General features: G+C 64.6%; 53 protein-coding genes and 1 tRNA gene (1 of these 54 running past the window's edge). 31 read left to right on the forward strand and 23 right to left on the reverse strand.

Annotated features, from left to right (window positions below; genetic code table 11):
- Window positions 1–145: 145 nt before the first annotated feature.
- From ACP150_RS15380 to ACP150_RS15390, 3 genes are all read left to right on the forward strand, one after another.
- Window positions 146–3814 (forward strand): vitamin B12-dependent ribonucleotide reductase, encoded by a 3669-nt coding sequence (locus ACP150_RS15380; protein ID WP_424967548.1) that lies wholly within the window; start codon window positions 146–148, stop codon window positions 3812–3814.
- 348 nt (window positions 3815–4162) lie between these two features.
- Window positions 4163–4606, forward strand: a complete 444-nt coding sequence (locus tag ACP150_RS15385; RefSeq protein WP_424967549.1) for a hypothetical protein — start codon at window positions 4163–4165, stop codon at window positions 4604–4606.
- 367 nt (window positions 4607–4973) lie between these two features.
- Window positions 4974–5450, forward strand: a complete 477-nt coding sequence (locus ACP150_RS15390; protein ID WP_424967550.1) for a VPLPA-CTERM sorting domain-containing protein — start codon at window positions 4974–4976, stop codon at window positions 5448–5450.
- Window positions 5451–5568: 118 nt separating this feature from the next.
- Here the strand turns inward: ACP150_RS15390 and ACP150_RS15395 are convergent, their stop codons facing one another.
- The gene (locus tag ACP150_RS15395; RefSeq protein ID WP_424967551.1) at window positions 5569–6114 is read right to left on the reverse strand and encodes an RNA polymerase sigma factor; all 546 of its coding nucleotides are present in this window, start codon (window positions 6112–6114) and stop codon (window positions 5569–5571) included.
- 237 nt (window positions 6115–6351) lie between these two features.
- On the opposite strand from ACP150_RS15395, the gene ACP150_RS15400 reads away from it, so the two are divergent.
- Entirely contained in the window at window positions 6352–6597 is a 246-nt protein-coding gene (locus ACP150_RS15400; RefSeq protein WP_424967552.1) for an EF-hand domain-containing protein, read from the forward strand.
- Between the two features lie 51 nt (window positions 6598–6648).
- Here ACP150_RS15400 and ACP150_RS15405 read toward each other — a convergent pair whose 3' ends face one another.
- The 6 genes from ACP150_RS15405 to ACP150_RS15430 form a co-directional block, all read right to left on the reverse strand.
- Window positions 6649–6885: a hypothetical protein gene (locus ACP150_RS15405; RefSeq protein ID WP_424967553.1), complete on the reverse strand. Its 237-nt coding sequence runs from the start codon at window positions 6883–6885 to the stop codon at window positions 6649–6651.
- Entirely contained in the window at window positions 6872–8020 is a 1149-nt protein-coding gene (locus ACP150_RS15410; protein WP_424967554.1) for an aromatic ring-hydroxylating oxygenase subunit alpha, read from the reverse strand. Before ACP150_RS15410 ends, ACP150_RS15405 begins: the two co-directional genes overlap by 14 nt.
- A 127-nt stretch (window positions 8021–8147) precedes the next feature.
- A complete protein-coding gene (gene ilvN / locus ACP150_RS15415) occupies window positions 8148–8720 on the reverse strand; it encodes an acetolactate synthase small subunit (RefSeq protein WP_424967555.1) in 573 nt (190 codons plus the stop codon).
- A 96-nt stretch (window positions 8721–8816) separates the two neighbouring features.
- Complete coding sequence (locus tag ACP150_RS15420; RefSeq protein ID WP_424967556.1) at window positions 8817–10574, reverse strand: acetolactate synthase 3 large subunit; 1758 nt, start codon at window positions 10572–10574, stop codon at window positions 8817–8819.
- Between the two features lie 323 nt (window positions 10575–10897).
- Window positions 10898–11491: a VPLPA-CTERM sorting domain-containing protein gene (locus ACP150_RS15425; RefSeq protein ID WP_424967557.1), complete on the reverse strand. Its 594-nt coding sequence runs from the start codon at window positions 11489–11491 to the stop codon at window positions 10898–10900.
- Window positions 11492–11509: 18 nt separating this feature from the next.
- Window positions 11510–12322 carry a hypothetical protein gene (locus tag ACP150_RS15430; RefSeq protein ID WP_424967558.1) on the reverse strand — a complete coding sequence of 271 codons (813 nt, stop codon included), beginning with the start codon at window positions 12320–12322 and terminating at the stop codon, window positions 11510–11512.
- Window positions 12323–12705: 383 nt separating this feature from the next.
- Here ACP150_RS15430 and lon point away from each other — a divergent pair, with 383 nt between their 5' ends.
- Entirely contained in the window at window positions 12706–15114 is a 2409-nt protein-coding gene (gene lon / locus ACP150_RS15435) for an endopeptidase La (RefSeq protein WP_424967559.1), read from the forward strand.
- A gap of 234 nt (window positions 15115–15348) precedes the next feature.
- A complete protein-coding gene (locus tag ACP150_RS15440; protein ID WP_424967560.1) occupies window positions 15349–16392 on the forward strand; it encodes a hypothetical protein in 1044 nt (347 codons plus the stop codon).
- A gap of 89 nt (window positions 16393–16481) precedes the next feature.
- On the opposite strand, the gene ACP150_RS15445 is transcribed toward ACP150_RS15440, so the two are convergent.
- The gene (locus ACP150_RS15445; protein WP_424967561.1) at window positions 16482–17066 is read right to left on the reverse strand and encodes a lectin-like protein; all 585 of its coding nucleotides are present in this window, start codon (window positions 17064–17066) and stop codon (window positions 16482–16484) included.
- A 299-nt stretch (window positions 17067–17365) separates the two neighbouring features.
- Here ACP150_RS15445 and ACP150_RS15450 point away from each other — a divergent pair.
- The 4 genes from ACP150_RS15450 (at window position 17366) to ACP150_RS15465 (ending at window position 21442) form a co-directional block, all read left to right on the forward strand.
- Window positions 17366–17440: transfer RNA gene (locus tag ACP150_RS15450), tRNA-Val, on the forward strand.
- Between the two features lie 67 nt (window positions 17441–17507).
- Window positions 17508–20384, forward strand: a complete 2877-nt coding sequence (locus tag ACP150_RS15455; RefSeq protein WP_424967562.1) for a glutamine-synthetase adenylyltransferase — start codon at window positions 17508–17510, stop codon at window positions 20382–20384.
- Window positions 20381–20710 (forward strand): hypothetical protein, encoded by a 330-nt coding sequence (locus ACP150_RS15460; RefSeq protein WP_424967563.1) that lies wholly within the window; start codon window positions 20381–20383, stop codon window positions 20708–20710. The genes ACP150_RS15455 and ACP150_RS15460 overlap by 4 nt, the downstream gene beginning before the upstream one ends.
- Window positions 20711–20749: 39 nt before the next feature.
- Window positions 20750–21442 (forward strand): M48 family metallopeptidase, encoded by a 693-nt coding sequence (locus tag ACP150_RS15465; RefSeq protein WP_424967564.1) that lies wholly within the window; start codon window positions 20750–20752, stop codon window positions 21440–21442.
- On the opposite strand, the gene ACP150_RS15470 is transcribed toward ACP150_RS15465, so the two are convergent.
- The 3 genes from ACP150_RS15470 to ACP150_RS15480 all read right to left on the reverse strand — a co-directional run bounded on the left by ACP150_RS15470 (window position 21439) and on the right by ACP150_RS15480 (window position 23427).
- Window positions 21439–21978, reverse strand: a complete 540-nt coding sequence (locus ACP150_RS15470) for an RSP_2648 family PIN domain-containing protein (protein WP_424967565.1) — start codon at window positions 21976–21978, stop codon at window positions 21439–21441. The two genes, ACP150_RS15465 and ACP150_RS15470, sit on opposite strands and share 4 nt — an antisense overlap.
- The gene (locus tag ACP150_RS15475; protein WP_424967566.1) at window positions 21975–23177 is read right to left on the reverse strand and encodes an RSP_2647 family RNA methyltransferase; all 1203 of its coding nucleotides are present in this window, start codon (window positions 23175–23177) and stop codon (window positions 21975–21977) included. The genes ACP150_RS15470 and ACP150_RS15475 overlap by 4 nt, the downstream gene beginning before the upstream one ends.
- A gap of 91 nt (window positions 23178–23268) precedes the next feature.
- The gene (locus ACP150_RS15480) at window positions 23269–23427 is read right to left on the reverse strand and encodes an RSP_7527 family protein (RefSeq protein WP_424967567.1); all 159 of its coding nucleotides are present in this window, start codon (window positions 23425–23427) and stop codon (window positions 23269–23271) included.
- Window positions 23428–23685: 258 nt separating this feature from the next.
- Here ACP150_RS15480 and edd point away from each other — a divergent pair, with 258 nt between their 5' ends.
- Together edd and eda are read left to right on the forward strand one after the other, a co-directional pair.
- Window positions 23686–25491 (forward strand): phosphogluconate dehydratase, encoded by a 1806-nt coding sequence (edd, locus tag ACP150_RS15485; RefSeq protein WP_424967568.1) that lies wholly within the window; start codon window positions 23686–23688, stop codon window positions 25489–25491.
- Window positions 25492–25501: 10 nt separating this feature from the next.
- Complete coding sequence (gene eda, locus ACP150_RS15490) at window positions 25502–26143, forward strand: bifunctional 4-hydroxy-2-oxoglutarate aldolase/2-dehydro-3-deoxy-phosphogluconate aldolase (protein WP_424967569.1); 642 nt, start codon at window positions 25502–25504, stop codon at window positions 26141–26143.
- A gap of 218 nt (window positions 26144–26361) precedes the next feature.
- On the opposite strand, the gene ACP150_RS15495 is transcribed toward eda, so the two are convergent.
- Complete coding sequence (locus ACP150_RS15495; RefSeq protein WP_424967570.1) at window positions 26362–26910, reverse strand: TIGR00730 family Rossman fold protein; 549 nt, start codon at window positions 26908–26910, stop codon at window positions 26362–26364.
- A gap of 192 nt (window positions 26911–27102) precedes the next feature.
- Between ACP150_RS15495 and ACP150_RS15500 the strand changes: the two genes are divergently transcribed.
- A complete protein-coding gene (locus ACP150_RS15500) occupies window positions 27103–28578 on the forward strand; it encodes a LysM peptidoglycan-binding domain-containing protein (RefSeq protein ID WP_424967571.1) in 1476 nt (491 codons plus the stop codon).
- A 42-nt stretch (window positions 28579–28620) separates the two neighbouring features.
- Window positions 28621–30453, forward strand: coding sequence for an ABCB family ABC transporter ATP-binding protein/permease (locus ACP150_RS15505; protein ID WP_424967572.1), 1833 nt, complete (start codon window positions 28621–28623; stop codon window positions 30451–30453).
- A gap of 260 nt (window positions 30454–30713) precedes the next feature.
- Here ACP150_RS15505 and ACP150_RS15510 read toward each other — a convergent pair whose 3' ends face one another.
- On the reverse strand, window positions 30714–31616 hold the full coding sequence (locus ACP150_RS15510) for a LysR family transcriptional regulator (protein ID WP_424967573.1): 903 nt from the start codon (window positions 31614–31616) through the stop codon (window positions 30714–30716).
- Window positions 31617–31770: 154 nt separating this feature from the next.
- On the opposite strand from ACP150_RS15510, the gene ACP150_RS15515 reads away from it, so the two are divergent.
- The 10 genes from ACP150_RS15515 to ACP150_RS15560 all read left to right on the forward strand — a co-directional run bounded on the left by ACP150_RS15515 (window position 31771) and on the right by ACP150_RS15560 (window position 41210).
- Window positions 31771–35178 carry an indolepyruvate ferredoxin oxidoreductase family protein gene (locus tag ACP150_RS15515; RefSeq protein ID WP_424967574.1) on the forward strand — a complete coding sequence of 1136 codons (3408 nt, stop codon included), beginning with the start codon at window positions 31771–31773 and terminating at the stop codon, window positions 35176–35178.
- A 58-nt stretch (window positions 35179–35236) separates the two neighbouring features.
- Window positions 35237–36115, forward strand: coding sequence for a lysophospholipid acyltransferase family protein (locus ACP150_RS15520; protein WP_424967575.1), 879 nt, complete (start codon window positions 35237–35239; stop codon window positions 36113–36115).
- Window positions 36115–36945, forward strand: a complete 831-nt coding sequence (murI, locus tag ACP150_RS15525; protein ID WP_424967576.1) for a glutamate racemase — start codon at window positions 36115–36117, stop codon at window positions 36943–36945. The genes ACP150_RS15520 and murI overlap by 1 nt, the downstream gene beginning before the upstream one ends.
- A 26-nt stretch (window positions 36946–36971) precedes the next feature.
- On the forward strand, window positions 36972–37997 hold the full coding sequence (argC, locus tag ACP150_RS15530) for an N-acetyl-gamma-glutamyl-phosphate reductase (protein WP_424967577.1): 1026 nt from the start codon (window positions 36972–36974) through the stop codon (window positions 37995–37997).
- Window positions 37998–38023: 26 nt separating this feature from the next.
- The gene (ccmE, locus tag ACP150_RS15535; protein ID WP_424967578.1) at window positions 38024–38503 is read left to right on the forward strand and encodes a cytochrome c maturation protein CcmE; all 480 of its coding nucleotides are present in this window, start codon (window positions 38024–38026) and stop codon (window positions 38501–38503) included.
- A gap of 109 nt (window positions 38504–38612) precedes the next feature.
- Window positions 38613–39224, forward strand: a complete 612-nt coding sequence (locus ACP150_RS15540) for a holin-associated N-acetylmuramidase (RefSeq protein WP_424967579.1) — start codon at window positions 38613–38615, stop codon at window positions 39222–39224.
- A complete protein-coding gene (locus ACP150_RS15545; RefSeq protein ID WP_424967580.1) occupies window positions 39215–39730 on the forward strand; it encodes a holin family protein in 516 nt (171 codons plus the stop codon). The genes ACP150_RS15540 and ACP150_RS15545 overlap by 10 nt, the downstream gene beginning before the upstream one ends.
- Window positions 39727–39933: a hemolysin XhlA family protein gene (locus tag ACP150_RS15550; RefSeq protein WP_424967581.1), complete on the forward strand. Its 207-nt coding sequence runs from the start codon at window positions 39727–39729 to the stop codon at window positions 39931–39933. The genes ACP150_RS15545 and ACP150_RS15550 overlap by 4 nt, the downstream gene beginning before the upstream one ends.
- Window positions 39926–40333 (forward strand): hypothetical protein, encoded by a 408-nt coding sequence (locus tag ACP150_RS15555; RefSeq protein WP_424967582.1) that lies wholly within the window; start codon window positions 39926–39928, stop codon window positions 40331–40333. The genes ACP150_RS15550 and ACP150_RS15555 overlap by 8 nt, the downstream gene beginning before the upstream one ends.
- Before the next feature lie 100 nt (window positions 40334–40433).
- The gene (locus tag ACP150_RS15560) at window positions 40434–41210 is read left to right on the forward strand and encodes an enoyl-CoA hydratase-related protein (protein WP_424967583.1); all 777 of its coding nucleotides are present in this window, start codon (window positions 40434–40436) and stop codon (window positions 41208–41210) included.
- Window positions 41211–41265: 55 nt separating this feature from the next.
- Here the strand turns inward: ACP150_RS15560 and mmsB are convergent, their stop codons facing one another.
- From mmsB to ACP150_RS15580, 4 genes are all read right to left on the reverse strand, one after another.
- Complete coding sequence (mmsB, locus tag ACP150_RS15565) at window positions 41266–42138, reverse strand: 3-hydroxyisobutyrate dehydrogenase (RefSeq protein ID WP_424967584.1); 873 nt, start codon at window positions 42136–42138, stop codon at window positions 41266–41268.
- On the reverse strand, window positions 42135–43178 hold the full coding sequence (locus ACP150_RS15570) for an enoyl-CoA hydratase/isomerase family protein (protein WP_424967585.1): 1044 nt from the start codon (window positions 43176–43178) through the stop codon (window positions 42135–42137). Before ACP150_RS15570 ends, mmsB begins: the two co-directional genes overlap by 4 nt.
- Window positions 43175–44320 (reverse strand): acyl-CoA dehydrogenase family protein, encoded by a 1146-nt coding sequence (locus ACP150_RS15575; protein WP_424967586.1) that lies wholly within the window; start codon window positions 44318–44320, stop codon window positions 43175–43177. Before ACP150_RS15575 ends, ACP150_RS15570 begins: the two co-directional genes overlap by 4 nt.
- A 98-nt stretch (window positions 44321–44418) precedes the next feature.
- Window positions 44419–44616 (reverse strand): hypothetical protein, encoded by a 198-nt coding sequence (locus tag ACP150_RS15580; protein ID WP_424967587.1) that lies wholly within the window; start codon window positions 44614–44616, stop codon window positions 44419–44421.
- A 214-nt stretch (window positions 44617–44830) separates the two neighbouring features.
- On the opposite strand from ACP150_RS15580, the gene ACP150_RS15585 reads away from it, so the two are divergent.
- Complete coding sequence (locus ACP150_RS15585) at window positions 44831–45433, forward strand: VPLPA-CTERM sorting domain-containing protein (protein ID WP_424967588.1); 603 nt, start codon at window positions 44831–44833, stop codon at window positions 45431–45433.
- Window positions 45434–45472: 39 nt separating this feature from the next.
- Here ACP150_RS15585 and ACP150_RS15590 read toward each other — a convergent pair whose 3' ends face one another.
- Window positions 45473–46600 carry a carboxylate-amine ligase gene (locus ACP150_RS15590; RefSeq protein WP_424967730.1) on the reverse strand — a complete coding sequence of 376 codons (1128 nt, stop codon included), beginning with the start codon at window positions 46598–46600 and terminating at the stop codon, window positions 45473–45475.
- 430 nt (window positions 46601–47030) lie between these two features.
- On the opposite strand from ACP150_RS15590, the gene ACP150_RS15595 reads away from it, so the two are divergent.
- Complete coding sequence (locus ACP150_RS15595; protein WP_424967589.1) at window positions 47031–47636, forward strand: VPLPA-CTERM sorting domain-containing protein; 606 nt, start codon at window positions 47031–47033, stop codon at window positions 47634–47636.
- Window positions 47637–47775: 139 nt separating this feature from the next.
- On the opposite strand, the gene ACP150_RS15600 is transcribed toward ACP150_RS15595, so the two are convergent.
- Window positions 47776–49275, reverse strand: coding sequence for a CoA-acylating methylmalonate-semialdehyde dehydrogenase (locus ACP150_RS15600; RefSeq protein WP_424967590.1), 1500 nt, complete (start codon window positions 49273–49275; stop codon window positions 47776–47778).
- Window positions 49276–49373: 98 nt separating this feature from the next.
- Here ACP150_RS15600 and ACP150_RS15605 point away from each other — a divergent pair, with 98 nt between their 5' ends.
- The 3 genes from ACP150_RS15605 (at window position 49374) to coaD (ending at window position 51354) form a co-directional block, all read left to right on the forward strand.
- Entirely contained in the window at window positions 49374–50267 is an 894-nt protein-coding gene (locus tag ACP150_RS15605; protein ID WP_424967591.1) for a LysR family transcriptional regulator, read from the forward strand.
- A gap of 53 nt (window positions 50268–50320) precedes the next feature.
- A complete protein-coding gene (locus ACP150_RS15610; protein WP_424967592.1) occupies window positions 50321–50755 on the forward strand; it encodes a CBS domain-containing protein in 435 nt (144 codons plus the stop codon).
- Window positions 50756–50838: 83 nt separating this feature from the next.
- Window positions 50839–51354, forward strand: a complete 516-nt coding sequence (gene coaD / locus ACP150_RS15615; protein ID WP_424967593.1) for a pantetheine-phosphate adenylyltransferase — start codon at window positions 50839–50841, stop codon at window positions 51352–51354.
- Here coaD and ACP150_RS15620 read toward each other — a convergent pair.
- On the reverse strand, window positions 51348–51512 hold the full coding sequence (locus ACP150_RS15620; RefSeq protein ID WP_424967594.1) for a hypothetical protein: 165 nt from the start codon (window positions 51510–51512) through the stop codon (window positions 51348–51350). The genes coaD and ACP150_RS15620 overlap by 7 nt on opposite strands.
- Before the next feature lie 195 nt (window positions 51513–51707).
- Between ACP150_RS15620 and ACP150_RS15625 the strand changes: the two genes are divergently transcribed.
- Window positions 51708–52316 (forward strand): GNAT family N-acetyltransferase, encoded by a 609-nt coding sequence (locus tag ACP150_RS15625; RefSeq protein WP_424967595.1) that lies wholly within the window; start codon window positions 51708–51710, stop codon window positions 52314–52316.
- On the opposite strand, the gene gap (ACP150_RS15630) is transcribed toward ACP150_RS15625, so the two are convergent.
- Complete coding sequence (gene gap / locus ACP150_RS15630; protein ID WP_424967596.1) at window positions 52313–53314, reverse strand: type I glyceraldehyde-3-phosphate dehydrogenase; 1002 nt, start codon at window positions 53312–53314, stop codon at window positions 52313–52315. The two genes, ACP150_RS15625 and gap (ACP150_RS15630), sit on opposite strands and share 4 nt — an antisense overlap.
- 215 nt (window positions 53315–53529) lie before the next feature.
- Complete coding sequence (gap, locus tag ACP150_RS15635; RefSeq protein WP_424967597.1) at window positions 53530–54531, reverse strand: type I glyceraldehyde-3-phosphate dehydrogenase; 1002 nt, start codon at window positions 54529–54531, stop codon at window positions 53530–53532.
- A gap of 261 nt (window positions 54532–54792) precedes the next feature.
- Between gap (ACP150_RS15635) and ACP150_RS15640 the strand changes: the two genes are divergently transcribed.
- The gene (locus ACP150_RS15640) at window positions 54793–55743 is read left to right on the forward strand and encodes a DUF808 domain-containing protein (RefSeq protein ID WP_424967598.1); all 951 of its coding nucleotides are present in this window, start codon (window positions 54793–54795) and stop codon (window positions 55741–55743) included.
- 72 nt (window positions 55744–55815) lie between these two features.
- On the opposite strand, the gene tkt is transcribed toward ACP150_RS15640, so the two are convergent.
- Window positions 55816–56429 carry the final stretch of a transketolase gene (gene tkt / locus ACP150_RS15645; RefSeq protein ID WP_424967599.1) on the reverse strand. 1402 nt of this gene lie beyond the right edge of the window, so 614 of the gene's 2016 nt are visible here — the last part of the coding sequence; the start codon falls outside the window, past its right edge; it ends in the stop codon at window positions 55816–55818.

Raw genomic sequence — 56429 nt, forward strand, 5'->3', positions numbered from 1 at the left:
CCAAAGATCCAACATACGATCCTGCAGGCGCATAGCGGTTTCAGGGCCAGGGACAGATTTGCTTGGACCTCCTTCGCACGAACACATCACCGGCACGGCGGAACAACCGCATGGCCGACACTCAAATGGCCAGCATGGGGCAGACATGAAAATCGAACGCCATTTCACCAAAGACGGACAAGACGCATACGCGGGCATCGACTTCGCGATTACCGCTTCGGAGATCCGCAATCCTGACGGCACGGTCGTCTTTCGGCTCGACGAAGTAGAGGTGCCAAGCGCCTGGAGCCAGGTGGCTTCCGACGTGATCGCGCAGAAGTATTTCCGCAAGGCCGGGGTTCCGGCGGCGTTGAAGCCCGTCCGTGAGAAGGGCGTGCCGTCCTTCCTGTGGCGGTCCGTGGCCGATGACAAGGCGCTCGCCAAAATGCCTGAGGACAAGCGCTATGGAGGCGAGACTTCGGCCAAACAGGTGTTCCGCCGTCTGGCTGGTGCCTGGGCCTATTGGGGCTGGAAGGGGGGATACTTCACCTCCGAGGCCGATGCGCGCGCCTATTTCGAGGAAATGCAGCTGATGCTGGCCAAGCAGATGGCCGCCCCGAACTCGCCCCAGTGGTTCAACACGGGCCTGCACTGGGCCTACGGCATCGATGGTCCGGCGCAGGGTCACTATTATGTCGACCACGCCACGGGCAAGCTGACCAAATCCACCTCGTCCTACGAGCATCCGCAGCCCCATGCCTGCTTCATCCAGTCCGTCGCCGACGATCTGGTGAATGACGGCGGCATCATGGACCTTTGGGTCCGCGAGGCGCGGCTCTTCAAATACGGTTCCGGCACGGGCACCAACTTCTCCTCCCTCCGTGCCGAAGGGGAAGCCCTGTCAGGCGGCGGCAAGTCGTCGGGCCTGATGGGCTTCCTCAAAATTGGCGATCGGGCTGCGGGCGCGATCAAGTCGGGCGGCACCACGCGCCGCGCTGCCAAGATGGTGATCTGCGATGCGGACCACCCGGATATCGAAGAATTCGTGAACTGGAAGGTGAAAGAGGAGCAGAAGGTTGCCTCCATCGTCGCCGGCTCCAAGATGCACGAAGCCAAGCTGAACGAGATCTTTGCCGCCATCGGCGAATGGGACGGTCTGGGCGAGGACGCCGTGGATCCGACCAAGAACGCGGCGCTCAAGACGGCGATCCGCGGTGCCAAAAAGGTGTCGATCCCCGAGACCTATATCAAGCGCGTGCTGGACTATGCCAAGCAAGGCTACGCCGCGATCGAGTTCCCGACCTATGACACGGATTGGGACAGCGAGGCGTATAACTCGGTCTCCGGCCAGAACTCCAACAACTCGGTCCGCGTTACGGACGCCTTCCTCAAGGCGGTCAAGGACGATGCCGATTGGGAATTGCTGCGCCGTACGGATGGCAAGGTGGCCAAGACGATCAAGGCCCGCGAGCTGTGGGAGAAGATCGGCCACGCAGCCTGGGCCTGTGCCGATCCCGGCATCCAGTTCCACGACACGGTGAATGACTGGCATACCTGCCCCGAAGACGGCGCGATCCGCGGCTCCAACCCGTGCTCGGAATACATGTTCCTGGACGATACGGCCTGTAACCTCGCGTCGATGAACCTGCTGACCTTCTACAAGAACGGCAAGTTCGACGCCGAAGGCTACATGCATGCGGCGCGTCTCTGGACCCTGACGCTGGAAATCTCGGTGCTGATGGCGCAGTTCCCCTCCAAGGAAATCGCGCAGCGCTCCTATGACTTCCGGACCCTTGGCCTCGGCTACGCCAATATTGGCGGCCTGCTGATGAACATGGGCTACGGCTATGACAGCGATGAGGGCCGCGCACTTTGCGGGGCGCTGACCGCGATCATGACCGGGGTGAGCTATGCCACCTCCGCCGAGATCGCCTCCGAAGTCGGGACCTTCCCGGGCTATGCCAAGAACGCCGATCACATGCTCCGCGTGATCCGGAATCACCGCACGGCGGCCTATGGCAAGACCGAGGGCTATGACACGCTGGCGACCAAGCCGGTGGCGCTGGACCATGCAAGCTGCCCGGACCAGACCCTGGTTGAGCTCGCGAAATCCGCCTGGGATGAGGCGCTGGAGCTGGGCGAGCAGCATGGCTACCGCAACGCGCAGGCCACGGTGATCGCCCCGACCGGGACCATCGGTCTCGTGATGGATTGCGACACGACCGGGATCGAGCCGGACTTTGCGCTGGTGAAGTTCAAGAAGCTCGCAGGCGGCGGCTATTTCAAGATCATCAACCGGTCTGTGCCCGCAGCGCTCGAAACGCTCGGCTACAGCTCGGCCCAGATCGAAGAGATCATCGCCTATGCAGTGGGCCACGGCACCCTCGGCAATGCGCCCGGTGTGAACCACACGGCACTGATCGGCCACGGCTTCGGCCCGGCGCAGATCGAGAAGATCGAGGCGGCCCTGCCATCGGCCTTCGACATTCGCTTCGTGTTCAACCAATGGACCCTGGGCGAAGAGTTCTGCACCCAGACCCTCGGCATTCCCGCCGAGAAGCTGAACGATCCGACCTTTGACCTGCTGCGCCATCTGGGCTTCCCCCGGGCGGATATCGATGCGGCCAACAACCATGTCTGCGGGACCATGACGCTGGAGGGCGCGCCCTTCCTGAAGACCGAGCACTACAAGGTCTTTGACTGCGCCAATCCCTGCGGCAAGACCGGCAAGCGGTTCCTCAGCGTGGACAGCCATATCCGCATGATGGCGGCGGCCCAGTCCTTCATCTCGGGCGCGATCTCCAAGACGATCAACATGCCCAATGACGCCACCATCGAGGATTGCCAGAAGGCCTACGAGCTGAGCTGGTCGCTCGGCACCAAGGCCAACGCGCTCTACCGCGATGGCTCCAAGCTCAGCCAGCCGCTCGCCGCGGCCCTGGTCGAGGATGATGAAGAGGCCGCCGAGATCCTCGAAACCGGCAACACCATGGAGAAAGCCCAGGTGGTCGCCGAGAAGATCATCGAGAAGGTTGTCGTGAAGGAGATCATCCGCTCGCACCGCGAGAAGATGCCCGAGCGCCGCAAGGGGTACACCCAGAAGGCGGTTGTCGGGGGCCACAAGGTTTATCTGCGGACGGGCGAGTATTCCGACGGCAATCTCGGTGAGATCTTCATCGACATGCACAAGGAAGGCGCGGGCTTCCGGGCGATGATGAACAACTTCGCCATCGCGGTCTCGGTGGGCCTGCAATACGGGGTGCCGCTGGAGGAGTTCGTGGACGCCTTCACCTTCACCAAGTTCGAGCCGGCCGGCATGGTTCAGGGCAATGACAGCATCAAGAATGCGACCTCGATCCTGGACTATATCTTCCGCGAACTGGCGGTGAGCTATCTCGACCGGACCGATCTGGCCCATGTCCAGCCCACCGGTGCCAGCTTCGACGATCTCGGGCGCGGCGAGGAAGAGGGCGTCTCCAACGTCAAGCAGATGTCCGACAATGCGGCGAGCAAGTCGCTCGAAGTGCTCAAGCAGATCAGTTCGACCGGCTATCTGCGCAAGCGCATGCCCCAGGAACTGGTCGTGTTGCAGGGCGGTGGACAGCCTGCGGTCGCCGAGATCCCGGTGACCGGCACGATTGGCGGCGGCGAAGTGGCCACCATGACGGCCGTGCGCGCGGAAACCTCGGTCTCCACCGGGATGGATGCTCGGGCCAAGGCCAAGATGCAGGGCTATGAGGGCGAAGCTTGCGGCGAATGCGGCAACTACACGCTGGTCCGCAATGGCACCTGCATGAAGTGCAACACCTGCGGCGCCACCTCGGGCTGCAGCTAAGAGAATTCGGGCCGGGGGGAGACCCTCGGTCCGCTTGGGTGCGCCGGTCGGAGACTGTTCGACCTCTGGCATGGCGCGCTCTGTGACCCACCCCCATGGGTCACAAAAGATCCAAGGCGGGTGCGCTCGCCTTTGACGCGGTCAGGCCGCAGGCAGAAAACACGGGCGGTAATAACGACGAGCCTGACTTGCGAAACTTAATGGGCGGCCTTCGGGCCGCCTTTTTTCTTGACCTGCGGCAATAGGGCAGGTGTTTCAATTCTGAATTGCGCTCAATATGGAATCCCGTCGGAATATATCCCCGGTCTGATGGGAAATTGCGTAATTCAGATTTCCTTGAGGATGCCCATGAAACACTGTCTCACAAAACTCTCTGCTGCGCTCGCTGTGTCCGTTTCGCTGTCTGCGCCCGCGCTCGCAGAAAAGATCGATGATACCTTCACTTACATGGGGTTGAACGGTGGGCATCTTGGATCGCTCGTCGTTGGTACAAAGGCAATGAATTACCAGGGCCGGGTTGCGGTCTGCGGAATTGCCTGGGTCGAGCCCTTTGAAAATGGCGGCTATAGCAGTTCCGTCATGTCTGACTTGCGGGAAATTACGCGGAAGATCAGCTATTCCCTCGCCGGAAAAAGCCTGCGTTTTTCCACGGTGAAATTCGCTTATGTCAAAGGGGTCGACGCGGCCCGCGATACGGAGGTGCCCTGTATCGCCACGCGGGTGGCATGGACCGAGGCGATGACCGGGGAACGGATCGAAATGACCGCGCGCCGGATCACTATCAGCAAGTAAGGGCTGTCCGAAATCAGCCATCATGCACCGTCTTGCGGCGCATGATGGGACAGCGAGTCGGGGCAAGCGGGGCCCAATGCGTTGGGGCGGCCGACACAACTTAGACGGTACTGTTGTAGCAGGTGCACTCCTTGGACGGGAATTCCCTGAGAAACAATCGAACTCGCCGCCGGGGACGGGCGATGAAACCGAGGCTGGATTTGCCCGCAAGGCGCTTAAATATAAGGCGTTTACCGCTCTCAGGCTCGGGGTTTCCCAATAAAATAAAAGCTTTCGTTGAGCTGCCGCTTTGGTTAATGAAAGGTGTGTGTGCGGGCGTTGTGGGGGACCATGGCGGTCGCATGTGTTACTATCCAGTAGGACTACCATGAAACTACTCTCTGTACTCGCAACGGTGGTCGGGTTGTTGTTGTCGCAACCTGCACTTGCCAAAACCTATTCGTTTTTTGTCGGCGGCGCGACCGTCGGCGTCGGCGGGACTATCACGTCCGACGGAACGATTGGGCTCGCGAAAGCGACAGACTCCGTCGAAGAATTTACGGTGGGGTTCGTCTTCTTTGGTCAGCCCGCGGGTCCCGGCCTCAGCTTTGACAGCAGCGCTGTCGCGGCTGTGTTCGGCGACACGACTTTCCTCTATACCGAGGACGCGATTTTTATCGCGGCACCCAACGATGGCACGCCCGCACCTTTCGCGGACCTGTCTGACGGCGAGAACGACTACTACCTAGTCGGCGAAGCTCTCACCGTCGCCCCGGTTCCTCTGCCTGCGTCGCTCCCGCTGCTTGCGGTCGCTGTAGGTGGTTTGACATTGGCACGCCGCCGGAGACAACAAGCGCTGGCGTGATCCAAGGACCACAAGTGACAAAGGCGCATCGCACTGGGGTTAACCCAGAGCGGTGCGTTTTTCGTTTCAGGGTATGGGTTGGCAGAGCCGCCTGTCGTCGCGCACGGCTAAGACCCGTCTAGAAATCCCCATCGCTTTGCCGCGGCAGAAGGCTGCTGGCCTCTGCGCCGTCCGAGAGCTCGCACAAGGTGCGCAGCTTGGCCCGCGCCCGGGCGAGCCGTGACAGCACCGTGCCATGGGCCACGCCCATTTGGCGCGCCACATCCTCGGGTTCCTGTCCTTCGATCACCACGGCGGTGAGCGCAGTGCGTTGCTCCGGCGGCAGGGTGGCGATCGCCTGCATGACATCCGCAAAGGCGACGCGGCGCGGTCCGGTTTCAGCGGCCTCATTCACCCAGTCGGTTTCGATCAGGGCATCGGTCGCGGGCAGGCGTCCGCGCCGGCGCGTCGCGTTGCGCAGGGTGGCGCGGGCATAGGCGGGCAGGGCCTCGATCTCGGCCCCGGCGCGCTGCTGGCTCCAGACTTGCAACAGGGCTTCCTGCACGAGGTCCTCGGCATCGCTCTGGGACGGGACCAGCGCCCGGGCGGCCCGGGTCAGGCCGGGGATCAGGGCCACAAGCGCGGCCTCGGTGGTGGCGGGGGGAGGGGCGGTGAACTGTGTCATGGGTCAAAGCTGCGCATTGTCCGGGCGGCTCTCAATACGAGGAAACCTGCCGAGCGGGTTTCTGCAGGGCTTGATCGGCAGAGATCTGCGCGCGCGCCCTACGGGATTGGGCGGTGCCATGCTGACACCGGCCGCGCGCGGTCCGGGCCCGGATAAAGGGCGGCTCAAATGGCTCTAGGGGCGTGAAGGGCGCGGTGAACGCGGTCTTCGAAAACTGATCTCAAGGAGACACACACAATGAAATCCATGATCCTCGGACTGATCGCGTCGTCGGCTCTGATTGCAACGGCAACCGCCGTGAGCGCGAGCACAGAGATGGATACGGATGGCGACGGCATGTATTCCTTCGCCGAACTGCTCGTCGGTTTCCCGACGCTGACGGAAGAGACCTACACCACCATGGACACCAATGCCGATGGCGCGATCGACGCCGAAGAGCTGGCGGTGGCTCAGGATGGCGGTCTCTATCCCGCAGGCGGCTAAGGCACCCTCACTCACGGGACTTCACACATACGGGGCACAGGGGGCCGGGGTTCAGACCTCGGCCCCCATTGCCACGAGCCGTGCCCGCAGGGGCCCGGCATCGCCCGCGCCACTTTCCAGCGCATAGACATAGGCATGTGTCAGAAAGAACGCCGCCGCTTCGGGCCGCCGCGTAGCCGCCGCCGCATAAAGCGCGATCAGCATCTTCTTGTCCGAGCGGGCATGGGCCGCCTGCAACGCCAGGTCGAGCGCGCGGTCTTCACGATAGGCGGGCTTATTCTGCAGCATGGCGCGATCCTTCCTGCAGGGCCGAAGCCGCCCAGGCGTGGAAGCAATGGGTGGGCCCATCCATCGCCGGAGAAAAGGCGCCGCCGTCAAATCCGCTGGCCATGCGCCCGCGCTGCATCCCCTCCACCACGAAGATGTCCTCTTCGAAGACGGCCTTCCATTGGGCGGCATTCCCGGCCCGCATTTCCGGGGCCGTATCCGGGCGCGCATAGGACAGGGCCACGCGTTCGGTGGTTGTCGCGCAATCCTCGGGGATCAGCAGGATCGAGAACACATGATCCCGGTGCACACCCAGCAGGACATTTGGATAGACCGCGATGTATTCCGCCGCCGTGTCCCAGGCCGTCGACAGACCCTCGAAATCCGGGAAGGCGGGGGTGCCATCGGGGGCACGGAACTGCTGATAGACCTCGGTGCCCTGTCCGGAATAGGCCCCGGGCGCCTCGATATTGTAGTGATCTTCCAGTCGCGAGATCGCGTTCAGCCCGGGATGGACCCAAGGCAGGTGATAGCTTTCGCAATAATTCTCGACGGCCAGCTTCCAGTTGCAGTTCACCTGGAGCGCGAAGCGGCTCTCGGCCCCGCCGGGGGCGAGGGGCTGGTCGAACGCGCGCCAGCGGGCGATCAGATCGGCATGGACCTCTTCGAAGGGCGGGGCGGTGCCGCTGAGATTGACGAATACCACATCCATCCAGATATGGCTGGGCACCTCGATCAGACCCAGCAGGCTGCGGTCGATGGCATCATGGGTGTTCTGACCGGGGCCGCCCACATGGGGCGTTGTGACCAGCCGGCCATCCGTGCCGTAGCACCAGGAGTGATAGGGGCAGCGGATCGCGCCCTCGATCCTGCGCGGCTGATCCACGAGGATCATGCCCCGGTGGCGGCAGACATTCTGAAAAACGCGCACGCGCCCGGCCTTGTCCCGGATCAGCAACAGCGGCTGACCGCAAAAGCTCAGCGGGACCGCATCGCCGGGGGTCGGGACATCCGAGGCCACGGCGAGCCCGGCCCAATGTCCGGCCAGCAGGATCTCGGTTTCGCGCGCATAAAGCGCCGTATCGGTGTAATGGGCGTTGGGCAGGCCACGGGCCGAGGTGATCGGCTGGCACACGGCGCTCAGAGAATCGGTCATCAGAGGCTCCTCCCAAGGATTGGGAGAAGCTTAGAACCTCAAAAGGGCGGAATTCGCGTGAATTCCCGACCAGGGTTTTCTCACAGCGACATGTTCCGGGCCCAAGCGCGTCCGCGCTCAGGCGTGATCAGTCAGGGATGCCGGGGCCGCGGGACAGGGCGGCAACGCCGGTCCGGGCGATCTCGGTCAGGCCGAGCGGGCGCATCAGATCGCCAAAGGCGTCCACCTTGGCCGGGGTCCCGGTGATCTCGAAGACGAAGCTTTCGAGGGTGCTGTCGACCACATTGGCGCGAAAGATCTCTGCCAGACGCAGGGCCTCGATCCGCTTGTCGCCCGTGCCTGCAACCTTGAAGAGCGCCAATTCGCGCTCGACGCTCGCGCCCTCGACGGTCAGGTCATGGACCTCATGCACCGGCACCATACGCGCCAGCTGCGCCTTGATCTGTTCGATCACCTGCGGCGTGCCCGTGGTCACGATGGTGATGCGCGAGCGGTGCCCCTCATGGTCGATCTCGGCCACGGTGAGGCTTTCGATGTTGTAGCCCCGCCCGGAAAACAGCCCGATCACCCGCGCAAGAACCCCCGCCTCGTTGTCGACAACGACGGCCAGCGTGTGGGTCTCCTGATGGTCCCCAAAGGTGGAGCGCAGGTCATAGGCGGAATGCTTCGAGGAGCCTTGTTCAATCTTCAGCGGGGACATCTGTTCGCTTTCATTGCAGCGCGTGGCGCTGATCTTTTCTTTGAAACGTAAAATTGGGTGGGGCCGCGGGAGCACTGCGCCCCCGCAGCCAAAGGATCACACCAGAACGGCGCCCTTGGTGCCGATAACGCCTTGGGTCTCGGCTTCGCCCAGCAGCATCTCGTTATGGGGGGCACCCGACGGGATCATCGGGAAGCAGTTCTCGTGCTTCTCGACCAGACAGTCGAAGAGAACCGGGCCGTCATAGTCCAGCATCTCCATGATCGCGTCGTCCAGATCCTTGGGATCCTTGCAGAGGATGCCCTTGGCACCGAAGGCTTCGGCCAGCTTCACGAAGTCGGGCAGGGCGTCGGACCAGGAATGGCTGTAGCGCTCGCCATGGAGCAGCTCCTGCCACTGGCGCACCATGCCCAGACGCTCGTTGTTCAGGATGAACTGCTTGACCGGCAGGCGATACTGGATCGCGGTGCCCATCTCCTGCATGTTCATCAGCCAGCTGGCCTCGCCCGCCACATTGATCACCAACGCGTCCGGATGGGCGACCTGCACCCCGATCGAGGCCGGGAAGCCATAGCCCATCGTGCCCAGCCCGCCTGAGGTCATCCAGCGGTTCGGCTCGTCAAAGCCCAGATACTGCGCGGCCCACATCTGATGCTGGCCCACCTCGGTTGCGATGTAGCGCTTGGGGTGGTCCTTGGTCAGGGCCTCGAGCCGCTGCAGGGCATATTGCGGCTTGATCGTCGTCTCGGAGTTCTTGAAATCGAGGCAGCGGACCTTGCGCCATTCCTCGATCTGCGCCCACCATTTCTGCAGGCCGGCCTTGTTGGTCTTGCGACCACGCGCCTTCCAGATCCTCAGAGCGTCTTCGAGCACATGGCCGATATCGCCGATGATCGGCACGTCGGTCCGGATCACCTTGTTGATTGAGGATGGATCAATGTCGACATGCACCTTCTTGGAATTGGGAGAGAAATCAGCCACACGCCCGGTGATCCGGTCGTCGAACCGTGCGCCGATATTCAGCATCAGGTCACAGCCATGCATGGCCAGGTTGGCCTCATAAAGCCCGTGCATCCCCAGCATGCCGACCCAGTTCTCGCCCGAAGCCGGGTAGGAGCCAAGCCCCATCAGGGTCGAGGTGATCGGAAAGCCGGTCTCGGCCACGAATTCCCGCAGAAGCTGGCTCGCCGCCGGGCCGGAATTGATCACGCCGCCGCCGGTATAGAAGATCGGGCGCTCTGCCGTCTCCATCAGCTCGACCATGGCGGTGATCGCCTCGATATCGCCCTTCACGCGCGGCTGGTAATGCCGGGTGTCCGCCTTGGCGGGCGGCGTGTAGTTGCCTTCGGCGAACTGCACATCCTTGGGGATGTCCACCAGCACCGGGCCCGGGCGGCCATGGGTCGCCACGTGGAAGGCCTGATGGATGGTATCGGCCAGCATGTCGGTCTCTTTGACCAGCCAGTTATGCTTGGTGCAGGGGCGGGTGATGCCCACGGTGTCGGCTTCCTGAAAGGCGTCATTGCCGATCATGAAGGTCGGCACCTGACCCGACAGCACCACCATGGGGATGCTGTCCATCAGGGCGTCCGTGATCCCGGTCACCGCATTGGTGGCACCAGGGCCGGAAGTCACCAGAACAACGCCCGGCTTGCCGGTTGCGCGGGCATAGCCCTCGGCGGCATGGGTCGCGGCCTGTTCGTGGCGCACCAGAATATGCTTGATGTCGGACTGCTGGAAAAGCTCGTCATAAATCGGAAGGACAGCCCCGCCCGGATAGCCGAATACCGTGTCGACGCCCTGATCTCTCAGGGCTTGAACCACCATCTGTGCGCCGGTCATCTGCGTGCTCATCGTCTTTTCCTTTGCTTCACGCGGGCCTCAGGGCCTTGGATTCGTGCGGTCGGGCATAAAAAAACCCCCGGTCTTACTCGGGGGCGCAAGGGGATCGGTAGGGTTTCCGTTACCGGCCCATGCGCCAAATTCCAACAAGTACGACAATAGCGGGCATTTCCTGCGTCCTTTCCGTCCGTGCGCGGGACATTAGGTGCCTGTTTGACGGGCGTCAACAGACAAACGGCCAAGAAAGTGACGTGCGGACGGCTTTTCGCGGTGTTTTGTTGCGCAGCACGAGCCTGCCGCGAAAGATTTTCCGCCGCAGGCGCCGGGATTGAGCCTCAGGCGGCTTTGCGCGCGCGGGCGAGGCCCAGTCCGCCAAGACCCAGAAGCAGGAGCGGCAGGGCCGCGGGCAGTGGGATCGGGGCAGGTGCGTCGAGACCGAAGCGGACCTCGGTGATGAAGCGGGCCAGTCTTGGGTCCGCCGGTGTCTTGTAGTCCAGAACCACACGGTCGAATGCTGTCGTGGTGCCGAAGCCGATGAACTGGTCCGACAGGTCATTTCCGTTCGAGGTTACGGTCACGCTGCCGAGCAGGATTGCGCCGGAATAGGCCTCCAGCATCACATCGAAGATCCCGGAGGTTCCGGGATTGCCCATCTGGTCATTGCCGAAGGTCATGCCGACCTCGAAGCCGTTAATACCGGTGAACTCCAAGGGACCACCGTTCGGATCGCTTCTGACGCCTTCCTCGCCAGTATTTGACGCTAATGTGGTATTTCCAGGGAAATCCGTGGACGTATCGATGTCGAATCCGGTCGCGCCGATGGTCGCGAGCGAGGCGAAGTCAGTGTAGTCTGAATAGGGGGTGACGGCGGCGAAAGCCGGGGTCGCGAGGCCGAGGGTCAGTACGGTGGCGCAAATGCGAAAGAACATGGTAAATAACTCCGGGTTTTAACAAGGATCAAACCTACCGCTGATCCTGCGCCTGTGGCAAGCGCGTAGCCGGTCGCCCTCGCTGCCCAGAACATCGTCGAGCCAGAGCCGGAGCACCTCTCCGAGAGGGATCCCGGTCTGATAAAGCCCGATCTCGAGATGCACACCCTGCGTGCAAGGCCGCAAGCGGATGTCGAAGATCCCCGCCGCGCGTCGCGGGCCCGTCGCCTCGGGCTTGACCGCAAAGCGGCAGCGCCAGGGCCGCTCCAGCAGGATCACGGTCACTGCCTCGGGGGTATGGCTCCACAGATACGGGGGCTCGGTGGGGCGGGGACCCGCGCCGTCCTTTTCATCGGGGTCGGCCGGGGCAACCGGGCTTGGCGCGACGGCGGGCCAGACCTGCTCGGGCGGCGCGGCGATCAGGGTCTTGTGGCGCGCGCCAAAGGCAAAGAGGGCCGGAACCTGGTCGAGCAGACGCCCGTAGAGGATCAGGTAGAGCAATGCGATCACCGCCGCCGCTATGGCCAGCCGGAGTACGGGGTTGGACAGGGCGGCATTGGCCTCCGGCTGGATCCAGATGAACAGCGTCTCGATCAGCGTGAACAGCGCAATCACCTCGCACAGGCGACGAAGCTGCGGCGCTAGCGCAATCAGCCCCGCAATCCCCGCCGCAGACAGGGCAAAGAACAGCAGTGTCGCCACTGGGGGCGCCCAGAACGGCACATGGGCGAGGGCCCGGCCATCTGTCATGGCTCCGACCATCGCCGTTAAGGTAAAGAGTGTCGCGCAGACGAGAATGCGCCTGCGCTGCCGGTAGAGCGTCTGGATCATGCGAATACCCTCTGTCCGCCAGAGAAAGGCCACCGCCTGTCACGGAACGGGCGCAAACCGGGCGGAAATGGGGCAAATCTTAACAAAGCGCTCGATTTTGCCCGCTCAGAGGCCGGTTTCGCTAAAATTCGGGGGATATCCACAGCTTCTGTGCGATCGGCCCGGGCCTGCGGCTTGCAGGTGCGGACAGGGGGAGGCATGCTCTGGCAGACGACCTGAGTCGCCCGGGCGGTATCCCCCCTCAGCCTTGGCAGAAGACCTTCGTCGGGACAGGCGTGCATTGAAAAGCCGCGCGGACTGCCCCACGTAAGGAACCCAGATCAGGAGACGCCCCTTGGTTGCCGTCAGGGACCCGGGCTGTCTGCCCAATATAAGGACCGAGCATGTCTGAGACACTCAACCAAAGTTACCCGGTATTGCCGCTGCGTGATATCGTGGTCTTCCCCCACATGATTGTTCCGCTCTTTGTTGGCCGCGAGAAATCCGTGCGTGCGCTCGAAGAGGTCATGAAGGACGACAAGCAGATCCTGCTGTCGAGCCAGATCGATCCCAGCGTGGATGATCCGACCCCTGACGGGATCTTCACCTTTGGCGTGCTCGCCAATGTGCTGCAGCTGCTGAAACTGCCCGATGGCACCGTGAAGGTGCTGGTCGAGGGCCGCCAGCGGGTCGAGATCACCGATTACACCGACAACGAGGACTTCTTCGAGGCCAACGCCATCCTTCTGGAAGAAGATGCGGGCGATGCCGAGACCTTGCGCGCGCTGGTCGGTTCGGTCAGTGCCGAGTTCGAGCGCTATGCCAAGATCAAGAAGAACGTCCCCGAAGAAGCCCTGACTGCCGTCGCCGACAGCACAGAGCCGGCCAAGCTGGCGGATATGGTGTCCGGCCATCTCGGCATCGAGGTTGGGCAGAAACAGGATCTGCTTGAGACCCTGAGCGTCGCCGAGCGTCTGGAGAAGGTCTATGGCCTGATGCAGGGCGAGATGAGCGTTCTGCAGGTCGAGAAGAAGATCAAGTCCCGGGTCAAGAGCCAGATGGAGCGGACCCAGCGCGAGTATTATCTGAATGAGCAGATGAAGGCCATTCAGAAGGAGCTCGGCGATGGAGAGGACGGTGCCAATGAGGTGGCCGAACTCGAAGGACGGATCTCTGAGACCAAGCTGAGCAAGGAAGCCCGCGAAAAGGCCGATGCCGAGATAAAGAAGCTCAAGAACATGAGCCCGATGTCCGCCGAAGCCACGGTGGTGCGGAACTATCTCGACTGGATGCTGTCGATCCCCTGGGGCACCAAATCCCGGGTGAAGAAGGATCTGAACAAGGCACAAGACGTGCTCGACGCGGATCACTACGGGCTGGAAAAGGTCAAGGAGCGGATCGTCGAGTATCTCGCGGTGCAGCAGCGCTCGAAGAAGCTCAAGGGGCCGATCCTGTGCCTCGTGGGGCCTCCGGGCGTCGGCAAGACCTCTCTGGGGAAATCCGTGGCCAAGGCGACGGGGCGTGAGTTCATCCGGATCTCTCTGGGTGGGGTGCGCGACGAATCCGAGATCCGCGGTCACCGCCGGACCTATATCGGCTCCATGCCCGGCAAGATCATCCAGGCGCTGAAAAAGGCCAAGACCACGAACCCGCTCATCCTGCTCGATGAGATCGACAAGATGGGGCAGGATTTCCGGGGCGACCCGGCCTCTGCCATGCTGGAGGTTCTCGACCCGGAACAGAATGGCACCTTTGTCGATCACTATCTCGAGGTTGAGTATGACCTCTCGAACGTGATGTTCCTGACCACGGCGAACTCCTACAACATGCCGGGTCCGCTTCTGGACCGGATGGAGATCATCTCGCTCGCGGGCTACACCGAGGACGAGAAGGCCGAGATCGCCAAGCAGCACCTGATCTCCAAGCAGGTGAAGAACCACGGGCTGAAGAAGGACGAGTTCTCTCTGTCCGACGAGGCCCTGCAGGAGATCATCCGCCGCTATACCCGCGAAGCGGGCGTGCGGAACCTGGAACGCGAGATTGCCAAGCTCGCCCGGAAGGCCGTGACGCAGATCGTCAAGAAAGAGGCCGAGACGGTCGAGGTCACCGAGGACAGCCTCGAGGACATGCTGGGCGTGAAGCGGTTCAAGTATGGGCTCGCGGAAGAGCAGGATCAGATCGGTGTCGTGACCGGGCTGGCCTGGACCTCTGTCGGTGGGGATCTGTTGAGCATCGAGGCGCTGCGCCTGCCGGGCAAGGGTCGGATGAAGACCACCGGCAAGCTGGGCGACGTGATGAAAGAGAGCATCGATGCGGCCTCGAGCTATGTCCGCTCGATCAGCCCGCAGATCGGGGTGAAGCCGCCGCGCTTTGACAAGTGGGACATCCACGTCCACGTGCCCGAGGGGGCGACCCCGAAGGACGGGCCGAGTGCCGGCATCGCGATGGTGACCTCCATCGTCTCGGTGCTGACGCAGATCCCGGTCAAGAAGGACATCGCCATGACCGGCGAGGTCACCTTGCGCGGGAATGTCCTGCCCATCGGCGGGTTGAAGGAAAAGCTGCTCGCGGCCCTGCGCGGGGGGATCACCACGGTGCTCATCCCGCAGGAAAACGAGAAGGACCTGCCGGAGATCCCGGACAACGTGAAGGATGGTCTGACCATCATTCCGGTGTCCCATGTCTCCGAGGTGCTCAAGCAGGCGCTGGTCGCGACACCGGAAGCCATCGAATGGGATGAGGAGGCCGAAGAGGCCGCCGCCGCCCAGAAAGCCATGGCCGAGAAGCAAGGGCAGGGCGCCGTCGCGCACTGACCTGACGGTTTTTCAAGCTTACAAAGCCCCTCGGGATGTCCCGGGGGGCTTTTTTCTTGAGCGGTCAACTGACGTGCCGCTAACGTAGCGTCAGATATTTCAAGATCGCACGTCCTTTTCGATGGCGCTGCCGCAGTGGCGTGGCAGGCCGCTTACGCACCATTTTGCCTATTGAAGGAGTTCTTACCCATGAATTTCAGGGTATCCGCCTGCGCCGCGTCCTTGACGCTTGCCATGGGACTGCCCCTTTGGGCGCAGGACGTCATTGTCGATCTCGACGCCATCGGCAGGCTCGGAGAACGTCTGTTGGGACCGGACGGGCGCGAGATTATTCGACCCTCCATCGATTTTGACGCGATGGTCAATCGCCCGACTGAGGGGCCGGTTTTTGTCTATGGAACGCGGTTCCGCCAGAACCCCGGAGATGAATTCGAACGTGGCGAAGTGGTTCTGGGCATCCCCATCCGGGACCCGATCACCAAGGGCGTTCAAGTGGCGCGGCTGCCCTACGAAGCGGTGTCCCAGACGCCGGTGACTGCGGATGTCCCGATCGCGCGAACCATCCAGGGCTGGGTGTTTGATGCCGTGCAAAGCGCGGATGGAGATCTCTTTGCCGTGTCGGTTTACCTCTCGGTGTTCGATCAGATCCCCGGACGCAACCTGCATTCCGAATTCGGCTATCTTCTGATCGGAGACGCACGGTCGCGACGGCTGGCCGAGATCGAGGCTGAGTTTGCCGGACCTTCGGGAGACCCCAACACGGACTGGGTGAATCCGCGCAATTGGGACCATGTGGCCCTGCCGCGGGCGCTTGAAACCCGATGCGCACCCGCCACGGCATTGGCCCGCGCCGAGATCGACGCGGGCCTCGCCGCAAGTGGCAGCGATGCAAGCTACACTTTGGATATGCTGGATCAGTCCTATTTCCTCGATCCGGGTCTACCCGGTTTCACCGCCGATCAGCGGTTCGTGGTGCGGTACGAACTGTCCTATACGGCGTCATTCACGCTCTCGACCTTGCCGGACTTGCCAATGGAGGTCAGCGGCACGGCGGGCGTGATCGTTGCCCTTGCCCAGGGCGGGGATGGCGTCTGGCGGATCAGTGATTGCGATGCCCGACTGGAGGACGTCGCCCCCTTGCCCGGAACCAGCCTGTCCGAACCGCTTTCCGTGTCGGATGACGGGGTTCTGATGATCGGGGACCGTGTGCTGACAAATACCGAAAATACCCAGATCGAAGCGCGGCCCGTCACTGTTGTGGCGGGCCCGCGCCCGTAAGTTCCGCCGGTTGGCGTTTGCGCCATGGCCCGGCGGGGTCACGGCATTGGCTTGGGATGCGCACCGGGCGTGACCCGGGCGAGGGCGGCTCAGCCCTTGCGCTTGCGCGCGTAGCCCAGAGCGCCGAGACCCAGCAGCATCAGCGGCAGTGCCGCGGGCAGCGGGATCGGGGCCACGACCGAGTATTCCACGATATAGGCGTTCTTGTTGCTGGCCTTGATGTCGTTCCAGTCCTTGGCGCCGCCGAACCAGCCTTCGACGTAATCCTCGCCCGAGCCCCAGTCATTCGGCTCGCCCGGGTTCCAGTTCGCATAGGTCTGGGTGCCATCGGTGGTGGTATAGAACACGGTGCCCGCCTCGGGGCCGGTGATCCAGGCAAACACGCCTTCCTCATCCGTATCGGACGCGCCGATCCAGGCTTCCATCTGGCTGGTGTTCAGATCGTCGAGAAAGGCCTGCTCCTCGGCGGAGGTGATCGTCACGATATGACCGCTCAGCCCCGCATGGGTCGAGGCCTGGGCCGCGGCCGAGGCGTCAGCGAAGGTCTTCTTCGTCGTGATCAGTTCGTAGTAATGGCCATTGCCGCCATCGGCGGTGCTCCACTGGACGGGAGCGGCGGTTGCGGCGAGGGGAAGCCCAGCGATCAGGGCGGCGGTCAGTGCGATGCGGGTCATGGCTGATACTCGGTACAAACTTGCGATGAATTTGAACTATCGAGGGGCCATGGCGAAATCGTGGCGCTCAGTGGGCTGTCCCAAGGCATTCCGCAAAGCGCCCCACGCCCTGCGGTCACGGCGCATGGTGGGGGGCCAGATGCGAGGCGCGGCCCGCAATCGACACGGCCCGCACTCGCCAAACCGCAACCGCGACCCCCCCCTTCGGGTGCAGGGGTTTTGCCGGATCCAGACTGATTTGCCCAAGGTGCATTTGTGCGCTTGCACAGGCTGCGCAGTCTCGCTAAACCCACGCCCACGGGTGATTAGCTCAGTGGTAGAGCGCTTCGTTCACATCGAAGATGTCAGGAGTTCGAATCTCTTATCACCCACCATTCTTCTTTTTGACTGTCTGTGCGACCGCGCCTTGACGCTCCGGCGTTGCAGTCGCAGGCTCGCGCCATGACGATGGACACCCGGATCACGCGCGCGCCGCTGCCCTATGACCCTGCGCGCGGGGCGGAGGCCGTGGCACGCCATATGCCCGACGCCTCGGGGGCCCTGCGCGAAGCGCTTGTGGGGATGGCGGGGGCGAGCCCCTATCTCGAAGGCTTGCTTGCGCGCGAGGCAACCTGGCTGGCCAGCGCGCTCGAGGATCCCGAAGGCGCGCGCGCAGACCTGATCACTGGCTTGGCGGCGGGCCCGCTGGATGAGGTCAAGCTCGCGCTGCGCGTGGCCAAGCGACGGATCGCCTTGCTGATCGGGTTCGCGGACCTGACCGGGGTCTGGTCTCTCGAAGAGGTCACGGGCTCCCTCACACAGTTTGCCGATCAGGCACTCGGGGCCGCCCTGCGCAGCGCGCTCTTGCCGGAATTGCGGCGGGGCCGGGTGCCCGGGCAGGACGAAGAAGCGCTGCCTGAGGCGGCGGGTCTCGTGATGCTGGCCATGGGCAAGATGGGGGCCCATGAGCTGAACTACTCCTCGGATATCGATCTGATCTGCCTCTTTGACGAGACCCGGTTCGACCCGTCGGATTATGCCGAGGCGCGGGCCGCCTTTGTCCGGGTGACGCGCAAGACCGTGGCGCTCATGGCCGATCACACCGGGGATGGCTACGTCTTTCGCACGGATTTGCGCTTGCGTCCCGACCCCTCGGTCACGCCGGTCTGCATCGCCATGGAGGCGGCGGAACGCTATTACGAATCCCTCGGGCGCACATGGGAGCGTGCCGCCCATATCAAGGCGCGGCCCTCGGCGGGGGATCTGGCGGCGGGGGCGCGGTATCTCGACCATCTGACCCCGTTCATCTGGCGCAAGCATCTGGATTTCGCGGCGATCGAGGATGCCCATGACATGCGGATGCGGATCCGCGCCCATAAGGGGCTCTTCGGGGCGCGCAATGGCGGGATCGCGCTGGAAGGGCATGACATGAAGCTCGGGCGCGGCGGTATTCGCGATATCGAGTTCTTTACCCAGACCCGGCAGATCATCTCGGGCGGGCGCGACCCGGATCTGCGGGTGCGGGGCACGGTCGAAGGTCTAGCGGTTCTGGCCACCAAGGGCTGGGTCCGGCCCGAAGATGCCGAGGTCCTGAGCGCCCATTACCGCGATCACCGGGAGGTGGAACATCGGGTGCAGATGGTGCTCGATTCCCAGACCCACGCCCTGCCCAAGGATGCGGACGGGTTCCGACGTCTGGCCTGCCTGATGGGCGAGGGCGACACCGCCGTCCTGCGCAGGCACTTGACCGAGAGGCTGGAAGAGGTCGCGGCCCTGACCGAGCCCTTCTTCGCCCCCGAGCGCAGTGGGGCGCGCGCACCGGCAGGGCCCGAGATTGCGCCGGGCATGCAGGATGTGCTGGACCGCTGGCCCAGCTATCCGGCCCTGCGTTCGCCGCGCGCGGTGGAGATTTTCAACCGGCTGCGCCCCGAGATCCTCTCGCGGCTTGATGCAGCGGCGCGCCCGGATGAGGCCCTCGGGAATTTTGACAAGTTTCTCAAAGGCCTGCCTGCCGGTGTTCAGGTGTTTTCGCTGTTCGAGGCAAACCCGTCCCTGATCGACCTGATCGTGGATATCTGCGCCACCGCGCCGCTGCTCTCGGGATATCTGGCGGCGAATTCCTCGGTGCTGGATGCGGTGATCGCGGGCCCGTTCTTTGACGAATGGCCCGGGCGCGCCGCGCTGCGCGCGGATCTCGCCTGGCGGCTGCATCGGGCACGCGACTATGAAAGCCAGCTCGACACCGCGCGCCGCTGGCAGAAGGAATGGCATTTCCGGATCGGGGTGCATCATCTGCGCGGGCTCATTCAGGAACCGGTGGTCGCGCATCAATATACGGACCTGTCCGAGGTGATCCTCGCCTGCCTTTGGCCCCTCGCGGCCGAGGAGATCGCGCGCCGGCACGGCCCGCCCCCCGGACGCGGTGCGGTGCTGGTGGGGATGGGCTCGCTTGGGGCGCGCACGCTGACGGCGCAGTCGGATCTGGATGTGATCGTGGTCTATGACGGCCAGGGCCAAGAGATGTCCGAAGGGCCGCGACCGCTCGCGCCCGGGCCCTATTATGCCAAGCTGACCAAGGCGATGATCACCGCGCTCTCGGCACCGATGTCCGAGGGGCGGCTTTACGAGATCGACATGCGGCTGCGCCCTTCCGGGCGGCAGGGGCCGGTAGCAACCTCCTGGAAGGCGTTCCAGAGCTATCAGGACCGCGACGCCTGGACATGGGAGCATCTGGCCCTGACCCGCGCCCGGGTGGTGGCCGAGGCTGGCGAGCATCCTGACACTCTGGCCGCAGATTTCGAAGCGTTCCGCTGTGCCCTTCTGCAACGCAAGGGGCCCGGGCGGGGGCGTGAAATCGCGCAGGATGTCAAAGACATGCGCGCGCGTCTTGATGCGGCCAAACCCGCCGAGAGCGCCTATGAGGCCAAGCTAGGTCCGGGACGTCTGCAGGATATCGAACTTCTGGCGCAGACCGTCGCGCTGGTGGCCGGATCTCCCGGGGCGGAGACCGGCGCACAACTGCGCGCGGGCGCGGCGGCCGGGTTGCTGACCGAGGATGAGGCGGGCTGTCTGACCGCGCAAGTCACACGCTTGCGGCAAGTGCAGCAGGCGACGCGGCTGCTCAGCGACAAGGCGCTCGATCCGGAGGTGGTCGGCGCGGGCGGGCGCGATTTCGTGCTGCGCCAGACCGAGGACCCGGATATGCCCGCATTGGCGGCGGCCATGGCCGACGGGGCCGCCGAGAGTGCAGAGGTGGTCGCAACCGTGCTCGACCGGCTGGCCGGTGCCGCTAGTTTGCCCAAGGACACGCCCGAGACTGCAGAGGAGCCCAAACCGTGACCCAGTCCGATGACCGACCGATGCCGGATCCTGCGCTGTTCGACCCGGCGGTGCTGGCGCGGCTCGACCCGCGGCACCTGATCCGCGAGGCCTACCGGATCGAGGGGATCACGATCTGGGATTGCCGCTCGATCTTTCTCGACTGGGCGCTGGGGTCGAAATCCCCGGCCGATCCGCGCGAGGATGTCTCGATCCTGCTGGCCCATTACGGCCCGGACGCGCCGCAACATCCGATGACAGCCGTGCTCAGTGCCGCGATGGAGGAGCCGCCCGCGCCGCGTCGCAAGGGGGGGCGTGCGGGCCGGGCCGAGCGCGCGCCGCGCTAAGCCTCTTGTTGCCGGGCGGGGTCACCCCATATCTTAGTCATGTTGAAACTGACCCCCCTGCTGCTGGCGATTTTCTATGGTCTTGGCCTCTATCTGATCGGGGCCAAGCGCACCGCGCGCGAGCTCGATAAGCGCTCGACGCCCCTGCGGGACCGGGAGCTGGGCAAGCTGACCGCGCGGATGGCGGAGTCGCTCGACCTCAAGGAGATCAAGGTCAATATCTACGAGGTCGACCCGGTGAACGGGCTGGCCGCGCCCGATGGCCGGATCTTCATCACCCGGGGCTTTTTCCGCAAGTATCAGACCGGTGAGGTGACCGCCGCCGAGATGGCTTCGGTCATCGCCCATGAGCTCGGTCATGTGGCCCTTGGCCATTCGCGCCGCCGGATGATCGACTTTTCCGGCCAGAATGCGATCCGGGTGGCGCTGGCCACGGTACTGGGGCGGTTCATTCCCTTCGTCGGCGTTCCGATTGCCAATATGCTGGTCACCTTGCTGGCGGCACGCCTGTCCCGGGGCGATGAGTATGAGGCGGATGCCTATGCCTCGGCCCTGCTGACCAAGGCCGGGATCGGCACGGCGCCGCAGAAGTCGCTCTTTCGCAAGCTCGAGGAGCTGACCACAGGGGGTGGGCGGGCGCAGGCACCGGCCTGGCTCATGAGCCATCCCAAGACCGAGCAGCGGATCCGCGCCATCGAAGCGCTGGAAGAGCGTTGGGTCGTGCCGCGCTAGAGCCCGAGACGCTTGGCCAGCCGGGGCAGGCGGGATTTCTTCAGGATTGATTTCGGGCTTTTGCCCAGCTGCTCTGCCGCCAGCGTGATCGGTGGCAGGAGCGTGTCCGCCAACTCCCCATCCTCGGTCAGCAGATCGCAGAAAAACCCGTCCGGGTCATAGCGCAGGACCCCGTGGCGGCTGAGCGTGCGGGTGGGGAAATCCTTGAGATTGGCCGTGAGGATGGCCTCGGCGCGCCCGGAAAGGGCGGCGGCCAGCACATGCCGATCATCCGGGTCGGGCAGGGACAGGCGGTCGATCAGGTCGGGGTCGGGGGCGACCATCGCGCCCGGGAACCCGGAGGTCAGCAGCGCGATCTCGGCGCGCACGATCTCGGCCTCGACGGGGCCGGAGCGTGCCGCGGCGTGGCGCCATTCATCAAGGATCCGGGGGGACCAGAGGGGCTCAAACGCCCCCGCCCGCGCCGTGGTGACCAGCATCTGACGCATGAGCGTCGGATAGAGCACGCAGGCATCGAGCAGGATCCGTGCCCTCATGGCAGGAGGCGGACCAGGATCGCTTTGAGATAGCCCGTCTCGCCAAGCTGGGCATGAAGCGGGTGGTCCGGGCCCGCTCCGCCCGTATAGAGGATCTGCGCGCTGCGCCCGGCGCGCCCGATGCCCCGCAGGCACGAAGACCGAAACTTCGGCAGCTCGGCCGCATGGGAGCAGGAACACAGCATCAGCGCGCCGCCCGGGGCCACCAATGGCGCGGCGAGACGGGCGACCCGTTCATAGGCCCGCAGCCCTTGCTGCAGCGCGGGTTTGGACGGGGCAAAGGCCGGCGGGTCGCAGACCACCAGATCAAACAGCGCGCCCTCGGCATTCAGCGCTTCGAGCGCGGCGAAGGCGTCGGATTTCCGGGTCTCGAACCGATCGGCCACGCCCATGGCAGCCGCCCCCTCGGCGGCCAGCTCCAGCGCGGCGGCGGAGCCATCCACCGCGAGCGCGGTCTCGGCACCCGCCGCGAGCGCGGCAAGCCCGAACCCGCCCACATGGCTGAACACATCGAGCACGCGGCCGCCCCGGCCCATCTTGGCCGCAAAGGCATGGTTCGGGCGTTGGTCATAGAAGAGGCCGGTTTTCTGACCTGCGGCCAGATCGGCGATGTAGATCGCACCGTTCATCGGGACTTCGACCCGGTCGGGCGGGGTGCCCAGCAAGGGCAGGCTGACATCGTCGAGCCCTTCGAGCTTGCGGGTCCGGCCCGAGGCGGATTTCAGGATGTGGCGCACGCCGGTTACGGCTTGCAGCGCGGCGGTCAGATCCTCCAACCGGCTCTCGAGCCAGGCGGCGTTCGGTTGCAGCACACAGGTATCGCCGAACCGATCGATGATCAGCCCGGGCAGGCCATCGCCTTCGGCATGGACGAGACGGTAATAGGGGGTGGTATAGAGTTGCTCGCGCAGGCGCAGGGCGGCGCCGAGACGCGCGGTGAACCAGTCCCGGTCGATCCGGGCCTCCAGATCGCGGTCCAGCATCCGTGCGATGATCTTGGAGCCCGGCGAGACGGCGGCGAGCCCCAGCGGCGTGCGCTCTGCATCTTCGAGAATGGCGACACTGCCCGGGGCGAGGGCTTTTGTCCGGCGGTCCGTGACCAGATCGTCGGCATAGACCCATGGCGCGCCATGGCGCAGGGCGCGGGCGTCGGCTTTGGGTTTCAGGCGAATGCGGGGCAGGGAGGAGGAGTCGGACATGCGCTTCCCTATCCTGCCTCGCAAGTCTGGGAAAGGGCGCAAGCGACTTGGCCCGCGTGGCGTGTCGCGCGGTCAGCCGCGCGACGCCCGATCAGCTGGCGCTGGGGGATTTGCCGAAATGCAGGTGGTCGCCGAGCCAGGTCCAGGCGCTGCGGAAGGCAGCTGCAGTGGCTTGGGCACGCAGGTCATGGGCTTGACGCTCGACTGCGGTCAGGTCGACGGGTTCGCGATGGGCAACAACGGTTTTCATATCATCTACTCCGGCTTGGTTGTCCTTGATTTACGCTGCAGTGCCGCATTCGAGTAGGGGTGGTCTTTGCATGCCCGCTATGGCGTTTGTGCAATGGCACGTCCCGGCCCGTTCCGGGGTGCTGTGCACAAGCCCGCGCAGACCGTTGCCCCCTGCGCGGGGGGCGCTATCGTTCTTTCAGTCTCATGGCCATTGCGAAGTTAGCGCTAACGGTCTAAGACGCGCCCCATAGTCGCGTGATGCGGAGGGAAGACATCCATGGCACTCCATAACACTGTTCACGAGGTCACCGCCCGTATCGAGGCGCGCAGTGCAGAGGCGCGCGCGACCTATCTCGAACGGATGCGGCGCGCCGCCGAAGACGGGCCGCGCCGCGCGCATCTGAGCTGTGGCAACCAGGCCCATGCCTATGCGGCCATGGGCGGAGACAAGGACGCCCTCGTCGCCGAGCGCAGCGCCAATATCGGGATTGTCACCGCCTATAACGACATGCTCAGCGCGCATCAGCCGTTCCAGACCTATCCGGACCGGATCAAGGAGGCCGCCCGCCGCGTCGGCGCCACGGCGCAGGTTGCTGGCGGTGTACCGGCCATGTGCGACGGGGTCACCCAGGGTCAGGCCGGGATGGAGCTCAGCCTGTTCTCGCGCGACGTGATCGCGCTCGCCACGGGCGTGGCGCTCAGCCACAACACCTTTGACGCGGCGGCCTATCTCGGGGTGTGTGACAAGATCGTGCCCGGGCTCGTGATCGCGGCGGCGACCTTCGGCTACCTGCCGGGCGTCTTCATTCCGGCCGGGCCTATGGTCAGCGGCCTGCCGAATGACGAGAAGGCCAAGGTGCGCCAGCAATTTGCCACGGGCGAGATCGGGCGCGACAAGCTGATGGAGGCCGAGATGGCCTCCTATCACGGACCGGGCACCTGCACCTTTTACGGGACCGCGAATTCGAACCAGATGCTGATGGAGTTCATGGGGCTCCACCTGCCGGGCGCGTCCTTCGTCAATCCGGGCACGCCCCTGCGCGAGGCCCTGACCGACGCCGCGACCGAGCGGCTGGCTGCGGTGACGATGCTGGGCAATGATTACCGCCCGGTCTGCGATGTGCTGGATGCCAAGGCGTTTGTGAACGGTCTTGTGGGGCTGATGGCCACCGGGGGCTCGACCAACCTCGTGATCCACCTGCCTGCCATGGCGCGGGCAGCGGGCGTGTTGCTCGACCTGCAGGATTTCGCGGATCTGTCCGAGGTCACGCCGCTCATGGCGCGGGTCTATCCGAACGGTTTGGCGGATGTGAACCATTTCCACGCGGCGGGCGGTCTGTCCTACATGATCGGCGAGCTGCTGGATGAAGGCCTGCTGCATCCCGACACCAAGACCATCGCCGGGGATGGGCTGGCCGATTACGCGCGCGAGCCCAAGCTGATCGATGGGCAGCTGCGCTATGAAGACGGGCCGGGCGAGAGCCTGAATGCCAAGATCCTGCGCCCGGCGAGCGATGGTTTCGCGGCGAGCGGTGGTCTCAAGGAGCTGAAGGGCAATCTGGGACGCGGGGTGATGAAAGTCTCTGCCGTGGCCCCCGAGCGCCATCTGATCGAGGCCCGCGCCCGGGTTTTTGAAAGCCAGGACGCGGTGAAGGCGGCGTTCAAAGCGGGTGAATTCACCGAGGATACGGTCGTCATCGTGCGGTTCCAGGGGCCCAAGGCCAATGGCATGCCCGAGCTGCACGCCCTGACCCCGGTGCTGGCCGTGTTGCAGGACCGTGGGCTGAAGGTCGCGCTGGTCACCGATGGCCGGATGTCCGGTGCATCGGGCAAGGTTCCGGCGGCGATCCATGTCGCCCCCGAGGCGCTGGATGGCGGGCTGATGGCCAAGGTGCAGACCGGCGACTTGGTGCGCGTGGATGCGGTGAACGGTGTGCTGGAGGTGCTGGAAGACGGCATCGAGGACCGCGCCCCGGCCACGCCGGATCTCAGTGCGAATTCCCACGGCATCGGACGCGAGCTGTTCGAAGTGTTCCGCGGCAGCGTCGGCCCGGCGAGCAGCGGTGCTGGCGTGGTGGTTTAAGGAGAGCGACATGACCCCGAGCGAAGCAAGCGCCCAGGCGCGCGATATCTGTGGTCTGGCGCCGGTCATCCCGGTGCTGGTCATCCATGATCTGGCCCATGCACGGCCCCTGGCCGAGGCGTTGGTCGCGGGCGGTTTGCCCGCGCTGGAGGTCACGCTGCGCACCCCTGTGGCGCTCGAGGCGATTGCCGAGATGGCAGCGGTCGAAGGCGGGGTCGTCGGGGCAGGGACCCTGCTGACCCCTGCGGATGTGGCGGCGGCCAAGGCGGCTGGCGCGCTCTTCGGGGTTTCGCCGGGGGCGACGCCGACACTGCTGGACGCGGCCGAGGCTGCGGATCTGCCGATGCTGCCCGGCGCGGCGACCTCGACCGAGGTGATGGCCCTGCTGGAGCGTGGCTATACCGTGCAGAAGTTCTTTCCCGCCGAGGCCAATGGCGGCGCGCCTGCGCTGAAATCCATCGGCGCGCCCCTGCCGCAGGTGTCGTTCTGCCCCACGGGGGGCGTGTCTCTGGCCAATGCACCGACCTATCTGAGCCTGTCCAATACGCTCTGCGTCGGCGGCTCCTGGGTCGCGCCGGCGGCCCTGATGGAGGCCGGCGACTGGGCCGGCATCACGAAACTGGCGGCAGAAGCGGCAGAATTGCCACGCTGATCGGGCATCCGACTGCGACAAAATCGCTAAAATCCGTCCGATCCCCGCGCGCGTTACAAAAAAGTCGTTTTTCACTCACGGAACGTTAACGGGGCTCTGGCATCACAGCCGGGCAGATCAGTGGCTACGGTGCGTTTCGTTGCCCGAGGCTATTTCATGTGTGTTCCCGCCTCGCTTATCAGTGGGCTGCTGGTCTGCAATCTGCCCGATAGGCCGTCCTAGCCCGCCAGATCTGCCGCCAGCCGTGTTTGCAGATTGCCCAGATCCGTGCAGACCGTGATCATCTCGCGCAGGCTCGGATTGGCAAAGCCCTGGGCGATCACGTGATCCACCAGATCGATCAGCGGATCCCAGTATCCCTGAATGTTCAGCAGATACAGAGGTTTGTCATGCAGGCCGAGTTGTCGCCAAGTCAGCACTTCGAAAAACTCGTCGAGCGATCCGGCCCCGCCCGGCAGCACGACAATGGCGTTCGAGTTGGTGAACATCACCTTCTTGCGCTCATGCATGGTCTCGGTGACGACGAACCGGCTGAGGTCGGTTTTACCCACCTCCATCTCCAGAAGATGGGTCGGAATAACCCCGAACGTGTCGCCCCCGGCCTCCTGACAGGCGCGGGCGACATGGCCCATGAGCCCCACATCTCCGGCACCGTAGACCAGCTGATGGCCCGCCTTGGCCAGCCAGCCGCCAAGTGCCGTTGCGGCGGCTTCATAGGCAGGGTCGCGGCCCGGGCGGGCCCCGCAAAAGACACATATCGAGGCCATATTTTTCATCTCCGGGGCTGACTGCACTGTCACACGCCTGTGTGATTGACCCTTTCCCCTTTGTAAACATGTGCATAAGGTACTGTATCTCGCAAAACGCATATGCCTTGCCCGTCATCACCGGGGATGCGCATGCAAAACCGGAGAGCGGAGATGGGCAGAAGCCATTCACGGACAGCGCGAGGCGGCGGGATGAGCCAGATCCTGTCCGGAGGTCTGACGGCGGCCGTTCTGGTGCTGGCGGGCCTGCTGGCCTGGGGCGTGCTGAGCCCGGATCCGGAAGACACGTCCGAGACGGCTGCAGTGGATCCGGCGCCTGAAAGCGCGCCCAAGCCCGCCCCCGAGGTAAACCCTGTGGCAAGCCCCGAGACGAGTTCCGAGACACGCCCAGCGACGAGGTCCGAGGCCGCCTCTGACGCGGCGCCCGTGCTGCCCGCCGCTCCGCCCGCAAAGGTTGAAGAGGCGCCGCAACCGGCCCCCACTCAGAGCGCGGTCGCCCCCGCGGATCCAGTTGCCGAGCCAGCAGAGCCTGAGTTGGCAACCGCCGCGCCGGACCCGCAACCCGCCCCATCTGATACCGCCGAGGCCGCCGACGATGCACCGGCCTTTGACGTGATCCGCGTGGACCCGGCCGGTGGCGCCGTGGTGGCCGGCAGTGCTGCGCCCGGAGAGACGGTCCGTGTCCTTGTGGATGGCGAGATGGTGGCCGAAACAACGGCGGACCGTCGCGGCAATTTCGTGGCTCTGTTCGATCTCGCCCCGTCGCAAGCGGCGCGGTCCATGACGCTCGAGGCCGAATGGACGTCGGGCGCTGTGATGGCCTCGAAGGAAACCGCGCTGGTGTCGCCCTTTGCCGGGCCCATCGCCCAAGCGCCTGCGGCCCCGCAGGCGATCCTGCGCGCCGATGCCACGCAGCCCCCGTCGATCGAGACCGAGTGTCCCCCGACGGCGGGACAGAGCGCGTCCGCGCTGTCCGATACGGACAGCGCCACGACCCCCGAAACCGCGCCGGAGCAAACCTTGGTCGCCGAAGCGCCGCAGGTGGTGATCGTCTCCGAGGCCGGAGTTGCGCGCCCCGCCGCTCCACGCGCGCAGCCCGCGCGCCCGGGTGTGCCGCAATCGCGCAACGTGGTGATCGATACGATCTCCTATGATGCGGGGGGCGAGGTCATCCTGCTGGGTCGGGCCGTGCCAGGACGCGAGGTGCGGATCTATCTCAACAATGCACTGGCCCACCGGGCCTCCGTTGCCGAGGCCGGGATCTGGCAGGCGCGGGTGACGGGGATCAAGAGCGGGCTCTACACCTTGCGCGCCGATGAGGTGGACGCCAATGGCGCCGTGCTGTCCCGGTTCGAAACGCCGTTCGAGCGGGCGATCCCCGAAGATGCGGTGCGCGCCGCCGCCGCCACCCAATCCGCCGAGCAACCCGCAGACGACAGCACCGCCGTCCCAACGGATGCCGCACCCACTGAGCCCGAGGGCCCCGAGACCGCGCGCTCCGTCGCGGGGATCGTGACCGTGCAGCCGGGCTTCACCCTGTGGCAGATCGCGCGGGAGAATTACGGCGAGGGCACCCAGTTCGTCCGGGTGTTCGACGCCAATCGCGATCGGATCCGCAATCCGGACCTGATCTATCCCGGTCAGGTCTTTACGGTCCCCGAGCCCTAAGCCCTCTGGCCTTCCGCCGGCGCACTGTCTAGGTTGCCGCCCATGCGCGGTGCCCGACTTTCTGACGAACCCAGTGACAGTGAAACACGACGTTCCGGCTGGATGGTGATCCGCCGCGTGGCACCTTATCTCTGGCCCGACAGCATGCCTTGGGTGAAACGCCGGGTGGTGCTGGCCATGGCAGCGCTGGTCATGGCCAAGCTGATCGCCGTGGGCACGCCCTTTTTCTACAAACTCGCCGTGGATGCGCTTGCGGGTGATGCGCCTTCGGGGCCGATGCTACTGGCGGTGGGGGCGGTCGGGCTGACCGTGGCCTATGGCATGGCCCGGCTGATGACCGTGGGCTTCCAGCAGCTGCGCGATGTCATCTTTGCCAAGGTCGGACAACGTGCGCTGCGCACGCTGGCGCTCGAGACCTTCACCCATATTCACCGGCTGTCCATGCGCTATCACATCACGCGCAAGACCGGCGGACTCAGCCGGATCATCGAGCGCGGGGTGAAAGGGGTCGAGTTCCTCTTGCGGTTCATGCTGTTCTCGATCGGGCCGCTGATCCTCGAGCTTTCGCTCATCTCGATCATCCTGTTCGTCTATTTCGATGCGAGCTATCTGCTGGTCGTGGCGGCCACCATCGCGCTCTATGTGGCGTTCACCTTCAAGGTCACGGAATGGCGCGTGCGGATCCGGCGCGAGATGAACCGGCAGGACACCGACGCGAACCAGAAGGCCATCGATAGTCTGCTCAATTTCGAGACCGTCAAGTATTTCGGGGCCGAGCGGCGCGAGGCGGAGCGGTATGACGGCGCCATGGAGGGCTATGAAGCGGCGGCCCTGCGCACGAGCTATACGCTGGGCTTTCTGAATTTCGGCCAGTCCGTCCTGATCACCTCGGGACTGGTGGGGGTGATGGTTCTGGCCGCGCTCGGGGTGCAGCGCGGCGATCTGACCGTGGGCGATTTCGTCATGGTCAACGCCTATATGCTGCAGATCACCCAGCCGCTGAATTTCCTCGGAACAGTGTATCGCGAGATCCGGCAGGCGCTGATCGATATGGGCGACATGTTCGACCTGCTGGAGCAGCCCGCCGAGGTCCAGGACAAGCCGGATGCCCCCGAGATCCGCGTGACGGGCGGCGAGGTGGTGCTGGAGGACGTTGTCTTTGGTTATGACGCCGCGCGGCCCATCCTCAAGGGGGTCAGCCTGCGCGTGGGGGCTGGGCAGACCATCGCCATTGTCGGGCCCTCGGGATCGGGCAAGTCGACCATCGGGCGGCTGCTCTTCCGGTTCTACGATGTCTCAGAGGGCGCGCTGCGGATCGACGGACAGGATGTGCGCGACATCACGCAGGAGAGCTTGCACGCGCAGATCGGTGTCGTGCCCCAGGACACGGTGCTCTTCAATGACACGATCTACTACAACATCGCCTATGGCCGCCCCGACGCGAGCCGTTCCGCGATCGAGGCGGCGGCGCGGGCCGCGAAGATCCATGACTTCATCCAGACATTGCCCGAGGGCTACGAGACCAAGGTGGGCGAGCGCGGACTGAAACTGTCCGGTGGTGAGAAGCAGCGGGTCGGCATCGCGCGGACGCTTCTCAAGGACCCGCCGATCCTGCTGCTGGATGAGGCGACCTCCGCGCTCGATAGCGAGACGGAGCGGGATATTCAGGACAGCCTTGCCGCCATGGGCGAGGGGCGCAGTGTGATCATGATCGCGCACCGGCTTTCCACGGTGGTCGAGGCGGATCTGATCATCGTGCTGGAAAACGGCGTGGTGGTGGAGCAAGGCACCCATGAGGCCCTTGTGGGCAATGGCGGGCGCTACGCTGCCATGTGGACGCGGCAGCTGTCAGAGCCGGATGCGGATGCAGCGTAAGCGTGGGTTGAGGTCGCGTAGCCGAGCGGCAAGGCGGGCGCGGGTCTGCAAATGCCGGAACGGGGGCTTGCATCTCCGGGCGGTATGGGTTTGAGAAATCGGCAAAAAAAAGGGCCGAGCATAAGCTCGGCCTAAGTCCAACAGGGAGGTATAGAACAACATGCCGTTGTCCTATGCACATCAGATAGGACGCGCCTCATTTTCGATCAAGAATGAAAAATGCCGCAGGTGCGCAATTCCGCTATGACGGAATTGCATAGCTACTCGTCGACATCCCGTTTTGCGCGCCGATAGGCGATGACTTCCTCGGCCACGAAGTCGCGAAACGCCTCGATTCGCTTGGAGTGGCGAAGCTCCTCGGGATAGGCGAGAAAGACCGGGACATCGCTGCTTTCAAAGTCGGGGATGACCTGTTCGAGCTGCGGAAAATCGGTGACGAGGTAATCTGGCAGCACCCCGATCCCGAGGTCGTTGATCACCGCCTGCAGCACCCCGAAATAGTTGTTCACCATCAGCGAGTGGGTGACATCGTTGTTGAAGATCTCGCGCACGAGCAGCCCGCCCGCGCTGACCTGGGCGCTGTCGCTGTTCTGGCAGATGATCCGATGGTCCGAGATGTCGCTGATCTTTGACGGGCGGCCATTGCGCGCCAGATAGCTCGGCGACGCATAGAGCCGCATGCGGATCGTCATCAGCTTCTTGCGGATCAGATCCGCCTGGCTCGGCTCTTTCATGCGGATGGCCACATCGGCCTCGCGCATGGGCAGGTCGAGCACGCGCTCTTCGAGCATCAGATCCACGTTGAGGTCCGGGTAGCGCTCATAGAGCCGCGAAAGGCGCGGAGCGAGCCAGAGAGAGCCGAACCCGATCGTGGTGGTCACACGGAGCTGGCCAAAAACCTCTTCCTCGCTGTCCCGGATCCGGGCCGAGGCGGCCTCGAGCCGTTTGGACATGGCTGCCGTGGCATCGAACAAAAGCTCGCCCTGTTCGGTCAGGATCAGACCACGCGCATGGCGGTGAAAGAGGATCGTGTTGAGGCTTTCCTCAAGGGCGCGGATCTGGCGGCTGACGGCCGATTGGCTCAGATGCAGGGAATCGCCCGCATGTGTCAGGCTGCCCGCATCCGCGACCGCGTGGAAGATCCGCAGTTTGTCCCAATCCATGGTCCGATAATGTCCCTGTGAGTTGCATTTTGCGCTAACAGTTACCCGCAAGGGGGCTCTGCGCGCAATGAAGTCTTTGGCGCGAAATTGATTTTGTAGGTCAGGAATTTTGACCTACATTAATGTCAGCTTTGACCGTCTGGGAGGGTTCGCGATGAGTTTGCTTGAGGTTCACCTGTCCGATCGTCTGGATCTGGAGGCGTCGCCCGTGCTGCTGAATGGCACGCAGGCACTGGTCCGGCTGACCCTGATGCAGGCCGCGCGGGACCGCGCCGCGGGGCTCGACACCGCGGGTTACGTGACCGGCTATCGCGGCTCACCGCTGGGCGCGGTGGATCAGCAGATGGGCCAGAATATCGATACGCTGCGTGCGGCCGGGATCGAATTTGAGCCCGGTCTCAACGAAGATCTGGCCGCCACGGCGGTCTGGGGCACCCAACAGGCCGAGCTGCGCGGCGAGGGGCGGCATGATGGCGTCTTTGGCATGTGGTATGGCAAGGGGCCCGGCGTGGACCGCACGGGCGATGTCATGAAGCACGCCAATCTCGCGGGCACGTCGCCCAATGGCGGTGTGATTTTCGTGATGGGGGATGACCACACGGGCGAAAGCTCCACCACCTGCCACCAGTCGGAATTCGCGTTGCTCGATGCCTATATGCCGGTTCTGTCACCTGCGGGCGTGCAGGAGATCCTGGATTACGGCCTCTTCGGCTGGGCGCTTAGCCGCTATGCCGGGGTCTGGGTCGGGCTGAAGGCCATGAAGGACACGGTGGAGGCAACGGCGGTGGTGGATGGCCGCGCGGATCGGATGCGATTCGTGACGCCGGATTTCGCCATGCCCGAGGGTGGTCTGAACATTCGGCTGGTGGATGGCTGGACTCAGCAGGAAGAACGGCTGATCTCGCAAAAGCGCTATGCCGCTGAGGCGTTTGGCCATGCCAACCGGATCGACAAGCGGGTGCTCGGCAAGCCGGGGGCCAAGATCGGGTTCGTGGCGGCGGGCAAGAACTGGCTCGATCTGAGCCATGCCATGGATCTTCTTGGCATCGATGCGGCGCGGGCCGAGGCGCTCGGCGTGACCACCTACAAGGTCGGCATGACATGGCCGCTCGATCGCAAGGGGTTCCTCGGCTGGGCCGAGGGGCTGGACCTGATCGTGGTGGTCGAGGAAAAGCGCAAGCTGCTGGAGGTGCAGGTCAAGGAGACGATCTTCAACGACCGGCGCGGGCGGCGGGTCTATGGCGGCGAGAAGGCCCCGGGCGAGGTTCTCTTCCCGGCCTATGGCGCACTCGACCCGGTGACGATTGCCGAGACCCTCGGGCAGGTCCTGATCGAGGAGGGGCGCGGCTCGGAAGCGCTGGAGGGCGCGCTCGCCCGCCTGACCGAGGCCAAGCGCGCGGACAATGCAGCGGATCTGGCCCAGCGGACGCCCTATTTCTGCTCGGGCTGCCCGCACAATACGTCGACCAAGGTGCCCGAGGGGGCCCATGCCTTTGCCGGGATCGGCTGCCACTACATGGCGCTCTGGATGGATCGAGATACGGCCGGGTTCACCCATATGGGCGGCGAGGGGGCTAACTGGATCGGGGAGGGCAAATTCTCGACCCGCGATCACGTGTTCCAGAATATCGGCGACGGGACCTATAACCATTCGGGCATTCAGGCGATCCGTGCGGCCCATGCGGCCCATGCCAACATCACTTACAAGATCCTGTTCAACGACGCGGTGGCGATGACCGGCGGGCAGACCAATGATGGCGGGCTCGATGCCGCGCGCATCGCATGGGAGCTCAAGGGGATTGGCCTGCGCCATATCCACATCGTCTATGATGAGAAGGAAGAGATCGATTTCTCGGCCTTTCCCGGCGATCTGCCCCGCAGCGGCCGGGACGACCTGATGGCGGTGCAGGAGGATCTGGCCAAGACCAAGGGCGTTTCCGCGATCCTCTATATCCAGACCTGCGCCGCCGAAAAGCGTCGGCGTCGCAAGCGCGGGCTCTTTCCCGATCCGGACAAGCGGGTCTTCATCAACACGGATGTCTGCGAGGGCTGCGGTGATTGCGGGGTGCAGTCCAACTGCGTGGCCATCGTCCCGGAAGAGACCGAGCTGGGCCGCAAACGGGCGGTGGATCAATCCGCCTGCAACAAGGATTTCAGCTGCCTCAAGGGGTTCTGCCCCTCTTTTGTCACGGTCGAGGGCGCCACCCTGCGCAAGGCGGCGACTGCCGAGGTCGAGACCGGCGTGCTGCCCGAACCGGTGCTGCCCGCGATCTCGGGGACCCACAACCTGCTGATCACCGGGGTTGGTGGCATGGGCGTGGTGACCATCGGGGCCACGCTCGCCATGGCCGCGCGGCTCGAGGGGAAGGGCGTCGGCATGATGGAGATGGCCGGTCTCGCCCAGAAGGGCGGCGCGGTACAGATCCACTGCCGGATCGCGGACCGCCCCGAAGACATCACGGCAGTTCGCGTCTCGGTGGGCGAAGCGGACGGGGTGATTGGCGGCGATCTGGTGGTCACGGCCAGCGGCAAGGTACAGGGCATGATGACCCAGGACCGGACCCGCGCAGTGGTCAACAGCCACGAGATTGTGACCGGCAATTTCACCCGGGATCGGGAGTTCCGCATCCCCGGCGCGGACCTGCAGGTCTCGTTGCAGGCGCGGCTGGGGGCGGAGGGCGTGGACTTCTTCGACAGCTCCGCATTGGCGCGCAAGCTTCTGGGGGACTCAATCTTTTCGAACATGCTCATGACGGGCGCCGCTTGGCAGCGCGGGTTGATCCCGCTCAGCCGGGACGCGATCCTGCGGGCGATCGAGCTCAACGGTGCGGCGGTGGAGCGGAACAAAACCGCCTTTGACTATGGCCGCTGGGCTGTGCTGAACCCCGACGCGGCGGCGCGCTTGCTGAGCGCAGAGGTGGTGGCGCGGCCCAAGACCCTCGCCGAAAAGATCGCCTTTCGCGAAGAGCATCTGCGCCATTATCAGTCCGCGCGTCTGGCCCGGAAGTACCGCCGCGCGGTCGATGCGGTTGCCGATCCCGCGCTGCAGGAGGTTGTCGCGCTCAACTACCACAAGGTCTTGAGCTACAAGGATGAATACGAGGTCGCGCGGCTTCTGCGCGAGACTGCCGCCAAGGCGGCGGACAGCTTCGACGGGGATCTCAAGCTGACCTATCATCTGGCACCGCCGCTCCTGTCGCGGACGGGCAAGGATGGGCGCCCGGTCAAGCGCGCCTTTGGGGCATGGATCGAAAAACTCTATGGGCCGCTCGCGGCGATGAAGATCCTGCGGGGCACACCGCTGGATCCATTCGGCTATACCGAAGAGCGGCGGCGGGAGCGGGCCTTGATCAAGCTTTACGAGGCGGATCTGGCCAAGGTGCAGGCGGGGCTGAGCCCGGCGCGGGCCGATGCGGCGGCGGCCCTGTTGGGCTGGCCGGATATGGTGCGCGGTTTCGGGCCGGTGAAGGCGCAGGCCGAGACCGCCATGCGCGCCCGTCGCGAAGAGCTCTGGCTGGCTTTTGAGGCGGCGGAAACCGGGATGGCCCAAGCTGCGGAATAAGCTTGGAGCTGTCCGCCCAGTTGCGGTACAGGAAACGTCAGATCCAGTGGAGCCTGCCATGTCCACATCGCGCGAAGTGGCCCGTGAAATCAGTTATGCGTCCTCGGCCCAGTCGAAAGTGGGGCGGGCCCTGATCCGTGTGACGGAGAATGCCACGGGGCGGCTGCGTCTGATCGAACAGGCGGCGGGCTATGAGCACGAAGTCGCGGCGGGACGCAATTTCTGGGATGTGATGGCCGAGCGCTACAAGCTGTCGCTTGAGGTGATCGGCGGCAGTCTGAGCAATATCCCGTCCGAGGGGCCGCTCGTACTGATCGCGAACCATCCCTACGGTATTCTCGACGGGCTGATCCTGGGCCAGATCCTGAGCCACCGGCGGGACGCCTATCGGATCCTCGCCCATCAGGTATTTCGCAAGGCGCGCGACCTCGAAAAGATCATCCTGCCCATCAGCTTCGATGAGACGAAGGAGGCCATCGCGCTCAACATCGCCACGCGGAAAGAGGCGCTCTCTTTCCTCGATGGCGGCGGGGCCATCGGGATCTTTCCCGGCGGCACGGTGAGCACCTCGGCCACGCCCTTTGGCTACCCGATGGATCCGGGCTGGCGCAGCTTCACCGCGCGGATGATCGCGAAGTCCGAGGCGACCGTGGTCCCGATCTTTTTCGAGGGGCACAACTCGCGGCTGTTCCAGCTGGCGAGCCATCTGCATGCAAATCTGCGTACGGCCCTTCTGATCAAGGAGTTCAAGGCCCGGGTCGGCGGCCCGGTACGGATCGTGGTGGGTGAGCCGTTGGGGCGCGACGCACTGGCGCCGTATCTGTCAAATCCCAAGGGAATGATGGACTTTCTGCGCGAGGAGACCTATCGCTTGTCGCCACAGCCGTTGCTGGAGCACGGCTATGGGCATGAATTCGAAGACAAGCACAGGATCTGATGGCAGTCGGTGTATTCGATAGCGGCCTTGGAGGGCTGACGGTGCTGGACGCCGTGTCCCGGCGTCTGCCGGAGGTGCCGTTCGTCTATTTCGGCGACAACAAGCACGCGCCTTATGGCGTGCGCGACGCGGACAATGTCTATGACCTGACGACCCATGCGGTAGAAAAGCTCTGGGATGAGGGCTGCGATCTGGTCATTCTGGCCTGCAACACCGCCTCGGCGGCCGCCCTGCGCCGCATGCAGGAGAGCTGGATCCCCGAGGACAAGCGGGTGCTGGGCGTGTTCGTCCCGCTGATCGAGGCCCTGACCGAGCGGCAATGGGGCGACAACTCCCCCCCGCGCGAGGTGGCCGTGAAGCATGTGGCGCTTTTTGCGACGCCAGCGACCGTGTCGAGCCGGGCGTTCCAGCGGGAGCTGGCCTTTCGCGCCATCGGTGTGGATGTGGAGGCGCAGCCCTGTGGCGGGTTGGTCGATGCCATCGAAGACGGGGACATGATCCTCGCCGAGGCGCTGGTGCGGTCCCATGTGGAGGCTCTCAAGCGGCGCATGCCCCATCCGGAGGCGGCGATCCTTGGGTGCACCCATTACCCGCTCATGCAGGAGATCTTTCAGGACGCTCTGGGCGCAGATGTGAAAGTCTATAGCCAGGCGAACCTTGTGGCCGAGAGCCTTGCGGACTACCTGCAGCGGCGTCCCGAGATGCTGGGCGCGGGGCAGGCGTCGGGCTTCCTGACCACCGGGGACATCCAATCGGTGTCCAACAAGGCCACGCAATTCCTCCGACGCAAGATCGAGTTTCGCGCGGCTGAGCCCGCAGCCTCCATCTAAGTCCTATCGCCAGTCAGAGACCACCCATGTTCAATATCGCTATCCTCGGGGCGTCCGGTTACACCGGCGCCGAGCTCGTTCGTCTGATCGCCACCCACCCGCAAATGCGCATCACGGCCCTGTCCGCGGACCGCAAGGCGGGGCAGGCCATGGGGACGGTGTTTCCCCATCTGCGCCATCTGGATCTGCCGGATCTGGTCAAGATCGACGCCATCGATTTCGCGGCTGTGGACCTCGTCTTCTGTGCGCTGCCCCATGCCACCAGCCAGGCGGTGATCGCGACATTGCCGACCACCGTGAAGATCGTGGATCTGTCGGCGGATTTCCGGCTGCGCGACCCGGAGGCCTATGCCAAATGGTATGGCGGGGCCCATGACGCGCTCGATCTGCAGAAGGAGGCGGTTTACGGCCTGACGGAATTCTACCGGTCCCAGATCCGCGATGCGCGGCTCGTGGCGGGGACGGGTTGCAATGCGGCGACCGGCCAATACGCCCTGCGACCCCTTATCGCGGCTGGCGTGATCGACCTCGACGAGATCATCATCGACCTGAAAACCGGGGTCTCCGGGGCGGGGCGCTCCCTCAAGGAGAACCTGCTGCATGCGGAGCTCTCCGAAGGCTCCCACGCCTATGCGGTGGGGGGGACGCACCGGCATCTGGGCGAGTTCGATCAGGAGTTCTCCGAGATTGCAGGGCGCCCGGTCCATGTGCAGTTCACGCCGCATTTGTTGCCTGCAAACAGGGGGATACTGGCCACTGTTTATGTAAAGGGAGAGGCGTCCGAGGTCTATGACGCGCTGGCTGACGCCTATGAGGACGAACCCTTTGTCGTGGTTCTGCCGGAGGGGGAGCATCCGTCCACACGCCATGTGCGCGGTTCGAATTTCGTCCATATCGGGGTGGTCGCGGACCGGCTGCCGGGGCGGGTCGTGGTGATCGCGGCGCTCGACAACCTGACCAAGGGCAGCTCGGGGCAGGCGTTGCAGAACGCCAACCTGATGTTAGATATTGAAGAGACGACGGGCCTCATGCTGGCGCCCGTCTTTCCTTGACGCGCCCCTGATCAGCGGAGGCCACCATGCGTGGATTGAAGAAGAAGCGCCGGATCCAGATTCTCGCCATCGCGGCGGTGGCCCTTGCCGTGTCGACGGCGCTGATCGGCTATGCCATGCGCGACGGGATCAACTTCTTTCGGTCGCCCAGTCAGGTGGCCGAAGCCCCGCCGCCCGAGAGCGAGGTGTTCCGCATCGGCGGTCTGGTCGAAGTGGGCACGCTGGTACGCGGCACCTCCGAGACGATCACCTTCAATGTGACCGATGGCGGCGCCTCGGTGCCGGTGAGCTATACGGGCGTTCTGCCGGATCTCTTTGGTGAGAACGAGGGCACCGTGGCCACGGGCTCGCTGCGGGACGGGGTATTCGTCGCGACCGAGGTTCTGGCGCGCCATGACGAGACCTACATGCCCAAAGAGGTGATCGACGCGCTCAAAGAGCAGGGCGTCTATCAGGACCCCACCGCCAGCAGCGGCGAGGGCTACGGCACGACCAGCGGCTCCTGAGCCTCGCTTCGCGCGCCCGTGCAACGGCCAGCGCGCGGAGAGGTTTATAGAAATTAACCACTCTCGCTGACTCTTCCTGCAAGTTTTAACAAGTGCAGGAGGGCATGCTGTGCGCGATGTCCAACAACTCGCCCGCGAGATCGTCTCCCGCGAAGGGGGCTATGTGAACGACCCCGATGATCCGGGCGGGGCCACAAATTTCGGGGTCACGATCCACACCATGCGCCGTCTCGGGCTTGACCTGACCGGTGACGGGGCCGTGACCTCCGCCGATGTGCGCGCCCTGAGCGAGGCGCAGGCGATCGAGATCTTCATCACCCGCTATTTCAACGCGCCGCGGTTGGGGCTCTTGCCCGAGGCGCTGCATGCGACGGTGTTTGACATGTATGTCAACGCTGGCAGCAACGCGATCAAGATCCTCCAGCGGCTCTTGCGGGATATGGGGCTAGACGTGGCTGTGGACGGCGTGATGGGGCCCCAGACGGCCAAGGCCGCCCATGCGGCCCATGACGCGGCCCCGTCACATCTGGTCGACGCCTATGGGATTGCCCGGCGGAACTATTACTACCGGATTGGCGACGGGCGCGCGGCCTCGCGGAAATACGCGCGGCGCCGGGATGGCGGCAAGGGCGGCTGGATCACCCGCGCCGAAGAGTTCATCTCGCCGCGCTTTCACCTGACGGAGGCCGAGCATCGCGCTCGGGTCGCGGCATGGGCGTGATCGAGCGGCTGTTCAGCTTCGTCTTCGGCGATGGCAGCAAGGCCGTCAAAGAGACGATCGAGATCTTTCGCGAGAATGCCGAGGCCGGGGCAGAGCGCGAGCATGCCCTGACCACGGGCGCGCTGGCGCAGTTCGCCTCGGAATTCGCCCATAGCCGCGCGAGCCGGTTTGACCGTGTGATTGACGGGCTCAACCGGGTGCCGCGCCCGGCGCTGGCCTTCGGAACGCTGGGGCTCTTTGTGTCGGCCATGGCGGATCCCGCGTGGTTCGCTGCCCGGATGGAGGGGATGGCGCTTGTGCCCGAGCCGCTCTGGTGGCTGCTGGGGGCGATCGTGTCCTTCTATTTCGGCGCGCGGCATCAGTCGAAATCCCAGGATTTCCAGAAATCCATCACCAAGACCGTGGCGCTCGCCAAGGCAGCACGCCCGCCCGCGCCGGCGGCCCCTCAAGAGGCCGCAGAGCCCGAGGTCAACGCCGCCCTTGCCGAGTGGAGGGCCCAATCATGAACGAGGATTGGGCGCGCAGCATCGAGAACCGGCTCAACATCCTCGAGACGCGCAATGCGGTCGAGGAGGTCCACCGGATCAATGTCGAGAGCCGCCTCACGGCCATAGAGGACACGCTGAAATGGCTGGTGCGGCTGATCATCGGGGCGTTCCTGCTGGCCCTGTTGGCCTATGCCCTGAAGGGAGGGTTTCTCCATGGCTAGGAGCTTGATGGCCGTCTTCTTCGGCATGCTGTTTCTGTTCTTCAGCTATTTCGGTGGGCAGATCGAGGGCCGGCTCTTTCCGGTGATCGAACAGACCGTGCTCACCCATGTGGAGCATGACGCCCATAACCGCAGCCTGGTCTGGGGCCATGCCATGCGCTTGCGCGACTGCTCTTTCGTGCGTCTGGAATGGCGGATCGGGACACCGGCGCATTACGCGGTGGTTGACGTGGTCTTTCTGGATGCGTCGGAGCTGGGCGAAGGCGGGGGCTATGATTTCGGCCCCTGGAAGGTGCATGCGACGCCGGATCAGGTGCTGAACCGCAGTTTCGCCACCGTGGTCCATCGCTGTCACCCGCTCTGGACCACGGAGACCATCTTTTGGCCTATGGCCGAGTGACCGGAACCGGGGCGCGGCAAAAATGACCCAGCGTCCCGCTTCCCCGTGCCGCCCGGGCTGATACTCTGCGCCGCGACACAGAGCCTTCGAGGAGCGCGGCATGACCTATCAGACCATCGAGTTGACCCTGGAGGACGGGATCGGGGTGCTGACCCTGAACCGGCCCGACGTGATGAACGCGCTGAACTCGCAGATGCGCGCCGAGATCACCGATGCGGTCAAGCTGGCGGGCACCGAGGCGCGGGTACTGGTGCTGACCGGGGCGGGCAAGGCGTTCTGCTCGGGACAGGATCTGGGCGACCGGGCCACGGCGGCCAATCTCGATCTGGAACGGACCCTGCGCGATGAATACGTGCCGATGCTGCGCGCGATCTTTGATTGCCCGGTGCCGACGATTTCGGCGGTGAACGGGCCTGCGGCGGGGGCAGGGGCCAATCTCGCGCTTTCGGCGGATGTGGTGATCGCGACCGAGTCGGCGGTCTTCTTGCAGGCTTTCACGCGGATCGGCCTGATCCCGGATGCGGGCGGGACCTATTGGCTGCCGCGCCAGATGGGGTTTGCCAAGGCGATGGGCGCGGCGCTGTTTGCCGACAAGATCACGGCTCGGCAGGCGGATGACTGGGGCATGATCTGGGAGGCTGTGGCCGATGACGAATTCGACGCCCTCTGGCGCGGGCGGGCCGCCCATCTCGCCAAGGGGCCGACCGCGGCTTATGCGGCGGTGAAGGAAGCCCTGCGCGACAGTTTCAACAATGACCTCGAAGGCCAACTCGCGCTCGAGGCGCGGTTGCAGGGCAAGATGGGCCATACCCGTGATTTCCGCGAAGGGGTGCTCGCCTTCCTCGAAAAACGCCCGGCCTCCTTCGAAGGGCGCTGAGCGGCGCCCGCGCCCCCGGTTCCGGGGGCGCCTTCCGGCCCGGCTGGCGAGACGCTCAGTCGCGCCCCTTGCCCGCAAAGCGCGGCAGCATGGCGGAGAAATCCTTGTCGCCGGCACCCTCCTCCTCGACGAACTGCCCGTAAAGGGCCGTGGCCGCAGCCCCCATGGGCGTGTCGGCCTCCGCATCCTCGGCGGCTTGCTGGCTCAGGCGCAGATCCTTGAGCATGAGAGCGGCGGCAAAGCCGGGCGCGTAGTCGCGATCGGCGGGGCTTTCGGGGCCCACGCCGGGGGCGGGGCAATAGGCGTTCATCGACCAGCTGTACCCCGAAGAGGTCGAGACCACGTCGAACATCGCCTGTCGGTCGAGCCCCAGCTTGTCGGCCAGGGCAAAGGCCTCGCAGGTGGCGATCATGGTCACGCCGAGGATCATGTTGTTGCAGATCTTGGCTGCTTGGCCATTGCCCGCCGCCCCGCAATGCACGGCCTTCTGGCCCATGATGTCAAAGAGCGGGGAGGCCGTGGCAAAGGCAGCCTCATCGCCGCCCACCATGAAGGTCAGCGTCCCGGCGCTGGCCCCGCCTGTTCCGCCCGAGACCGGCGCGTCCAGCGCGCCGAGCCCGGCCTCGGCCGCCTGTGCCGCCACGGCCCGGGCCGAGGCCACATCCACGGTGGAGCAATCGAGCAGAACCGCCCCCTTGCTCATCGCAGGCAAGATCTCGGCGGCAACCGCGCGCAGGATCGCGCCATTGGGTAGCATGGTGATCACCACTTCCGCCCCGCTGGCCGCTTCGGCGGCACTGGCCGCCGCGCTGAGCGCCTCGGGGACCGTGCCCGCGACGTCGAAGCCTGTCACCGTATGCCCCGCCGCCGCGAGGTTCTGGGCCATGGGCGCACCCATATTGCCGAGGCCGATAAATCCGATCTTCATGGGGTCTCTCCGTCAAATGTGAGCTCGTTCGCGCCGAGCGGGGCGATCATCTCGGCCACGCGGGCCTCGGACACGGCGTCCAGACTGTCATGCTGCCAGCGCGGCTTGCGATCCTTGTCGATCACCTGGGCGCGGATCCCTTCGAGGAAATCCCCATGCTCGGCCGCGCGCCAGGTCCAGCGGTACTCGGCATGCAAGGCGGCCCGCAGGCTGCCCCCCTTGGCGGCCCGTATCAGCGCCAGCGCACAGGCCGCCGAGAGGGGCGCGGCCCGGCCCAGGCCAAGCAGGGCGTTCTCGGCAAACTTCGTGCCCTGCGTGCGCAAGGCTTCGGCCACGGCGGCGCCACTCTCCTGGTCGAAGGCGGCGTCAATCTCGGCCTGATAGGGGGCGATCCGTGGCTCTGGCGGGGACGTGCAGGCGGCGACAAGCGCAGCCACATCGCCGCTGGCCACAAGCGCGGCCTTGGCGGCCTCCCAATCGGCCTCGGGCATGTAATGGGACGCGAACCCGGTCAGGATCGCATCGCCGGGCCCCATCCGTGCGCCGGTCATGCCGTAATATGCGCCAAGATGCCCGGGCGCCCGGGCCAGCAGATAGGTCCCGCCCACATCCGGGATCAACCCGATCCCGCATTCCGGCATGGCGATCTGGCTGCTCTCGCCGACGATCCGATGACTGCCATGGCAGCCGACCCCGACGCCGCCGCCCATGGTGAACCCCTGCAGGAACGAGACCACCGGCTTGGGATATTCTGCGATCCGGGCATTCATCCGGTACTCGTCGTACCAGAAGGTGCGACCGTAGCTGTAATCACCCTTGGTGCCGGTCTCGTACATCTCGACGATGTCCCCCCCAGCGGAGAAGGCCTTGGGTCCATCCCCTTCGATCAGTACCAGGGCGACCTCCGGATCGTCCTGCCAGCCGAGCAGCGCGGCATCGATCGCGCGGCACATCTCGTAGGTCAGCGCGTTCAGGGCTTGAGGCCGTTGCAGCGTGATCCGCCCGGCGACCCCGTCCTTGCGGATGGTGATATCGCTCATGCCCGGGCCGAGAGCAGGGCGCGCGCCACGAGGACGCGCATGATTTCGTTGGTCCCTTCGAGGATCTGGTGAACCCGCAGGTCGCGCACCAGCTTCTCGATGCCGTAATCGGCCAGATAGCCGTAGCCGCCATGGAGCTGCAGGCATTGATCGACGATCTTGCTGCCGCATTCGGTCACGAACTTCTTGGCCATGGCGCAATGGGTCGAGGCGTCGGGCGCGCCGGTATCCAGCTTCCACGCGGCTTGGCGCAGGAAGACGCGGGCTGCCTGCAACTCGATCTCCATATCCGCGAGGCGGAATTGCAGACCCTGAAACTGATCGATCGAGCTGCCAAAGGCCTTGCGCTCGCCCATATAGGCGAGTGTCGCGTCCAGCGCGGCTTGCGCGGCGCCGAGCGAGCAGGCCGCGATGTTCAGCCGCCCGCCATCGAGCCCCATCATCGCATAGCGAAACCCGTGGCCCTCTTCGCCGAGCAGGTGGTCGGCGGGGACCGGGCAATCGTCCATCTGGACCTGCCGCGTCGGCTGAGAGCGCCAGCCCATCTTGTCCTCGAGCCCGCCAAAGGACAGCCCCTCGGTGCCATCCTCGATCACCAGTGCCGAGATCCCCTTGGGGCCGGCATCGCCCGTGCGCGCCATAACGATGTACGCGTCCGAATACCCACCGCCCGAGATGAAGGCCTTGGTCCCGGTCATCCGGTAGCCTTCATTCGTGCGCTCGGCCCGGGTTTTCAGCGCGGCCGCATCCGAGCCCGAGCCGGGCTCGGTCAGGCAGTAGGAAAAGAAGGTCTCCATGCTCAGGGCGCGGGGCAGGAATTTTTCTCTGACCGGGTCCGCGCCAAACTTGTCCAGCATGGCTGCGCACATGTTGTGGATCGACAGGAAGGCCGCGACCGAGGGGCAGGCCATGCTGAGCGCCTCGAAGACCAGCGTCGCATCCAACCGGGTCAGACCCGCGCCGCCGCTTTCCTCGGAGACATAGAGCCCGCCAAAACCGAGCTGGGCCAGTTCGGGCCAGAGCTCCTTGGGGATCGTGCCCTCCTTTTCCCAGGCCAGGGCGTTCGGGGCGATCCGGTCGCTGCCGAAATCGCGCGCCATGTCAAAGATCGCGGATTGCTCTTCGCTCAAGGCAAAATCCATCTCACCCCTCCCTGGTGAATTGAACACTTGTTCACTTAACGCCATCCGAGCCGATCATGCAACCGGGCTGGGCCGATAACCTCTGCGTCAGAGGGTCCTCAGAGATCGTTATGAAGCTCGTCCATCAGGTGGCGGACCACGCCGTCAATCGCTCCTGACGTTGACGCGCCATGGTCCAGAACCTCCGGTCGTCCCGCGCGCTGCCGATCGGCGTCGAAGCCACACTGGGCAACTTGGCGCAGCCGCTCCACCTCTGCCAACCCGCCGAAGGCCGCGGCGGCAAGACGTTTGGGCACGACTGCGAGAGGTGAAACGGTGCGGCAAGCTGGACGTGCATGGAACGGGGGCGCGCCATCTTTGTTCCCAGACCAGCCATATAGATACCAAGGTCGCGCCGCGCGTCCGTGGTTGCTTTGCCAATGTTTCATACATCTGCTACGCTTGCGCTCTGAAGTAACGCGCTTTTTCCAAATTGAGTTTGCACGCGTTATAGTGGCAGAGGAAATCGAGATGCGCAAAATCATCCCTGCGGGTGCCGCCCTTCTGGCGGGCCTGTTTACTTTCGGGCCATCCTGGGCCATCACCTGCACCGACTCCACGGTCACCGGCAGCAACGCCTGCATTGACAGTGGAGTTTTGGGGTCCGGCCCCGGCGGCAACCCACAGGACAGCTACGTCAATCCCTTCGGCGATAACAAAGAGTGGACTGTCTTCGATTGGCGCGTGGGCGATCCGCAGCTCGAGGGCAGTGAGACAGAGATCACCTTTGGCGATTGGATCATTTCGCCCAATGACGGTGCGTCCTTTGCCGGGGATACCAAGTCGGGGACGTGGTCGGTGAACGCATGGCCGACGAACTACGACGATGTGGCCTTTGCCTTCAAAGGCGGCAACGGCTTTGCGCTGTTCCGGATCGATACCTCGGGCGAGACGTCCGGCGACTGGATGCTCGACAAGGGACTGTCGAATTTCCGGGTGTTCACCACGGTGTCCGACCCCAATGCGCCGCCGATCCCCGATATTCCGTCGCAGGTGCCTCTACCGGCGGCCGCATGGTTGCTGCTGGGGGGGCTGGGCGTACTAGGGTCCGCCAAGCGTTGGGCCCGCATCTGACGCGAAGCGGCTGAAAACCAGCCTAGGGGGCGACCGGGCTCAGAGATCCCGGTGGAACTCTTCGATCAGGTGGCGGGTGACCGCATCCATCGCCTCGGCCTTGCTGGACCCCTGTGCCAGCGCATCGTCGCGCACCGCGCGCTGGCGATCCGCGCTGGAGCCGTCCCGGGCGATCTCACGCAGGCGCTCCACCTCGGCGCGCGCCCCAAGCGCATCGGCATCCTCGCCCACCAGCTCGATCATCTCCTCGACCAGTTCGCGGCTTTCGACCACGCTGCCCCGGCCGAAATCGATCAGGCTGCCCTTGGCCCCATAGCGTTGCGCGCGCCAGCGGTTCTCGGCAATCAGGAACCGGTCATAGGCGCGCCAGCGCATGTTGCGGGTCTTGAGCCCCCAGAGCATCCGCATCAGGGCCTGGGTCGCGGCGGCAATGCTGAGCGTGTCCTCCAGCCGGGGGCAGACATCGCAGATCCGGCTTTCGAGGGTCGGGAAACGGTGCGAGGGGCGCAGGTCCCACCAGATCTTGGTGCTGTCCTCGATCAGGCCGAGATTGACCAGCACATCCACCGCGCGCTGATACTCCGCCCAGGAGTTGAAGACCGGCGGCAGACCCGTGCGCGGCAGGTTGTCGAACACCGTCAGCCGGTAGGATGCGAGCCCGGTATCGCGCCCCTTCCAAAAGGGGGACGAGGCCGACAGCGCCAGCAGATGCGGCAGGAAATAAGAGAATTGCGGCAAGAGGTCGATCCGGGTGTCATCGCTCTCGATGCCCACATGGACATGCATGCCGCAAATCAGCAACCGCTCGGCCACGCCCCCCAGATCCTTCTGCAGGGCGTTGTAGCGCTCCTTATCCGTGTGGTGCTGCTCGGCCCAATCCGCGCTGGGATGGCAGGAGGCCGCAATCGGGGCGAGGTTGAACCGCGCGGCCTCGGCGGCCACGGTGCTGCGCAGGCGGCGCAGGTCGTCGCGCGCCTCGGCGATGGTGGCGCAAACCCCGGTGCCGATCTCGATCTGGCATTGCAGGAATTCCGGGCTCACCTGTCCTTCGAGCTTGGCACTGCAGGCCTCCATCAGGGCCTCGGGGGCTTCGGCGAGCCGCAGGCTGTCGCGGTCCACGAGCAGGTATTCCTCCTCGATGCCGAGGGAAAAGGCGGGGCTCGACATGGTGCCGGATGCGGGGCTGGACGTGGGCGTGGACATGGGGCGGGGCCTCCTTGCGGGCCGGGCGGCGAGGGCGGGCGGATGCGGTCCGGGTCAAAATCCGGCATCCGCAGATGTATCCGGCAGACTGTCCTGCCCGGGCGCCGACATCAAGAAATTAAGCGCCTCGGGCAGCACCCGCCAAGGAGAGGTGGTTGCGATCCGAATCGCTCGGAGGTGGTGCGACTCACCCGCACACCCTTATTTTCTTCGCCAAGTGCACAGAGTTTAAGCCGTTGTTAGCTATGCCTTAAGCAATGCCGGGATAGGCCCGCAGAAGCCCGGGTGACGTAGGGTCATTTTTTCACAAATGACACACAAGCCGTGGCACAATGAAAATACGGAGCAGAGTAAGGTTTGGGTTATGTTTAAAACGTCGATTTACACAGGGGCCATGTTGGCCTTCGCCACGCTGGCCGCGCCTGCCGCCGCGTCGACGGTGATCAATCTGACCGGTGGAGAGGTCCTTGGGATCGGCTCCAAGGTCGGGACATTTGATAATGGCACCGTGTCCGGCACGGTCGAGGCCTTCACCGCAGGGTTCTGTGGTGCGCTTTGCAGCCCGGTTCTAACCCAGGACGCGTCCGAGGGGATCGGCATTGCCCGCAACGCCTTCGATGATCCGGCCATCGACGCCTTTCAGGCCGAGGCAATTACCTTCGTCTTCGATGAAGAGGTGATTTTCGAGGCGATCGATTTCGGCTTCGTGGATGCGGATGACGATTGGTCGATCACCGTGGATGGCGACACGCTTGTCGACATGAACAACGAGGATCCCTTCATCTCTTTCGGCGGGGTCACGGGGACGACGCTGACCATCAGCGCGTTCTTCGAGTTCCCGGCGGATCTGGTGCTTGGCGAGTTCGATGACTTCAACATCCAGAGCCTCACCGTCTCGGTCATCGATGATCCGACGATCATTCCGCTGCCGGCCTCGGCGGGTCTGCTTCTGGCGGGTCTCGGCGGTCTGGGCCTCGCGCGACGCCGCCGCCAGCGCTAAGCCCGGCACATTGGCAAAGGATCGAAGCAGCCTCCGGGCTGCTTTTTTCATGCCCGGGACCCGGGCGCGGCACGAAAAAGGGCAGCTCCGCAGAGCTGCCCCGTTCCGTGAGTGTGAGAGTGTTCAAGCGGCGTTGTGATTACTCCATAACGGGGATGGAAAACTCGCCGCCTTCCTTGATGCCCGAGGGCCAGCGCGCGGTGACCGTCTTGGTCCGGGTGTAGAACTTGAACGCGTCCGGCCCGTGCTGATTGAGATCGCCGAAGCCGGATTTCTTCCAGCCGCCGAAGGTATGGTAGGCCAGCGGCACGGGGATCGGTACGTTGACCCCGACCATCCCGATATTGATCCGGTTGGCAAAGTCCCGTGCCGCATCGCCGTCCCGGGTGAAGATCGCGGTGCCATTGCCATACTCGTGGTCCATGGCGAGGCCGAGCGCCTCTTCATAACTTTGCGCGCGCACGGTCGACAGGACGGGGCCGAAAATCTCTTTGCGGTAGATGTCCATGTCCTTGGTGACGTGGTCGAACAGATGCGGTCCGACGAAAAAGCCATCCTCATAGCCCTGCAGGCTGAAATTGCGGCCATCGACGACCAGCTTGGCGCCCTGATCGACGCCGGACTGGACCAGCTGCTCGATATTCGCCTTGGCGGCGGCGGTGACCACGGGGCCGTAATCCACATCCGTCCCGGCGGTGTAGGGCCCGACCTTGAGCGCCTCGATCCGCGGCACGAGCTTCTCGATCAGCCGGTCGGCCGTGTCGTCGCCCACGGGCACAGCCACCGAGATCGCCATGCAGCGCTCGCCCGCGGCCCCGTAGCCTGCGCCGACCAGCGCGTCGGCGGCCTGATCCATATCCGCGTCGGGCATGATGATCATGTGGTTCTTGGCACCGCCGAAACACTGCACGCGCTTGCCGTTCGCACAGCCGCGCGAATAGATGTATTCCGCGATCGGCGTGGATCCGACAAAGCCCACCGCCTGGATCGTGTCATGGTCGAGGATCGCGTCCACCGCCTCCTTGTCGCCATTCACGACCTGCAACAGACCATCGGGCAGGCCCGCCTCGGTCAGCAACTCGGCCAGCATCAGCGGCACCGAGGGATCGCGCTCGGACGGCTTGAGGATGAAGGCGTTCCCGCAGGCCAGCGCCGGGGCCATCTTCCACATGGGGATCATGGCGGGGAAGTTGAACGGCGTGATCCCGGCCACGACGCCGAGCGCCTGGCGCATGGAATACATGTCGATCCCGGGACCGGCGCTGTCGGTGAACTCGCCTTTCAGAAGATGCGGCGCAGCGATGCAGAACTCGACCACTTCGAGCCCGCGCACCACGTCGCCCTTGGCATCGGGCAGGGTCTTGCCATGCTCGCGGCTCAGGGCCTCGGCCAGCTTGTCCATGTCGCGGTTCAAAAGGCGCACGAATTCCATCAGGACCCGGGCGCGGCGCTGCGGGTTGGTCGCGGCCCAGGCCGGTTGCGCGGCGGCGGCGGCCTGCACGGCGGCGTCGAGCTCGGCGGCGCTGGCCAGCGGGACCTTGGCCTGCACCTCGCCCGTGGCGGGGTTCATCACATCGGCGAACCGGCCAGAGGTCCCGGCCACGCGGGCCCCGTTGATATAGTGACTAAGCTCTTCCATAACGCTCTCCCATTTCCGATTGCCCCCATCATAGCTTGCAATTTTGCCCGCAGAAGCGGCAGATTGCCAAATAGGTTTTGCATTTTTGCAGGTACGGCATGGCATTGAACTGGGATGATCTGCGGATTTTCCTGCATGTAGCGCGGGGCGAGGGGCTGACGGCGGCTGCGCGCTCGCTGCGGCTGGATCCGGCGACGGTCGGGCGACGCATCGCCCGGCTCGAGGCGGAGCTTGACGCGGTGCTCTTCGTCAAATCCCCCCAGGGCTACCGCCTCAGCGAGGCGGGCGCGCGGTATCTCCCTCATGCGGAGGCGGCCGAGCGCGCGGCGCGGGCCATGGGCGATGCGCTCGGCGGGCAGGGGGAGGATCTGGCCGGTCCCGTCCGGATCGGCGCGCCCGATGGCTGCGCGAACTACTTGCTACCGGCGGTCTGCGCGCGGATGCTGGGCCAGCACCCAAGGCTGGAGCTGCAGATCATCGCGCTGCCCCGGGTGATCAACCTGTCCAAGCGCGAGGCGGATTTCGCCGTCACCGTATCGCCGCCGGAGACAGGGCGGTTGACGGTCCAGAAGCTGAGCGATTACCGCCTCCACTTGATGGGGCATCGGGACCTGCTGGCGCGCGCGCCCGTCGCCAGCCCCGAGGACCTGCGGCACCACCGTATTGTCGGCTACATTCCGGACATGGTGTTCGACCGGGAGCTGGACTATCTCTCGGAGGTCGGGTTGGATCGCCCGGATCTCGGCTCGAACTCCGTCGCGGTGCAGCTCAACCTGCTGAAGGCTGCAACAGGGCTCGGGATCGTGCATGATTTCGCCACCCCGGCCGCGCCGGAGCTGGTCCGGGTGCTGCCCGAACGGATCTCGCTCACCCGCAGTTTTTACCTTGTGCGCCATGCGGATGACCAAAAAGTCGTAGCCCTTCAGCGGATCGCGCGTGTTTTCGCGGGTTTTTTCCGCGACGAACTCGCCCGACTGGAGCGCAGCGCTTGACAGAGCGCCGTGCCCCCGGCGACCCTTGAGACAGAATATCTGGAGGAGCGCTCATGCTGGTACATCAAATCCTGAAGTCCAAGGCCAGTTCGGAGGTTGTGACCATCGCGCCGGATGCGAGCGTGACCGAGGCGGCCAAGACCCTGTCGGCGCGCAAGATCGGGACGCTGGTTGTGTCCAGTGACGGCAAGACCGCCGAGGGCGTGTTGTCCGAGCGCGACATCGTGCGCGAACTGGGCGCGCGGGGCGCGACCTGCATGGATGACACCGTGGGCCAGATGATGACCAAGGACCCGGTCACCTGCGAGCCCGAGGACAGCGCCGACATGGTGTTGCGCAAGATGACCGAAGGGCGCTTTCGCCACATGCCCGTGGTTCAGGGCGGCGCCATGGTCGGCGTGATCACCCTGGGCGACGCGGTCAAGGCGCGCCTGCTAGAGGTGAGCATGGAAAAAGAAGCGCTCGAAGGCATGATCATGGGCTTCTGAGCCCCGCGATTGCAAACCCACGCACAGCGATCTATCCCGGGCGCACTTGCTGCCCCGGGCGGTCATTTTCTAAGGAGACAGCCATGCGTATCGGTCTTTATCCGGGCACGTTCGACCCGGTCACGCTTGGTCATCTGGACATCATCCGCCGCGCGGCGACCCTTGTGGATCGCCTTGTCATCGGTGTTGCCATCAACCGTGACAAGGGGCCCATGTTCTCGCTGGACGAGCGGGTCGCCATGCTCGAGGCGGAATGTGCCGAGATCTCGAAGGATCTCGGGATCGAGATCGTGGCCCATCCGTTCGAGAACCTTCTGATCGATTGCGCCCGCGATGTGGGGGCGAGCATGATCATCCGCGGCCTGCGGGCCGTGGCGGATTTCGAATACGAGTTTCAGATGGTGGGGATGAACCGGCGGCTCGACGATTCCATCGAGACCGTGTTTCTCATGGCCGAAGCCGAACATCAGGCGATCGCCTCGAAACTGGTCAAGGAGATCGCCCGATTGGGCGGAGACGTCACGCCATTCGTGACGTCCCCGGTTAAGGCTGCGTTACTGGACCGCTTCGGGTCCAAGATGATGCGGGCCGCTCAGTAACCGTAGACGGTCTTGCGGGCGATGGCCCGTGCATTGGTGCGGTCGATATCCAGGTCATGCGCTGTTTCCCAAGGCATGGCTTCAATCTCCGAAACCGTGCGGGCATAAGCCATACGCTTGACGGCGGCGGAGCGGATCGTGTGCAGAATGTTGGTCATAGAGACACTCCAGGGAGATAAGGGTTTCTTGCGAGCGTTAGCGCTCACACGGAATAGATGGGCGATGCCGCGCTGCAGAACAACGCACATTTCGGACTGTCCGTTATGCGTTTTCTGCAAGGTGATTCATGGGGTGTTCACCCATTGCTGCAGCTGCATCTTTCCTCGCTCCTTTGTCACGCGGAAGGACAGCGCATGAGCCAGCCGGACGGCTTCACCGATATCCCCGCGGGCAAGGTGGCGGCGATCGTCACCCATCTGGAGATGACCGCCCGCCCTGTGCCGCGCGCCACGCGGGACCTGGGCGATCTGGCTCTGGTGCATGTGACGCGCCCGGACCTGCACGCCTATCGCGATCTGTTTCTGCGTGTGGGGGGGACGGGCTGGCTCTGGTGTTCGCGGCTCAAGATGCAGGATGTCGAGCTTGCCGATATTCTCCACGACCCAGAGGTGCAGGTGCATGAGCTGCGTCAGCAGGGGCGGGCCGTGGGCCTGTTGGAGCTGGATTTCCGGGAGGAGGGGGCCTGCGAGCTCGCCTTTCTGGGGCTCGAGGCGGGGCTGACCGGGCAGGGGCTGGGCCCCGCGCTGGTCGGGCGCGCTATCGAGATGGCGTGGTCACGGCCTTTACGCCGGATGCATGTGCATACCTGCACCTTCGATCATCCCGGGGCGCTTGGGGTCTACCGGCGCGCGGGGTTTCGCCCGGTGCGCCAGCAGGTCGAGGTCTTTGACGATCCGCGCCTGACCGGGCTGCTGCCGCGGGACGCGGCCCCGCATATCCCGGTCATCGCGCTGTCAGATTAGAGGAACTTCGCCATTTCCTTGGCGGTATCGACCATCCGGTTCGAGAAGCCCCATTCATTGTCGTACCAGCTCAGGACCCGGCACATGGTGCCTTCGAGCACCTTGGTCTGGTCCGTGGCAAAGATCGACGAGCGCGGGTCGTGGTTGAAATCCATCGAGACCAGCTTGTCATCCGTGACGCCCAGAACGCCCGCGAGGCGGCCTTCGGAGGCGGATTTCATCGCCGCGTTGATCTCTTCGGCGGTGGTCTCGCGCGCCGCCTCGAAGGTCAGGTCCACGACCGAGACATTCGGCGTGGGCACGCGGATCGCGACGCCGTCCAGCTTGCCGTCCAGCTCGGGCAGCACCAGCCCCACGGCGCGCGCTGCCCCGGTGGAGGTGGGGATCATGTTCATCGCCGCCGCCCGGGCGCGGTAGAGATCCTTGTGCATCGTGTCCAGCGTCGGCTGATCCCCGGTATAGCTGTGGATCGTGGTCATGAAGCCTTTGACGATCCCGATCTCCTCTTGCAGGACCGAGGCCACAGGCGCGAGGCAGTTCGTGGTGCAGGAGGCGTTGGAGACGACGATATCCGAGCCCGACAGGGTCTTGTGGTTCACGCCGTAGACGATGGTGTTATCGGCGCCCGAGGCCGGGGCCGAGACCAGAACACGCTTGGCGCCGTTCTCCAGATGCAGCGCCGCCTTGTCCCGTGCGGTGAAGATGCCGGTGCATTCCAGCACGATGTCCACATGGCTCCAGGGCAGGTCCTTGGGTTCGCGGATCGCGGTCACCTCGATCGGGCCCGAGCCCACATCGATGGTGTTGCCCGAGACGGTGACCTCGCCGGGAAACCGGCCATGGACGGAATCATAACGCAGCAGATGCGCATTGGTTTCCACAGGTCCGAGATCGTTGATCGCGACCACCTCGACATCGGAATCGCTGGATTCCTGGATCGCCCGCAGGACATTCCGTCCGATTCGACCGAACCCGTTAATCGCCACTTGCACAGCCATCTGCGCCCCCCGTTTGCTGAAAGTCCCTCGCCACGCGGGGGTCGCGCGAATGGTACCGCTAACATTTGGCGGTTGCAAGCGGCTGGGGCCGGGGGCGCAGCCCCTCGGCGCAGGCGTGACCGGCGCGCATCAGCCCGGGGATCCGAAAATCGAGGCATGAAAAAGGGCACCCCGGTTGAGGTGCCCTTTGGCAAGCTGTTTTGGTGGGGCCGCGGTTAGATCAGGCGACCGATCGCTGCGGCAGTGTCGGCCATCCGGCAGGAGAAGCCCCATTCGTTGTCATACCAGGCCAGAACACGGACGGTCCGGCCGCCGATGACCTTGGTCTGGTCCGGCGCAAAGATCGAGGAATGGGTCGTGTGGTTGAAATCGATGGAGACCTTGGGCTCCGGATCATAGGCGAGCACAGCACCCATATGGCCCTGAGCGGCCTCGCGCACGATCTCGTTCACATCCTCGACCGTGACGTCCTTGCCCGCTTCGAAGGTCAGGTCCACGGCAGAGACATTCGGCGTCGGCACGCGCAGGGCGGTGCCGTCGAGCTTGCCGGACAGCTCGGGGATCACCTCGCCGATGGCCTTGGCGGCCCCGGTGGAGGTCGGGATCATCGCCATGGCTGCCGCGCGGGCGCGGTAAAGATCGCTGTGACGGCGGTCCAGGGTCGGCTGGTCGCCTGTGTAGCTGTGGATCGTGGTCATGATCCCGCGCTCGATGCCAATGGCGTCGTTCAGCACCTTGGCGAGCGGTGCGAGGCCGTTCGTGGTGCAGGAGGCGTTGGAGACCACATGGTCCTCGGTGGTCAGGCTGCGGTGGTTCACACCGTAGACGATGGTCTTGTCCGCATTCTTGGCCGGGGCCGACACGAGCACGCGCTTGGCACCGTGATCGAGATGGACCGCCGCCTTGTCGCGCGCATTGAACTTGCCGGAGCATTCCAGAACCACATCCACCCCGGACCAATCAAGCTCGGTCGGGTCATAGGTCGAGAAGACCTTCATCGGGCCGCGGCCCAGATCCAGGTTGTCGCCATCCACCTTGACGGTCCCGCCGAAGCGGCCGTGGATGCTGTCATACTTCAGAAGATGCGCGTTGGTCTCGATCGGTCCGGTGGCGTTGATCTTCACGACCTGCACATCGTTGCGCGCGCTTTCCGCGATATGCGCCAGCGTGCAGCGCCCGATGCGGCCAAATCCGTTGATCCCTACAGTAATCGTCATCTCACACGCTCCTCAAGCATTGGCGATCTCTGGCTCGGGCAAATTGCGCCGGTCGGATCGCGGGGGCCCGGGGGATATGGGCCACGGTATTCCGTCGTATTCTGTCATTCACCTAGCCTGTTGCAGGTGCAGAAAAAAGAGAAAAAATGTCGCTACATTAATATGTTAGCGAAAACATAAGCTGTTGGCGCTAACGCCGTGGAGAAATTTCGCAACTCCTCTGGGCGGAATGCGTTAACAAGAGGCAGGTAGGAGAGAGCGATGAGCGGACTGATAGCCCTTTTGGATGATGTGGCAGCCCTGGCCAAGGTGGCGGCGGCGTCTCTGGACGATGTTGTGGCCCAAGCAAGCAAGGCGGGCGCCAAGGCTGCCGGCGCGGTGATCGACGATGCGGCGGTCACGCCCAAATACGTCCAAGGCTTTGAAGCGTCACGGGAATTGCCCATTGTCTGGCGGATCGCCAAGGGCTCGATCAAGAACAAGCTGCTGATCCTTTTGCCGGTCGCGCTCCTGCTGGCCTCCTTCGCGCCGTGGATGATTCCCCCGCTTCTGATGCTGGGCGGTGCGTATCTGTGTTTCGAAGGGGCGGAGAAGATCCTCCACGTCTTCTTTCCCGGTGACCATGGCCATGCAGAGAAGAAGGAGCTGCCCGCAACCGCCGCGCATCTGGAGGAGGCCAAGGTCTCGGGCGCGATCAAGACGGATTTCATCCTCTCGGCCGAAATCATGACCATCGCCCTGGCCGCCCTGCCGCCGAACAGCGTGGCGTTTCAGGCCGTCGCCCTCGCGCTGGTCGCGGTGGGGATCACGGTGCTGGTCTATGGCAGCGTGGCGCTGATCGTGAAGGCCGATGATGTGGGCCTGCATCTGGCGAGCGAGGGGCAGCTCTCGGCCACCCGGGCACTGGGGCGCGGGATCGTGCGCTGGATGCCCGCCTTCATGAAGCTTCTGACGATTGTGGGTACGGCGGCGATGTTGTGGGTCGGGGGCTCGATCATCCTGCACAGCCTTGAAGAGCTTGGCGTCGGCGGTCCGGTCCATCTGATCCATGGTATCGCAGCGGGTGTGGCCCATACCCTCAACGTCGCGCAGGGCTTTGTGGAGTGGTTCGTGACCGCCACGCTGGACGGGATCTTTGGGCTGGTGCTGGGCCTTGTCATCGTCCCTGTGGTGACCCGGGCGACGGCGCTGATGCATCAGCTGCGCAGCTGACCGACGCCTCCCAAGCAAAACGCCCGCCGGATCTCTCCGACGGGCGTTTTTTCTTGCGCGGACCGCGATGGGTCAGAGCATCTCCTTGACCTTGGCGGCGGTCGCCTCGGCGGTGATCTCGAAATGCGCATAGAGCTCGCCTGCCGGTGCCGAGGCACCGAAATCATGCATGCCGACAAAGCCGCCCTTTTCGCGCTTGCCGCGCTCGCCATAGAGCCAGCGGTCCCAGCCGAAGCGGATCGCGGCCTCGACGGCGACACGGACCGGGCCTGCGGGCAGAACGCGGCGGCGATAGGCGTCGGGCTGCTCCTCGAAAAGCTCCCAGCAGGGCATGGAGACGACGCGCGTGCCGATCCCCTCGGCCTGCAGCAGGTCGCGGGCCGCCATGGCGATAGACACCTCGGAGCCGGTCGCCATCAGGATTGCCTGACGCTTGCCCTCGGCCTCGGCCAGAATATAGCCGCCTTGGGCGGTCAGGTTCTTGGTCTTGTGCTCGGTCCGCACCGTGGGCAGCCCTTGACGCGACAGGGCCAGCACCGAGGGCGTCTCGGTCTGTTGCAGGGCCAGCTCCCAGGCTTCGGCGGTTTCGACCGCATCCGCCGGGCGGAAGACCAGCGTGTTGGGGGTGGCGCGCAGCATGGCCAGATGTTCCACCGGCTGGTGGGTCGGGCCGTCTTCGCCCAGAC

The organism is Dinoroseobacter sp. S375 (genome assembly GCF_049800775.1).
Classification (GTDB): domain Bacteria; phylum Pseudomonadota; class Alphaproteobacteria; order Rhodobacterales; family Rhodobacteraceae; genus Dinoroseobacter.

Coding starts and splice junctions, on each gene's coding strand:
- ACP150_RS15510 (WP_424967573.1), bottom strand. CDS start 31,616: ATGGATTGGGACAAACTGCGGATCTTCCACGCGGTCGCGGATGCGGGC.
- ACP150_RS15515 (WP_424967574.1), top strand. CDS start 31,771: ATGAGTTTGCTTGAGGTTCACCTGTCCGATCGTCTGGATCTGGAGGCG.
- lon (WP_424967559.1), top strand. CDS start 12,706: ATGTCTGAGACACTCAACCAAAGTTACCCGGTATTGCCGCTGCGTGAT.
- eda (WP_424967569.1), top strand. CDS start 25,502: ATGACCCCGAGCGAAGCAAGCGCCCAGGCGCGCGATATCTGTGGTCTG.
- ACP150_RS15495 (WP_424967570.1), bottom strand. CDS start 26,910: ATGGCCTCGATATGTGTCTTTTGCGGGGCCCGCCCGGGCCGCGACCCT.
- ACP150_RS15610 (WP_424967592.1), top strand. CDS start 50,321: ATGCTGGTACATCAAATCCTGAAGTCCAAGGCCAGTTCGGAGGTTGTG.
- ACP150_RS15570 (WP_424967585.1), bottom strand. CDS start 43,178: ATGAGCGATATCACCATCCGCAAGGACGGGGTCGCCGGGCGGATCACG.
- ACP150_RS15600 (WP_424967590.1), bottom strand. CDS start 49,275: ATGGAAGAGCTTAGTCACTATATCAACGGGGCCCGCGTGGCCGGGACC.
- ACP150_RS15390 (WP_424967550.1), top strand. CDS start 4,974: ATGAAACTACTCTCTGTACTCGCAACGGTGGTCGGGTTGTTGTTGTCG.
- ACP150_RS15395 (WP_424967551.1), bottom strand. CDS start 6,114: ATGACACAGTTCACCGCCCCTCCCCCCGCCACCACCGAGGCCGCGCTT.
- ACP150_RS15470 (WP_424967565.1), bottom strand. CDS start 21,978: ATGAGGGCACGGATCCTGCTCGATGCCTGCGTGCTCTATCCGACGCTC.
- coaD (WP_424967593.1), top strand. CDS start 50,839: ATGCGTATCGGTCTTTATCCGGGCACGTTCGACCCGGTCACGCTTGGT.
- gap (WP_424967596.1), bottom strand. CDS start 53,314: ATGGCTGTGCAAGTGGCGATTAACGGGTTCGGTCGAATCGGACGGAAT.
- ACP150_RS15405 (WP_424967553.1), bottom strand. CDS start 6,885: ATGCTGCAGAATAAGCCCGCCTATCGTGAAGACCGCGCGCTCGACCTG.
- ACP150_RS15440 (WP_424967560.1), top strand. CDS start 15,349: ATGGGACTGCCCCTTTGGGCGCAGGACGTCATTGTCGATCTCGACGCC.
- argC (WP_424967577.1), top strand. CDS start 36,972: ATGTTCAATATCGCTATCCTCGGGGCGTCCGGTTACACCGGCGCCGAG.
- ACP150_RS15465 (WP_424967564.1), top strand. CDS start 20,750: ATGTTGAAACTGACCCCCCTGCTGCTGGCGATTTTCTATGGTCTTGGC.
- mmsB (WP_424967584.1), bottom strand. CDS start 42,138: ATGAAGATCGGATTTATCGGCCTCGGCAATATGGGTGCGCCCATGGCC.
- ACP150_RS15475 (WP_424967566.1), bottom strand. CDS start 23,177: ATGTCCGACTCCTCCTCCCTGCCCCGCATTCGCCTGAAACCCAAAGCC.
- edd (WP_424967568.1), top strand. CDS start 23,686: ATGGCACTCCATAACACTGTTCACGAGGTCACCGCCCGTATCGAGGCG.
- ACP150_RS15590 (WP_424967730.1), bottom strand. CDS start 46,600: ATGTCGAGCCCCGCCTTTTCCCTCGGCATCGAGGAGGAATACCTGCTC.
- ACP150_RS15505 (WP_424967572.1), top strand. CDS start 28,621: ATGCGCGGTGCCCGACTTTCTGACGAACCCAGTGACAGTGAAACACGA.
- ACP150_RS15560 (WP_424967583.1), top strand. CDS start 40,434: ATGACCTATCAGACCATCGAGTTGACCCTGGAGGACGGGATCGGGGTG.
- ACP150_RS15585 (WP_424967588.1), top strand. CDS start 44,831: ATGCGCAAAATCATCCCTGCGGGTGCCGCCCTTCTGGCGGGCCTGTTT.
- ACP150_RS15555 (WP_424967582.1), top strand. CDS start 39,926: ATGGCTAGGAGCTTGATGGCCGTCTTCTTCGGCATGCTGTTTCTGTTC.
- ACP150_RS15620 (WP_424967594.1), bottom strand. CDS start 51,512: ATGACCAACATTCTGCACACGATCCGCTCCGCCGCCGTCAAGCGTATG.
- ACP150_RS15480 (WP_424967567.1), bottom strand. CDS start 23,427: ATGAAAACCGTTGTTGCCCATCGCGAACCCGTCGACCTGACCGCAGTC.
- gap (WP_424967597.1), bottom strand. CDS start 54,531: ATGACGATTACTGTAGGGATCAACGGATTTGGCCGCATCGGGCGCTGC.
- ACP150_RS15605 (WP_424967591.1), top strand. CDS start 49,374: ATGGCATTGAACTGGGATGATCTGCGGATTTTCCTGCATGTAGCGCGG.
- ilvN (WP_424967555.1), bottom strand. CDS start 8,720: ATGTCCCCGCTGAAGATTGAACAAGGCTCCTCGAAGCATTCCGCCTAT.
- ACP150_RS15550 (WP_424967581.1), top strand. CDS start 39,727: ATGAACGAGGATTGGGCGCGCAGCATCGAGAACCGGCTCAACATCCTC.
- ACP150_RS15430 (WP_424967558.1), bottom strand. CDS start 12,322: ATGATCCAGACGCTCTACCGGCAGCGCAGGCGCATTCTCGTCTGCGCG.
- ACP150_RS15400 (WP_424967552.1), top strand. CDS start 6,352: ATGAAATCCATGATCCTCGGACTGATCGCGTCGTCGGCTCTGATTGCA.
- ACP150_RS15545 (WP_424967580.1), top strand. CDS start 39,215: ATGGGCGTGATCGAGCGGCTGTTCAGCTTCGTCTTCGGCGATGGCAGC.
- ACP150_RS15640 (WP_424967598.1), top strand. CDS start 54,793: ATGAGCGGACTGATAGCCCTTTTGGATGATGTGGCAGCCCTGGCCAAG.
- ACP150_RS15625 (WP_424967595.1), top strand. CDS start 51,708: ATGAGCCAGCCGGACGGCTTCACCGATATCCCCGCGGGCAAGGTGGCG.
- ccmE (WP_424967578.1), top strand. CDS start 38,024: ATGCGTGGATTGAAGAAGAAGCGCCGGATCCAGATTCTCGCCATCGCG.
- ACP150_RS15520 (WP_424967575.1), top strand. CDS start 35,237: ATGTCCACATCGCGCGAAGTGGCCCGTGAAATCAGTTATGCGTCCTCG.
- ACP150_RS15595 (WP_424967589.1), top strand. CDS start 47,031: ATGTTGGCCTTCGCCACGCTGGCCGCGCCTGCCGCCGCGTCGACGGTG.
- ACP150_RS15575 (WP_424967586.1), bottom strand. CDS start 44,320: ATGGATTTTGCCTTGAGCGAAGAGCAATCCGCGATCTTTGACATGGCG.
- ACP150_RS15425 (WP_424967557.1), bottom strand. CDS start 11,491: ATGTTCTTTCGCATTTGCGCCACCGTACTGACCCTCGGCCTCGCGACC.
- ACP150_RS15385 (WP_424967549.1), top strand. CDS start 4,163: ATGAAACACTGTCTCACAAAACTCTCTGCTGCGCTCGCTGTGTCCGTT.
- ACP150_RS15420 (WP_424967556.1), bottom strand. CDS start 10,574: ATGAGCACGCAGATGACCGGCGCACAGATGGTGGTTCAAGCCCTGAGA.
- ACP150_RS15410 (WP_424967554.1), bottom strand. CDS start 8,020: ATGACCGATTCTCTGAGCGCCGTGTGCCAGCCGATCACCTCGGCCCGT.
- ACP150_RS15380 (WP_424967548.1), top strand. CDS start 146: ATGAAAATCGAACGCCATTTCACCAAAGACGGACAAGACGCATACGCG.
- ACP150_RS15445 (WP_424967561.1), bottom strand. CDS start 17,066: ATGACCCGCATCGCACTGACCGCCGCCCTGATCGCTGGGCTTCCCCTC.
- murI (WP_424967576.1), top strand. CDS start 36,115: ATGGCAGTCGGTGTATTCGATAGCGGCCTTGGAGGGCTGACGGTGCTG.
- ACP150_RS15500 (WP_424967571.1), top strand. CDS start 27,103: ATGAGCCAGATCCTGTCCGGAGGTCTGACGGCGGCCGTTCTGGTGCTG.
- ACP150_RS15455 (WP_424967562.1), top strand. CDS start 17,508: ATGACGATGGACACCCGGATCACGCGCGCGCCGCTGCCCTATGACCCT.